Source organism: Azospirillum sp. 11R-A, from assembly GCF_049472615.1.
In the GTDB taxonomy this organism is placed as follows: Bacteria; Pseudomonadota; Alphaproteobacteria; order Azospirillales; family Azospirillaceae; genus Azospirillum; species Azospirillum palustre.
On sequence record NZ_JBCEBL010000024.1, the window covers coordinates 1 to 54831 of the forward strand.

54 protein-coding genes and 1 pseudogene (1 of these 55 only partly in view) are annotated in these 54831 nt (G+C 68.8%); 23 read left to right on the forward strand and 32 right to left on the reverse strand.

Annotated elements, in window-relative coordinates:
- A pseudogene (locus tag VH569_RS25920) lies at positions 1 to 143 on the forward strand (electron transfer flavoprotein subunit alpha/FixB family protein); the annotation flags it as partial.
- A gap of 94 nt (positions 144 to 237) precedes the next feature.
- Positions 238 to 1116: a 3-hydroxybutyryl-CoA dehydrogenase gene (locus VH569_RS25925; RefSeq protein ID WP_423319092.1), complete on the forward strand. Its 879-nt coding sequence runs from the start codon at positions 238 to 240 to the stop codon at positions 1114 to 1116.
- Between the two features lie 64 nt (positions 1117 to 1180).
- On the opposite strand, the gene VH569_RS25930 is transcribed toward VH569_RS25925, so the two are convergent.
- Both VH569_RS25930 and VH569_RS25935 read right to left on the reverse strand, forming a co-directional pair.
- Entirely contained in the window at positions 1181 to 1798 is a 618-nt protein-coding gene (locus VH569_RS25930) for a glutathione S-transferase (RefSeq protein ID WP_423319094.1), read from the reverse strand.
- A 66-nt stretch (positions 1799 to 1864) separates the two neighbouring features.
- Positions 1865 to 4312, reverse strand: coding sequence for a membrane-bound PQQ-dependent dehydrogenase, glucose/quinate/shikimate family (locus tag VH569_RS25935; protein ID WP_423319096.1), 2448 nt, complete (start codon positions 4310 to 4312; stop codon positions 1865 to 1867).
- A gap of 194 nt (positions 4313 to 4506) precedes the next feature.
- On the opposite strand from VH569_RS25935, the gene VH569_RS25940 reads away from it, so the two are divergent.
- Together VH569_RS25940 and VH569_RS25945 are read left to right on the forward strand one after the other, a co-directional pair.
- Complete coding sequence (locus VH569_RS25940; RefSeq protein WP_423319098.1) at positions 4507 to 5028, forward strand: BON domain-containing protein; 522 nt, start codon at positions 4507 to 4509, stop codon at positions 5026 to 5028.
- Between the two features lie 174 nt (positions 5029 to 5202).
- A complete protein-coding gene (locus tag VH569_RS25945; protein ID WP_295830216.1) occupies positions 5203 to 5412 on the forward strand; it encodes a hypothetical protein in 210 nt (69 codons plus the stop codon).
- Between the two features lie 43 nt (positions 5413 to 5455).
- On the opposite strand, the gene VH569_RS25950 is transcribed toward VH569_RS25945, so the two are convergent.
- Complete coding sequence (locus tag VH569_RS25950; protein WP_109050651.1) at positions 5456 to 5755, reverse strand: hypothetical protein; 300 nt, start codon at positions 5753 to 5755, stop codon at positions 5456 to 5458.
- Between the two features lie 331 nt (positions 5756 to 6086).
- Between VH569_RS25950 and VH569_RS25955 the strand changes: the two genes are divergently transcribed.
- A complete protein-coding gene (locus VH569_RS25955; protein ID WP_423319100.1) occupies positions 6087 to 7349 on the forward strand; it encodes an allantoate amidohydrolase in 1263 nt (420 codons plus the stop codon).
- Between the two features lie 13 nt (positions 7350 to 7362).
- On the forward strand, positions 7363 to 8616 hold the full coding sequence (locus VH569_RS25960; RefSeq protein WP_423319102.1) for a M20/M25/M40 family metallo-hydrolase: 1254 nt from the start codon (positions 7363 to 7365) through the stop codon (positions 8614 to 8616).
- A 66-nt stretch (positions 8617 to 8682) separates the two neighbouring features.
- Here VH569_RS25960 and VH569_RS25965 read toward each other — a convergent pair whose 3' ends face one another.
- From VH569_RS25965 to VH569_RS25995, 7 genes are all read right to left on the reverse strand, one after another.
- The gene (locus VH569_RS25965; RefSeq protein ID WP_423319103.1) at positions 8683 to 9210 is read right to left on the reverse strand and encodes a DUF2867 domain-containing protein; all 528 of its coding nucleotides are present in this window, start codon (positions 9208 to 9210) and stop codon (positions 8683 to 8685) included.
- A gap of 97 nt (positions 9211 to 9307) precedes the next feature.
- Positions 9308 to 11104, reverse strand: a complete 1797-nt coding sequence (locus VH569_RS25970) for an alpha/beta hydrolase (RefSeq protein ID WP_423319105.1) — start codon at positions 11102 to 11104, stop codon at positions 9308 to 9310.
- Positions 11101 to 13626, reverse strand: a complete 2526-nt coding sequence (locus VH569_RS25975; RefSeq protein ID WP_423319107.1) for a glycosyl hydrolase 2 galactose-binding domain-containing protein — start codon at positions 13624 to 13626, stop codon at positions 11101 to 11103. Before VH569_RS25975 ends, VH569_RS25970 begins: the two co-directional genes overlap by 4 nt.
- Before the next feature lie 6 nt (positions 13627 to 13632).
- Positions 13633 to 14580 (reverse strand): DUF1839 family protein, encoded by a 948-nt coding sequence (locus VH569_RS25980; protein ID WP_423319109.1) that lies wholly within the window; start codon positions 14578 to 14580, stop codon positions 13633 to 13635.
- A gap of 8 nt (positions 14581 to 14588) precedes the next feature.
- On the reverse strand, positions 14589 to 15515 hold the full coding sequence (locus VH569_RS25985; RefSeq protein ID WP_423319111.1) for an amino acid--[acyl-carrier-protein] ligase: 927 nt from the start codon (positions 15513 to 15515) through the stop codon (positions 14589 to 14591).
- Positions 15512 to 16729, reverse strand: coding sequence for an acyl-CoA dehydrogenase family protein (locus VH569_RS25990; protein ID WP_423319112.1), 1218 nt, complete (start codon positions 16727 to 16729; stop codon positions 15512 to 15514). The genes VH569_RS25985 and VH569_RS25990 overlap by 4 nt, the downstream gene beginning before the upstream one ends.
- Positions 16726 to 17076 (reverse strand): acyl carrier protein, encoded by a 351-nt coding sequence (locus tag VH569_RS25995; RefSeq protein ID WP_423319114.1) that lies wholly within the window; start codon positions 17074 to 17076, stop codon positions 16726 to 16728. Before VH569_RS25995 ends, VH569_RS25990 begins: the two co-directional genes overlap by 4 nt.
- 609 nt (positions 17077 to 17685) lie before the next feature.
- Between VH569_RS25995 and VH569_RS26000 the strand changes: the two genes are divergently transcribed.
- Positions 17686 to 20337 carry a methyl-accepting chemotaxis protein gene (locus tag VH569_RS26000; RefSeq protein ID WP_423319116.1) on the forward strand — a complete coding sequence of 884 codons (2652 nt, stop codon included), beginning with the start codon at positions 17686 to 17688 and terminating at the stop codon, positions 20335 to 20337.
- Between the two features lie 36 nt (positions 20338 to 20373).
- Here the strand turns inward: VH569_RS26000 and VH569_RS26005 are convergent, their stop codons facing one another.
- Complete coding sequence (locus VH569_RS26005) at positions 20374 to 20991, reverse strand: metal-dependent hydrolase (RefSeq protein ID WP_098735337.1); 618 nt, start codon at positions 20989 to 20991, stop codon at positions 20374 to 20376.
- Positions 20992 to 21435: 444 nt separating this feature from the next.
- On the opposite strand from VH569_RS26005, the gene VH569_RS26010 reads away from it, so the two are divergent.
- The 4 genes from VH569_RS26010 to VH569_RS26025 all read left to right on the forward strand — a co-directional run bounded on the left by VH569_RS26010 (position 21436) and on the right by VH569_RS26025 (position 25461).
- A complete protein-coding gene (locus VH569_RS26010; protein WP_423319118.1) occupies positions 21436 to 22929 on the forward strand; it encodes a glycosyltransferase family 87 protein in 1494 nt (497 codons plus the stop codon).
- Positions 22930 to 23019: 90 nt separating this feature from the next.
- A complete protein-coding gene (locus VH569_RS26015; RefSeq protein ID WP_423319120.1) occupies positions 23020 to 23625 on the forward strand; it encodes a hemerythrin domain-containing protein in 606 nt (201 codons plus the stop codon).
- A gap of 102 nt (positions 23626 to 23727) precedes the next feature.
- A complete protein-coding gene (locus VH569_RS26020) occupies positions 23728 to 24900 on the forward strand; it encodes a zinc-dependent alcohol dehydrogenase (protein WP_423319122.1) in 1173 nt (390 codons plus the stop codon).
- Positions 24901 to 24909: 9 nt separating this feature from the next.
- Positions 24910 to 25461: a cyclase dehydrase gene (locus tag VH569_RS26025; RefSeq protein WP_423319124.1), complete on the forward strand. Its 552-nt coding sequence runs from the start codon at positions 24910 to 24912 to the stop codon at positions 25459 to 25461.
- 88 nt (positions 25462 to 25549) lie between these two features.
- Here the strand turns inward: VH569_RS26025 and VH569_RS26030 are convergent, their stop codons facing one another.
- Positions 25550 to 26860 (reverse strand): MFS transporter, encoded by a 1311-nt coding sequence (locus tag VH569_RS26030; protein ID WP_423319125.1) that lies wholly within the window; start codon positions 26858 to 26860, stop codon positions 25550 to 25552.
- 180 nt (positions 26861 to 27040) lie between these two features.
- Here VH569_RS26030 and cyoA point away from each other — a divergent pair, with 180 nt between their 5' ends.
- From cyoA to VH569_RS26065, 7 genes are all read left to right on the forward strand, one after another.
- Positions 27041 to 28150 carry a ubiquinol oxidase subunit II gene (gene cyoA, locus VH569_RS26035; protein ID WP_247873126.1) on the forward strand — a complete coding sequence of 370 codons (1110 nt, stop codon included), beginning with the start codon at positions 27041 to 27043 and terminating at the stop codon, positions 28148 to 28150.
- Between the two features lie 14 nt (positions 28151 to 28164).
- A complete protein-coding gene (gene cyoB / locus VH569_RS26040) occupies positions 28165 to 30162 on the forward strand; it encodes a cytochrome o ubiquinol oxidase subunit I (protein ID WP_423319127.1) in 1998 nt (665 codons plus the stop codon).
- Between the two features lie 3 nt (positions 30163 to 30165).
- Entirely contained in the window at positions 30166 to 30825 is a 660-nt protein-coding gene (gene cyoC / locus VH569_RS26045; RefSeq protein WP_423319129.1) for a cytochrome o ubiquinol oxidase subunit III, read from the forward strand.
- On the forward strand, positions 30822 to 31256 hold the full coding sequence (cyoD, locus tag VH569_RS26050) for a cytochrome o ubiquinol oxidase subunit IV (protein WP_423319131.1): 435 nt from the start codon (positions 30822 to 30824) through the stop codon (positions 31254 to 31256). The genes cyoC and cyoD overlap by 4 nt, the downstream gene beginning before the upstream one ends.
- Positions 31257 to 31294: 38 nt before the next feature.
- Positions 31295 to 32038, forward strand: a complete 744-nt coding sequence (locus tag VH569_RS26055; protein WP_423319132.1) for an SURF1 family protein — start codon at positions 31295 to 31297, stop codon at positions 32036 to 32038.
- Between the two features lie 115 nt (positions 32039 to 32153).
- On the forward strand, positions 32154 to 33431 hold the full coding sequence (locus tag VH569_RS26060; RefSeq protein ID WP_423319134.1) for an ATP-binding protein: 1278 nt from the start codon (positions 32154 to 32156) through the stop codon (positions 33429 to 33431).
- Positions 33418 to 33972, forward strand: coding sequence for a response regulator transcription factor (locus VH569_RS26065; protein ID WP_377807566.1), 555 nt, complete (start codon positions 33418 to 33420; stop codon positions 33970 to 33972). The genes VH569_RS26060 and VH569_RS26065 overlap by 14 nt, the downstream gene beginning before the upstream one ends.
- A gap of 22 nt (positions 33973 to 33994) precedes the next feature.
- Here the strand turns inward: VH569_RS26065 and thiD are convergent, their stop codons facing one another.
- From thiD to flhA, 7 genes are all read right to left on the reverse strand, one after another.
- A complete protein-coding gene (thiD, locus tag VH569_RS26070; protein ID WP_423319137.1) occupies positions 33995 to 34825 on the reverse strand; it encodes a bifunctional hydroxymethylpyrimidine kinase/phosphomethylpyrimidine kinase in 831 nt (276 codons plus the stop codon).
- Complete coding sequence (glmM, locus tag VH569_RS26075) at positions 34822 to 36195, reverse strand: phosphoglucosamine mutase (RefSeq protein WP_423319138.1); 1374 nt, start codon at positions 36193 to 36195, stop codon at positions 34822 to 34824. The genes thiD and glmM overlap by 4 nt, the downstream gene beginning before the upstream one ends.
- Before the next feature lie 226 nt (positions 36196 to 36421).
- A complete protein-coding gene (gene folP, locus VH569_RS26080) occupies positions 36422 to 37579 on the reverse strand; it encodes a dihydropteroate synthase (protein ID WP_423319140.1) in 1158 nt (385 codons plus the stop codon).
- 193 nt (positions 37580 to 37772) lie between these two features.
- Positions 37773 to 38072, reverse strand: a complete 300-nt coding sequence (locus VH569_RS26085) for a hypothetical protein (RefSeq protein WP_423319142.1) — start codon at positions 38070 to 38072, stop codon at positions 37773 to 37775.
- 155 nt (positions 38073 to 38227) lie between these two features.
- The gene (locus VH569_RS26090) at positions 38228 to 39310 is read right to left on the reverse strand and encodes an EscU/YscU/HrcU family type III secretion system export apparatus switch protein (protein ID WP_423319144.1); all 1083 of its coding nucleotides are present in this window, start codon (positions 39308 to 39310) and stop codon (positions 38228 to 38230) included.
- 3 nt (positions 39311 to 39313) lie between these two features.
- A complete protein-coding gene (locus VH569_RS26095; RefSeq protein ID WP_423319146.1) occupies positions 39314 to 40084 on the reverse strand; it encodes a flagellar biosynthetic protein FliR in 771 nt (256 codons plus the stop codon).
- A 2-nt stretch (positions 40085 to 40086) separates the two neighbouring features.
- Positions 40087 to 42180, reverse strand: coding sequence for a flagellar biosynthesis protein FlhA (gene flhA, locus VH569_RS26100; RefSeq protein ID WP_423319148.1), 2094 nt, complete (start codon positions 42178 to 42180; stop codon positions 40087 to 40089).
- A gap of 166 nt (positions 42181 to 42346) precedes the next feature.
- On the opposite strand from flhA, the gene VH569_RS26105 reads away from it, so the two are divergent.
- Positions 42347 to 42808: a MarR family winged helix-turn-helix transcriptional regulator gene (locus VH569_RS26105; protein WP_423319150.1), complete on the forward strand. Its 462-nt coding sequence runs from the start codon at positions 42347 to 42349 to the stop codon at positions 42806 to 42808.
- A gap of 44 nt (positions 42809 to 42852) precedes the next feature.
- On the forward strand, positions 42853 to 43254 hold the full coding sequence (locus tag VH569_RS26110) for a DUF1398 domain-containing protein (protein ID WP_423319152.1): 402 nt from the start codon (positions 42853 to 42855) through the stop codon (positions 43252 to 43254).
- Positions 43255 to 43261: 7 nt separating this feature from the next.
- Here the strand turns inward: VH569_RS26110 and VH569_RS26115 are convergent, their stop codons facing one another.
- Genes VH569_RS26115 through VH569_RS26135 form a run of 5 tightly spaced genes read right to left on the reverse strand, consistent with a single transcriptional unit; the run spans position 43262 to position 45558 of the window.
- On the reverse strand, positions 43262 to 44044 hold the full coding sequence (locus tag VH569_RS26115) for a lytic transglycosylase domain-containing protein (protein WP_423319153.1): 783 nt from the start codon (positions 44042 to 44044) through the stop codon (positions 43262 to 43264).
- A 12-nt stretch (positions 44045 to 44056) separates the two neighbouring features.
- Positions 44057 to 44323, reverse strand: coding sequence for a flagellar biosynthesis protein FliQ (gene fliQ, locus VH569_RS26120; protein WP_109049425.1), 267 nt, complete (start codon positions 44321 to 44323; stop codon positions 44057 to 44059).
- A gap of 27 nt (positions 44324 to 44350) precedes the next feature.
- The gene (locus tag VH569_RS26125; protein WP_395452443.1) at positions 44351 to 44710 is read right to left on the reverse strand and encodes a flagellar hook-basal body complex protein FliE; all 360 of its coding nucleotides are present in this window, start codon (positions 44708 to 44710) and stop codon (positions 44351 to 44353) included.
- Between the two features lie 11 nt (positions 44711 to 44721).
- Positions 44722 to 45141, reverse strand: a complete 420-nt coding sequence (gene flgC / locus VH569_RS26130) for a flagellar basal body rod protein FlgC (protein WP_109049423.1) — start codon at positions 45139 to 45141, stop codon at positions 44722 to 44724.
- 24 nt (positions 45142 to 45165) lie between these two features.
- Entirely contained in the window at positions 45166 to 45558 is a 393-nt protein-coding gene (locus VH569_RS26135) for a flagellar biosynthesis protein FlgG (protein ID WP_423319155.1), read from the reverse strand.
- Positions 45559 to 45698: 140 nt separating this feature from the next.
- Here VH569_RS26135 and fliI point away from each other — a divergent pair, with 140 nt between their 5' ends.
- The 3 genes from fliI to VH569_RS26150 all read left to right on the forward strand — a co-directional run bounded on the left by fliI (position 45699) and on the right by VH569_RS26150 (position 48100).
- Complete coding sequence (gene fliI / locus VH569_RS26140; RefSeq protein WP_423319157.1) at positions 45699 to 47042, forward strand: flagellar protein export ATPase FliI; 1344 nt, start codon at positions 45699 to 45701, stop codon at positions 47040 to 47042.
- Complete coding sequence (locus VH569_RS26145; RefSeq protein ID WP_423319159.1) at positions 47039 to 47644, forward strand: hypothetical protein; 606 nt, start codon at positions 47039 to 47041, stop codon at positions 47642 to 47644. The genes fliI and VH569_RS26145 overlap by 4 nt, the downstream gene beginning before the upstream one ends.
- Before the next feature lie 72 nt (positions 47645 to 47716).
- A complete protein-coding gene (locus VH569_RS26150; RefSeq protein ID WP_423319161.1) occupies positions 47717 to 48100 on the forward strand; it encodes a YbaN family protein in 384 nt (127 codons plus the stop codon).
- Between the two features lie 57 nt (positions 48101 to 48157).
- On the opposite strand, the gene hflX is transcribed toward VH569_RS26150, so the two are convergent.
- The 8 genes from hflX to VH569_RS26190 all read right to left on the reverse strand — a co-directional run.
- Positions 48158 to 49504: a GTPase HflX gene (gene hflX, locus VH569_RS26155; protein WP_423319162.1), complete on the reverse strand. Its 1347-nt coding sequence runs from the start codon at positions 49502 to 49504 to the stop codon at positions 48158 to 48160.
- Between the two features lie 366 nt (positions 49505 to 49870).
- Positions 49871 to 51034 carry a hypothetical protein gene (locus VH569_RS26160; protein WP_423319164.1) on the reverse strand — a complete coding sequence of 388 codons (1164 nt, stop codon included), beginning with the start codon at positions 51032 to 51034 and terminating at the stop codon, positions 49871 to 49873.
- A gap of 39 nt (positions 51035 to 51073) precedes the next feature.
- A complete protein-coding gene (locus VH569_RS26165; protein ID WP_423319166.1) occupies positions 51074 to 51865 on the reverse strand; it encodes a DUF1217 domain-containing protein in 792 nt (263 codons plus the stop codon).
- Complete coding sequence (locus VH569_RS26170) at positions 51862 to 52257, reverse strand: hypothetical protein (protein WP_423319168.1); 396 nt, start codon at positions 52255 to 52257, stop codon at positions 51862 to 51864. The genes VH569_RS26165 and VH569_RS26170 overlap by 4 nt, the downstream gene beginning before the upstream one ends.
- Before the next feature lie 4 nt (positions 52258 to 52261).
- Positions 52262 to 52747 (reverse strand): flagellar biosynthesis repressor FlbT, encoded by a 486-nt coding sequence (locus VH569_RS26175; protein ID WP_423319170.1) that lies wholly within the window; start codon positions 52745 to 52747, stop codon positions 52262 to 52264.
- Entirely contained in the window at positions 52737 to 53141 is a 405-nt protein-coding gene (locus VH569_RS26180; RefSeq protein ID WP_423319172.1) for a flagellar biosynthesis regulator FlaF, read from the reverse strand. The genes VH569_RS26175 and VH569_RS26180 overlap by 11 nt, the downstream gene beginning before the upstream one ends.
- A gap of 186 nt (positions 53142 to 53327) precedes the next feature.
- Positions 53328 to 54572 carry a flagellin gene (locus VH569_RS26185; protein ID WP_423319174.1) on the reverse strand — a complete coding sequence of 415 codons (1245 nt, stop codon included), beginning with the start codon at positions 54570 to 54572 and terminating at the stop codon, positions 53328 to 53330.
- Positions 54573 to 54763: 191 nt separating this feature from the next.
- Positions 54764 to 54831, reverse strand: the final stretch of a protein-coding gene (locus tag VH569_RS26190; protein WP_098735371.1) for a winged helix-turn-helix domain-containing protein. The gene runs 745 nt beyond the window's last position; 68 of the gene's 813 nt are visible here — the last part of the coding sequence; its start codon lies off the right edge, out of view — the gene reads right to left on this strand; the stop codon is at positions 54764 to 54766.

A 54831-nucleotide genomic window follows, 5' to 3' on the forward strand; every position in this document is an offset into this window, starting at 1 on the left:
AGCATCTGGCCGGCATGAAGGACAGCAAGGTCATCGTCGCGATCAACAAGGATGAGGAAGCGCCCATCTTCCAGGTCGCCGATTACGGCCTCGTCGCGGACCTCTTCAAGGCCGTGCCGGAGCTGACGGAAAAGCTTGGATAAGGCGCGCTGATCCGGACCGCCGCGGCGGTCACCGGACGGAACCGGTGACGCCGCGGCGGACCAACCACCCCACATCCTTCGCGGGACAGCCTCCATGACCACGATCAAGAAGATTGGCATCATCGGTGCCGGCCAGATGGGCAGCGGCATCACCCAGGTCTGTGCCCAGGCCGGCTACGCCGTCGTCCTGTCCGACATCAGCGAAGCGGCGCTGGAAAAGTCGCTCGCCGGCATCTCCCGGAACTTCGACCGGCAGATCCAGAAGGGTAAGCTGAGCGAGACGGACAAGACGGCGGCTCTGGGCCGCATCGTCACCGGCACCGACCTGTCGATCTTCGGTGACTGCGATCTGGTGGTCGAGGCCGCGACCGAGAACGAGGCGCTGAAGCGCGACCTCCTGAAGAAGCTGGTTCCGCACCTGAAGCCGGAAGCGCTGATCGCGACGAACACCTCGTCGATCTCGATCACCCGTCTGGCGGCGGCGACCGACCGCCCGGCCAAGTTCATGGGCATGCACTTCATGAACCCGGTGCCGGTGATGCAGCTGGTCGAGCTGATCCGCGGCATCGCGACCGACGAGCCGACCTTCAACGCCATCAAGGAACTGACGCTCGCCATCGGCAAGACCGCCGCGGTGGCCGAGGATTTCCCGGCCTTCATCGTCAACCGCATCCTGCTGCCGATGATCAACGAGGCCGTCTACACGCTGTATGAGGGCGTCGGCGGCGTCGATGCCATCGATACCGCGCTGAAGCTGGGCGCCAACCACCCGATGGGCCCGCTGGAGCTGGCCGACTTCATCGGGCTGGACACCTGTCTGGCGGTGATGCAGGTGCTGTACGAGGGCCTTGCCGACAGCAAGTACCGCCCCTGCCCGCTGCTGGTGAAGTATGTCGAGGCCGGCTGGATCGGCAAGAAATACGGCCGCGGCTTCTACGACTACTCGCAGACGCCGCCGGTGCCGACGCGCTGAGGATTGCAGGTTTTGTGATGAAGGCCCGCCCTGGGAGACCGGGGCGGGCCTTTTTTATCGGTGCTTACTTGAAGTAGGCGCCGCCCTTGGCGAGCGCGCGCTGCCAAGCCGGACGGGCGTGCATGGCGTCGACGAAGGCGGCGAGCTTCGGCCAGCGGCTGCGGTTGCCCTTCATCATCGCAATCTCGACCGGGAAGCTGAGCATGATGTCGGCGCCGGTCAGGCTGTCGCCGACGAAATGGCCGGACGGGCGAAGCTCGGACTCCAGATACTCGAAATGGCTGGCCAGCTGCTCCTGGATGCGGGGATGCAGCGGCGCGCCCGCCTCGCCCAGCCGCCCGACATAGAGGTCGAGCAGCACCGGGGTCATCACCGAGCCTTCGGCGAAATGCATCAGTTGCAGATGGCGCAGCGCGTCGTCCGAGCCGGCCGGCGGCAGGAAACGGCCGGCGCGCTCGCACAGATGCTGGACGATGGCGCCGGACTCCATGACGATCCGGCCATCGATCTCCAGCAGCGGGGATTTCCCAAGCGGATGCACCGCCTTCAGTTCCGGCGGCGCCAGATTGGTCGTCCTGTCGCGCTGGTAGAAGCGGAGTTCATAGGGAAGCTCCAGCTCCTCCAGCAGCCACAGGATCCGCTGCGACCGGCTGTTGTTGAGATGATGGACGACGATGGTCAAGGAAGGCCCTCCCGGGATCGGTTGAGTTGCAGGGACCGGCGGTCGGGCCCGGTGGTCGAGGACCGGTCACTTCGGCAGCGCGTAGGCAATCACGGAATCGCCCCCCTTGGTCCCCAGCGAGCCGTGCCCGCCGGCCACCACCAGCACATATTGCCGGCCGTCCTCGCCCTGGTAGGTCATCGGCGTCGCCTGACCTCCCGCCGGCAGGCGGCTCTCCCACAGCTGCCTGCCGGTGGAGACGTCGTAGGCCCGGACATAATAGTCAATGGTGCCCGACAGGAAGGCGACGCCGCCCGCGGTCATCATCGGGCCGCCCAGGTTGGGCACGCCCATGCGGAAGGGCAGCGGGACCGGCGAGGCGTCGCGGGTGGTGCCGTTCTTGTGCTTCCACACGACCTTGCCGGTCGTCAGGTCGGCGGCGGCGACATAGCCCCAGGGCGGCGCCTGACAGGGCAGGCCGAGCACCGAGACGAAGGGGCCGAGCTTGATCGCATAGGGCGCGCCGAAATTCTCGTTCAGCGCCGGCAGGCTGAATTTGGGCCGCTCGCCGCCCTGGACATAGAGGTCGGTGTCGTTCTGACGCGGCACCAGCTGCGAGACGAAGGCAAGGTAGGTCGGGGTGGTGAAGGCGACCTGCCGCTGGGGATCGACGGCGACGCTGCCCCAGTTGAAGACGCCGAAATTGCCGGGATAGACCAGCGAGCCCTGGAGCGACGGCGGGGTGAAGCGGCCGTCGTAGCGCAGGCGCTTCAGCGCGATGCGGCAGGCGAGCTGATCGAACATCGTCGCCCCCCACATGTCGGCCCCGCTCAGCGGCGGCGGGTCGTAGGACAGGGCCGAGACCGGCTGGGTCGGGGCGGCACGGTCGCCCTCGGCGGCCCCCTGCGGCGCCGGCGTCTCGGTCACCGGCAGGACCGGCTGGCCGGTGCGGCGGTCGAGCACGAACAGCTCGCCCTGCTTGGTCGGCTGGACCAGGGCCGGGACGGTCTGGCCGTTGACGGTCAAATCGATCAGGCTGGGCTGCGCCGGCACGTCATAGTCCCACAGATCGTGATGCACGGTCTGGAAGACCCAGCGCACCTGCCCGGTCGCCAGATCGAGCGCCACGACGGAGGAAGAGAAGCGCTCCACCTCCGGGCTGCGGTTGCCGCCGAACTGGTCGGGCGGCTGGTTGCCCAGCGGCAGATAGACCATGCCCAGCGCCTCGTCGACGCTGGCGATGGACCAGCTGTTGGGCGAGTTGACGGTGTAGGTCTGGTCGCCGGCAATCGGCGCGGTCTGGTCCGGCTTGGCCGAATCCCAGTTCCACACCAGTTGGCCGCTGTCGGCGTCGAAGGCGCGGACGACGCCCGACTGCTCCTTGGTCGAGACATTGTCCAGCACCGTGCCGCCGACGACGATCAGCTTGGCGGTGACCACCGGCGGCGAGGTCGAATAATAGGCGCCGGGTTGGACGTTGGGCATGTTGGCCCACAGGTTGACTTGCCCGTTCTCGCCGAAGCCGGTGCAGATCGACCCGTCCTCCGGGTTCAGCGCCACCAGACGGCCGTCGGCGGTCGGCATGAACAACCGGGCGGCACAGGTGCCACTGGTCGTGGCCGTCGCGGCCTGCGGCGCCGGGCGGTAGGACAGGCCGCGGCAGGTCAGGTGCTGCAAGGCCAGCTGCTTCGGGTCGATCTGCAGGTCGCGGCGCCAGACTTCCTTGCCGGTGGTGGCGTCGAGCGCGATGACATGCTGGTGCGGCGAGCACAGGAACAGCCGGTTGCCGATCTTCAGCGGCGTCACCTCGAAGGTGGTTTCCTTCGGGTCGCCGGGCTGGCCGCGCCGGTCGCCGGTCTCATAGCTCCAGGCGACCTGGAGCTTGTCCGCATTGTCCGGCGTGATGCCGGTCAGTGGCGAATAGCGCTGGCCGAAGCCGGTGCGGCCATAGGCCTGCCATTCGCCGTCCGGGACCATTCCATTCGAATTCATCTGGCCCAAACCACCGGCAGGGGCGGCGGCGGACGCGGTCTGCTGGCGTGACGGAAGGGTGCCGTCGATGCGGTGCGGGTCGGTGAACCAGGAGGCGACGGCGACCAGCAGCACGACGGCCAGCGACGCGGTCAGCGGCAGACCGGCGCCGCGGAAGACGCCGACGGGATAGGCTCCGGGCGCCGGCTCGCCGGCCATCGGCTGGCGCTCGCCCAGGCGGCGGGTGACCCAGGGCAGCAGCAGCAGGAATCCGACCACCGCGATCACGTCGCCGCGCGCCGACAGCGGCCACCAGTCCAGCCCGGCCTCCCACAAGGCCCAGATCAGCGTGCCGATCACCAGCAGCGCATAGACCGACAAGGCCGTGGGCGACCGCTTCGCCAGCAGGGCGGCGGTGGCGAGGAACAGCAGGCCGGCGGCGGCATAGTACCAGGAGCCGCCCAGCAGGATCAGCCAGAGGCCGCCGCCCAGCGCCCCCAGCCCCAGAACCGCCAGCAGGACGACCATCGCCCAGAGGGCGGCGCTCGGTTCGGACTGTTTCATGGCACGCACCTCGACCGAAAGCTTTTCGGACCGAACAGCCGGGCGCGGCCAAGGTTGCGGCGGATTCGCCCCCCATCTCCTTTCACCCCGCAAGGCTGACCTTCCGGGCGCGCCGGGCTCAGGTGCCGGAACGCCACGGGTGCAACTTTTGTTGAAGGGCAAGGGAGTCTGACATCAACGAGACGGAGGCCGCCATGCACCGCCATCCCTGGAGCGAAGAGTTCGTCAAGATGAGCCCGCAGGCCCACTATCGCGGCGTCGGCCCGCGCAATTACCGCCGCTCCGACGAGCGCATCCTGGAGGACATCAACGAGCGCCTGACCGACGACCACCACATCGACGCCTCCGACATCGGCGTGCGGGTGGAGGGCGGCGAGGTGACGCTGTCCGGCACCGTCGGCGACCGCGCTGCCCGCCGCCGCGCGGAGGACATCGCCGAGAGCGTGTCGGGCGTCGGCCATGTGCAGAACGACCTGCGCGTCGCCAGCCGGACCGCACCGGGCGGGGCAACCTCCGCCGGCATCGGCGAGCGGGTGGAACCGGCGGCCCCGCAGGGCGAGGGCAGCGTGACCGGACCCGGCGCCCCGGCGCGGGACGCGATGGTGGCGGCGCTCGACAACAGCTCCATGGTGCTGGGCAAGCAGCCGCTGCCGGGAGACGACACCCTGCGGCACGGGGACGCAATGGCCAGCAGCGGCGGGCGCGACCGGCGTTGAATCAAGAGCTTGCCGGGGGGCAGTTGCCCTCCTGCACCGGATGCGCTGCTGCCCTGCGCCGGGGGTCGAAGGACCGGAGAGGCTGCTTAACCGTTGGTTAACCGTCGGGGACCATTGTCCCGCGGCCAATCGAGTATCCCCTCTCAAGCCTTCTGGAACAGAGCAGCTGCCATCATGGGCAACAAGACCATCAAGCTTTCCGACAAGACCGGTTACCGCGACGTCGAACTGGACCAGCTGCCGCGCAACGTGCGCGCCGCGGTCACCGACCTGTCGACCAAGAACCCGGTCGCCGACATCATCGTCGACCAGTCCGGCATGCTGTACCGCATCCACCTGTCGGCCCCTGCCAACATGTATGTGGATGTCCTGTCCGTCGCCTGACGCGACGCCACGGTCTTCAGGTTTGGCGAAGGGCGGTTTGCAGCTATTGCAGCCGCCCTTCGTCGTTCCGGCCCTCCAGCCGGGCCAGGGCCCGGTTCAGCAGCCGGGGCGGCAGCATCGCCACGGCCCCCTCGCGCACGGCACGCACATCCTCGATGTCGAGCCCGGTGGCGACGGCCAGCTGGCGGTCGTCCAGCTCGCGGTCCTCCGCCAGCAGCGTGATCCACCCCGCCAGCGTGCGGGCCTGGGCCAGCTCGGCCCGGTTGTTGAACCACAGGCCGGCACCCGGCCGGCCAATCGGCGTTGCGTTCTCGAAAGGCATGTCGGGATCGAAAGACGTCATGGACGCACCTCCCCTCAGCTGTTTCTTTCGCACTCGCAGCAAATACGCGTCTCGATACGCCCCTTGATCGGGCGCTTTGTTCACCCTCATCTATGAAGTCTGCCCGATGCTTCCAGAGGGTGGTAGGCATTATTCGGCACCACCAACGAATTCCGGCCTGTCTTTTTGCGCTGCGACACGAGCGGACGGCGCTGGGACTGCGCCTTTCCGGGATTCTTTGAAACTGTCTTCACCGGCCGGGGGCTAGGGCGGCAACGCGGCTTCGGCGTATAACCGCTTCCATCGTCCTGATTTCATCGTCCCGCTTCCTCAGCGCATTTCGGAACCGTCGATGCCCGATCCCCTGCTGTCCGAATCTCAACTGTCAGGACCGGCCCTTCTCGACCGCATCGACGCGCTCGCGGCGATCAGCGCGGAGGAGGGGCGGCTGTCGCGCCTCTATCTGACGCCGGAACACCGCCGCGCCAACGACCTCGTTGCCGGCTGGATGCGCGAGGCGGGCATGAGCGTGCGCGAGGACGCGGTCGGCAACATCGTCGGGCGCTACGAGGGCGACCGGCCGGGGCTGCCGGCCCTGCTGATCGGCTCGCACCTCGACACCGTGCGCGATGCCGGGCGCTATGACGGCATGCTGGGGGTGCTGAGCGGCATCGCCGTGGCCGCCGACCTGAACGCCCACGGCCGGCGCCTGCCCTTCGCCGTCGAGGTGATCGGCTTCGGCGACGAGGAGGGCACCCGCTTCCAATCGACGCTGATCGGCAGCCGTGCCATCGCCGGCACCTTCGACCCGGCGGTGCTGGAGAGCCGCGACGCCGCCGGCACGCGGCTGGCCGACGCCATGACCGCCTTCGGCCTCGACCCCGCCGCCTGGGCCACTGCCGCCTACAAGGCCGACGACGTGCTGGCCTATGCCGAGCTGCACATCGAACAGGGGCCGGTGCTGGAGGCGCTGGGCCGGCCGGTCGGAATCGTCACCGCCATCGCCGGCGCCACCCGGCTGGCAGTGACGGTGGAGGGGATGGCCGGCCATGCCGGCACCGTGCCGATGACCCTGCGCCGCGACGCGCTGGCGGCCTCGGCCGAGATGATCCTGGCGGTGGAGCAGCTGTGCTCCGGACAGGAGCGGCTGGTCGGCACCGTCGGCCGGATCGAGGCGTCGCCCGGCGCCACCAACGTCATCGCCGGCAAGGTCCGTTTCACCATCGACCTGCGCGCCGACCGCGATCCCCTGCGGCTGGAGCGGGTCGGCGCGGTCCGCGCCCGGCTGGAGGCCATCGCCGACGCCCGCGGCGTCGCCATCGGCTTCGAGACGCTGCATGAAAGCCCGGCCGTCGCCTGCCACCCGGCGCTGATGGCTCAGTTCGCCGCCGCCGCCGAGGCCGAGGGGCTGGACGCGCCGGAGCTGCCGAGCGGCGCCGGCCACGACGCGATGGCGGTGGCGGCGCTGACCGACATCGCCATGCTGTTCGTGCGCTGCGAACGCGGCATCTCGCACAACCCGGCCGAACGCATCACCGCCGCCGACGCCGAAGCGGGAGCCCGCGTACTCGCCCGCTTCGTCGAGAATTTCCAGCCCGCAACCTCCATCCCGTGACGGACTGCCTGCCATGACCGACCTGTCCCCCTCCCTCGCCGCCACTCTGGATGAGGCGGTGAATGCCCGCTTCGACGAGGAGGTCCGTTTCCTGGCGGAACTGGTGAAGGTGCCGTCCGACAACCCGGCGGGCGACTGCGCCCCCCACGCCGTCCGCGCCGCCGAGCTGCTGGAGGCGATGGGCTTCACGGTGGAGCGGCATCCGGTGCCGGCCGAGCTGGTGCGGGCCAACGGCATGATCAGCGCCACCAATCTGGTCATCCGCCACCGCTTCGGCGACGGGCCTACCGTGGCGCTCAGCGCCCATGGCGACGTGGTGCCGCCGGGAGAGGGCTGGTCGAGCGATCCCTACGGCGCCGAGATCCGCGACGGCGTGATGTATGGCCGCGGCGTCGCGGTGTCGAAGTCGGACTTCGCCAGCTACGCCTTCGCGCTTCGGGCGCTGATGGAGTCCAAGGCTCCGCTGAAGGGCACGGTCGAGCTGCACCTGACCTACGACGAGGAGGCCGGCGGCGAGATCGGGCCGAAATGGCTGCTCGACCAGGGGATTTCCAAGCCGGATTACGCGGTGTCGGCCAGCTTCGCCTATTCGGTGGTGACCGGGCACAATGGTTGCCTGCATCTGGAGGTGCAGGTCGACGGCAAGTCCGCCCACGCCGCCCGCCCCGACACCGGCCATGACGCGCTGGAGGCGGCGACCGGCATCCTGACCGCGCTCTATGCCCACCGGCCGGAGCTGGCGACGCGCCGCTCCGCCGTCGCCGGCATCACCCACCCGTCGCTGACGGTCGGGCTGATCCAGGGCGGCATCAACACCAACGTGGTGCCCGACCGCGTCACCTTCCGCCTCGACCGCCGCATGATCCCGGAAGAGAATCCGGCGGAGGTCGAGGCAGAACTGCGCGGGCTGATCGAGAAGGCCATCGCCGGCCGGGAGGGCATCCGCGTCTCCATCCGCCGCATCCTGCTGGCCCGCCCCTTCCGCTCGGTCGGCGACGCGCCGCGGCTGGCCGCGCTGTTCGCCGCCCATGCGCAGGAGGTTCTGGGCGTTCCGGTCGGCCAGACCGGCATCCCGCTCTACACCGACGCCCGCCATTATTCGGAGGCCGGCATCCCGACCATCCTCTACGGCGCCGGCCCGCGCGACCTGCTGGAGGCCAACGGCCACCGCGCCGACGAGAAGCTGGTGCTGGAGGATCTGCGCAAGGCCACCCAGGTGGTGGCGCGGTCGCTGGCAGAGCTGCTGGGGGCGGAGCTGCCGGGGTAAGAAGAGAACAAGGTTAGGATAAGGCGACCGCTTACAAGCCCTCTCCCCGGGGGAGAGAGGGCCATTTCACCCGGCCTTGCGGGCGAGATAGCTGCGCAGCGAGGCCGGGACGATCATCCTGTGCATCGGCTTGACCACCAGCATGTAGGCCTTGCCGAGCCGGTTCTTCGTCCGGACCACCGTGGTGACCGCCGCCAGTTGGCGGTCGCCGTCGGGTGGGAGCTTGCGCACCGACAGCCAGACGTCGAGATGCCGGTCGCGGTCGCAGACCACCACCTCGTCCTCCCGGCTTTCGACCAGCGTGAAGATGCCGATCCGGTCGCCGGGCCGGTAGGACCCGGCCGGCTTGGCAGGATCGACGGCGCCGAGCGCGCCCAGATCCTTCAAGCCGAGCAGACGGACCGCCTTGTTGCGCAGCCACATCATCCGCTCGATCCAGGGCGGGCTGGCGGCCAGCACCTGGATGAGAAGTTCGAGCGCCGACAGCCCCGGATCGGGCACGGGAAAGCGGTAGGAATCGTGAAAATCCGCCGCCGGGAGCTGCCGATACAGCGCACAGTCGGCCGGAACGTCCGAAAGCTCGATCCGGTGCATTGGAACGGTCTCCGCGGGACATGGCGATCCCGCAGACGTTCCGCCGCAACCGGGGGCCCTGTCAATACGCCTCCCGTGCCCGTCCCGGAGGGGTGCCCTACCCCACCCGCTCGCCGGATGGCAGCCCTCCGGATGATAGATCCAGGCCCCAGCCGGTCAGGTCTGAGGCGGCAGGATCCGCCTGGGCCGCGCTGTCCAGATTGGCCAGATGGCGGTCGATCATGCGGTCCAGCCGGTCGCGCGCCTCCCAGACCGTCAGGCTGTGGTCGGAGCGGTCGAGATAGGCCACCTCGATGCCGGACAGGCCGTCGAGCGCCCGGCCGCCCTCGCCCAGATGCAGGTAGAACTCGGCCAGCGTCATGTCGCCGCTGCTGTAGACCACCAGAACCCGCCGGCCCTCCGCCGACAGGCGGCGGAACATGCGGAGCGCGTGGCGGGTCAGGCCGGTGCGGAGAAGCACCTTGCGGAGGAAGCGTCCGGCCAGACGCTTGGCCAGCCCGGTCAGGCGGGCGGGCTTGCGGAAGCTGGCGCGCAGCCGGGCCGGCTTCAGCGCCTCGATCAGATATTCCTTGGTGGAGCGGAAGGCGACCGTCCGCATCAGCTCCGACACGGCGATGCCGCCGCCCATCTCGAACCGCCCGGGGTTCAGCACGATCTGGCCAACGACGCGGTCGTCGCCAAGGCCGGCATGCAGGGCGGGCGTGCCGCCGGCGCACAGGCCGATGACGACGATGCGCTCGTGCCCCTGCTCCTCCAGCCAGTTCAGGGCTGCGCGGACGTCGCCCATCACCTCCTTGTTGTAGAGCAGGTTGTCGGGGAAGCCGGGACGGTCGGGGCTGTCGCCGATGCCGGCGGCGTCGATGCGCAGCGAGGTGTAGCCGCGCGCCGCCAGCCGCCGCGCCTGCACCACCGTGGCGCGGCCGGAGCCGACATGGTGGGTGGCGCCGCTGTTCAGGAACAGGATGGCCGGCCGGTTGCCGGCCGGATCGGCCAGGACCGGCGTGCAGCAGATGCCGAACAGCTCCGGCGCGCTGCCGAAGAAGATCGGGCGTTCGACCGCGGTCGGCATCATCAGCCCGGCCGGCCGGTCCGGCGGCGGGGTGGCGCCGGTGGCGACCGGGGCGGCGGCGACGATCCAGCGCAGCACCGGCTCGAACGCGGCGGCGGCCTGGGCGCGCTGCGGCTGCTGGGTCAGCTCCATCATGCCGCTGACGCCCATCGGCTCCGCCATCGCACCCAGCGTGCGCCAGCGCGCGGCCAGCTTCACCGGGGTCTTCCCCTCCGGCCGGTCGGCGATCAGGATGCGCGGCGCCGGCGGGGCCGGCGCGTCGCAGGGGTTGAGGCCGCCCAGCGTCAGCGCGGTTTCCGGCGTCAGCGGCATGCCGATGACGTTCAGCCAGGACGAGCGCTCCGGCGGCTCCGGGTTGCAGACCGGACGCAGCACGATGGAGGACAGCGTCTGCATTTCGCGGACCGCCTTGCGGCCCGAGGTGATCGGCGACAGCAGGACCAGCCTGTCGATGCCCTGCCCGTCCTCCGCCATCTCCAGCGCGGCGGCGGTGGCGAGCAGCGCGCCCATGCGGAAGCCGACCAGGGTCACGTCGGTGACGCCGGTGTCCTCGCGCAGGCGGCGGACCGCCGCCTTGACGCCGTCCAGCCACGCGCGCACCCGGTCGGGCTCGCCGTCGTCGCCGGCCGAATCGCCGGAGCCGGGATAGTCGAACCGCAGCGTCGGCAGCCCGGCGGACGCCAGACTTTCGGCGAAGCTCTTCCAGGCCCGGTGGGCGCACAGCTCCTCGTACCCGTAGGGACCGCAGAGAACCACCCCGCGCAGCCCCTCGGCCGGGTGCAGCCATCCGAAACAACCCTCGAACACCACCGGTGTCGGCTTCATGCGTTCCCCCTGTAGCGGACGGGCGCCAGCGCGTTCAGCGCATGGACCTCGCCGTCTGGCACCATCCGTCCGGCCGATGCCGTCCCGTCCGTAACCCCAACCCCAGACCCATTCCCAGTCCGCGAACCGGCCCGCGGCCGCAGGCGGACAACCCGCTCGACGCCGGGGGCGAGATGGAACCAGCCGTCATCCGCCTGGAACCGCTCGTCCTCGACATGCACCGAACAGGCGAACCGTCCTGTCGCCAGCCGCAACGCCCACTCGTCCCCGCCTGCACTCCCTTGGCGCTCTACCGCCGCCGTCAACCCCAGATCGGCGCGCGGCAGCGAGCGTCCCTTTGGAAAATAATGAGACTCGTCAATTGGTTCCGCGTCCCTTTCGGCCAGCAGCACCTGCGCTGTGACCACATCGTGCGAGATAGGCCCAAACCTGTAGGCGTAGGTCGTGTCAAAAAAGCGGTCGGACATCCCGGCGGCGGCCAGCACCACCGCACCCCTCGCCGGAATAGTCACCGGACGCTCCGCCTTCAGCACCGGGACCGACCCGTCACGCCATGCGGTCAGCCGCAGCAGAGCCTCGACCGGGCGGGCGGTGTCGTTGACCAGATGCACAGCCAGCCCGTTGACGCCCTCGTCGGTCAGGATCACCCGCAGCGGGCGGAAGGCGCGCCGCAGCGCGTACCAGGCAGGCTTGCGTGTGCCGTCGGCGGCGACCACGCCCCAGCCGGCACCCCAACCGCCACTGGGCCAGGGATCACGCCACTGCCAGACCAGCCCGCCGGCACAACTGGAGCCGGCGCGCCGCCACTCGTCGAACACCGTCTGCATCACCTCGCCGGTCACCGCGCGCGACAGGCGGCGGTAGCGGTCGGGGTCCTCGTAGCGCAGGCGGCGCGGATCGACGGCGTAGAGCGTCTCCAGATAATGCTCCCGCACATCCTCGAAGTCCCAGGAGGCGCCGGGGTCGCGCGGAACCCGCTGCTTCCAGCGCGGATGGTGGAGCGCCGGAACGCCGAGCGAATCCTCCTCCGGAAGGTTGGCGAAGGCGAGGCATTCGCTGGCGAAGCGCACGCCGGCACGCCGGGCATCCTCCAGCGGCTTCATGTAGGCGCCGACGCCGTAATAATGGGTCACCCCGGCATTGGCGATGAAGGGCAGCGGCCCGCCGCTGGGCGAGTTCGGCACCTGGATCAGGTCGGGCCGCCGGGCCGTCGTCTCCTCCGCGATCACCGCCATCAGCGCGGCTTGCGTCCAGGAGGCGCGGGGCAGGCCCAGCATGGCCGCCTGCTGTTCCATCTCGCTGCCGCCGCACAGCACCGCCAGCGACGGCGAGGTTTGGGTGCGGTCGAGCAGCTGGGCGATCTCCGCCCGCACGTTGTTCAGGAAGGCGGCGTCGGCGGGATAATCGAAATTGGCGAACATGGCGTCCTGCCAGACCAGAAGGCCCAGCTCGTCGCACAGCTCGAAGAAGGCGTCGCCCTCATACAGCATGGTGCCGCCGACGCGGACCATGTTGGCCCCGGCCTCGCGCAGCCGGCGCAGCTCCGGTTCGTAGACCGCGCGGTCGGACGACAGCCCGACCAGATCGACCGGCACCCAGCAGCCGCCGCGGCAGAACACGCGCTCGCCGTTCACCAGCAGTGCGAAGCCGGTGCCGTCCGCCCCACGGTCGACCGCCAGCGAGCGGAAGCCGACACGGCCAAGCTCCACTTCGACCGATCCAATCCGGGCGGCGACGCCGTGCAGGACCGGCTCGCCATGGGTGTGCGGCCACCAGGGCTCGACACCCAGCAGGGTCAGGTCGGCGGTGAAGCCGTCCACCCCGTCGAAGACGAGCGGTGCCGTGCGGCCGGCGACCTCGACCGAACCGCCGGTGGCAGCCGATGCCCCCTCCACCGTCAGGCGCAGCGACAGATGGCCGTCGCGCCCATCATAAGCGGTGCGCAGGTCGGCGGCGAGCACGCGGCACGGGCCAGCGTCCTCCACCAGCTCCACCGGACGGAAGGGGCCGACGGCATGGATCGGCGGGCACCAGCCCGGCATGTGGCCCAGCAGGGTGGTGCGGACGAAGCGCAGCCCGGCCGGCTCGGCGAGCTTGGGGCGCCAGCGGGCGCGGCCCTTCTTCGCCGCCAGCACCGGGTGCAGGGCGTGGAAGCGGATGGACAGCTCCGCCTCGCCGGTCAGCGTCACCGGCACCTCATGGGCCAGATACATGCTGTCGGAGGTCAGGATGCGCTCGCCGTCCAGCCGCACCTCCGCGATGGTGGCAAGGCCGTGGAAGCGCAGGATGCGGGGACCGTGACCGGTCAGCCGGGTGCAGTAGACGACATCCTTGTCGTGCAGCGGCGCGGGGTCCTCCGCCGACCACAGGCCGGCGGCCTGGAGCGCCTGGGCGGCGGTGCCGGGAACCGGGGCGGGGATGCCCTCCCCGCTGTCCGGTCCGCCGGGCGCCGAGACGGTCAGCGTCCATCCCCGATCCAGAAGGGTCCGCCGCTGTCCCGTGACCGCTCGGATTAGGGCCATCGCCGCTCACCCGTACCGGCGGGCCAGACTGCCCATGACGGTGTCGTGGCCGCGCTCCAGCCGGTCGAAGCTGTCGGTCAGGTCGGGCGCCTTGCGCCGGGCCACCGTGCGGGCCAGCTGGAACTGCATCGCCTTGGCGCCCTCGGCAATCGACTGGCAGGCCTCCACCGCGTCCGCAGGGCCGTCGAGCCAGCGGAGATGGGCGCCCAGCAGTTCGAAATTGGCGCCGAGCTGGCGCAGCAGGTTGAAGGCGTAGAGGTGGAAATACTCCATCGGCCGGGCGAGCAGCCGGTCGAGATGCTCCGGGAAGGCGGCGCGGTAGGCCGTCACCGGGTTGCCGGCCGGACGGCGGGCGAGATGGCGGCGCAGCAGGTCGAGCGAGGCGGTGACCAGCGCCCCGCCCTCCAGCGCCGTCCCGCCGGGCTTCACGAACTCGACATAGGGGAAGAGCGGCCCGGCCGCCGCCGCGGCGACGCCCCGGTAATCGGCGCCGTCGAGCCGGTAGAAGCCGGCATTGTGGAAATAGTCCATCGTGCCGGCACCTGCGTCGATGCGGACGATGCCGACCGTGGTCTTCACATGGGTGGTACCGTAGGAGGTGCCGCGGGTGTCCGGCAGGTGGAAGCCGTCGACCTCCACCAGCACCAGACCGCCATCAGGACTGCGCCGCAGCTGCTCGGCGACATGGGCCTCGACGCTGTCGTAGATCGCCAGCTCCTGCACGCGCAGGCCGTACAGCGCCTCCAGATCCTCCAGCGGCACCTTGAAGAAGGTGAACTGGTCGCCTTCGAAGTCCTGGTTGACGGTGAAGCCCAGCATCGCCCGCGGTTCCAGTCCGCGGGCGTGCAGAGCCTCGATCCACAGATCGACGTAGCAGTTGGTCTCCGGCCAGATGCGTTCCCCCTGGTGCAGGGGATGGCGGTCGTAGCCGTCGGGGTGGCGCGGCGTCCACATGGTGCCGGTTACCCCCACAGGACCTTGCGCACCGACGCCGGCCACTGCGCCGTGTCGAAGCCGTGGTGGCGGAACAGCGCCAGCGCCACGCGTTCCATGCCGAAGCCGACGCAGGCGGTGTGGGCGACGTCGCCGTCGGCGGTGTGGATGTCCCACAGATGGCCGAAATGGTCCTGGTGGTAGTTGAAGCTGAGGCAGGCCGTCGGCTTCTCATGGCTGGTGATCGGGATCAGCAGCTCGAACTTCAGCTTCTGCTCGCGCTGGCTGTTCGACAGCATGGTGCCGGCCCGGCCGAAGAAGGGGTCGTTGGCGACATCGACGTCGAGCGGCACCTCCAGCGAGCCCATCATCTCGCGCCCGCGCTCCAGCCACAGCTCGCGGAACTCCACCACCTGATCGGGGGTACCGATGCGGATGTATTCGCGCATGCGGAACAGCTGCATGCGGGCGGGGTCGATGGAGGGCTCGTGCCGGAAGCAGTAGGAAAAGACGTCGATCAGCTTGCCCTCGCCGGGCAGCGGGCCGCGCCGGGCGATGGTCGGATAGACCGGGTAGCAGGCGGCCGGCGTCATCACCACGTCGGTCGCGACCTGATCCTCGGTCCAGTCCTGGCCCTCCTCCAGCCGGCGCAGCAGGCTGCGGTGCGCCTTCTCGTCGCCGCCGAAGCTGTGGATGGTGCCGGCCAGATGGGGGAAGCTCTTCAGATACTCGCTTTCCTCGAAATACTGGCGGTTCAGGGCCGGCGGGAAGCGCATGACCTCCGCCCCGTCCTGGCCGCCCCAGCGGGTGACCAGCGCGTCGAAGCGCTCCACCACATCCTCGAAGACGCCGCTGCGGCCATAGAGACCGTCCACGCCGGTGGGAATCAGCAGGCCCGCGTCCACCAGCTCGTCGCGATAGGCGGCCTGGGCGGCCGTGATGTCGACCATGTTCATTCGAAGGCCCCCGACCCGTCGCGCTGGACGAGAAGCTGAGTGGAGATGTGCGACATGATGCGGTCGTTGCCGATCATGAGGGCGGCGGAATGGGCGTCGCGCAGGTGGCGGCCCAGGCTGTAGGGGGTGTCGTTGCGGTAGCCGGCGAGACCGCAGGTGCGGATCGCCGCCTCCACCACCTCGCGCACCAGCTCCGAGGTGGTGACCTTCAGCGTGCCCATGGCGGTGGCGAAGGACAGGCTGGTCAGTCGCTCGGGCGAGCCGCAGGCCAGTTCGTACTGGCGGATGGCGGCCAGGATGACGGCCTTCATCTGCTGGAGCTTGGCGGTCGCCTCGGCCAGCCGCACGGCGGACGCCGGGGTGGTGCCGGGCTTGCGCTTGGCCTCCGAGCGGACATAGGCGCGGGCACGGCTGACGGCGTCGGCGGCGATGCCGAGCCAGGTGCTGCTCCACAGGATGTGGGTGACCGGCAGCATGGTCTGGGCCGACAGGTCGGCGTAGGGCAGCGGCAGGATCTGGTCGATGACGCCCGCCGCTTCCAGCCGGTAGCCGTCGGAGCAGGTGCCGCGCATCCCCATCGCGTCCCAGAGGCTGGTCTTCTCCAGCCGGTAGTCGTCCTTGGTCACCACCGCCAGCACCTGATCCGACGACGGGGCGTCGGGGTTGCGCCGGGCGGTGACCAGGATCACGTCCGACTGGTCGCCGTAGGAGATGACCGACGCGTTCTTCGCCAGGGTGAAGCGGTCGCCGTCTGCCTGCACGGCGCAGACGCTGTTGCGGATGTCGCCGCCGGTTTCCTTCTCCGTCGTGGCAGAGCCCAGAAGCAGCTGGCCGGCGGCGATGCGCTCCATCAGCTCGCGGTGCCAGCCGTTGGTTCCATGGTTCACCAGACAGGCGATCTGGATCTGGTGCATCGCATAGATCATGCCGGTGGCGGCACAGCCGCGGGCCAGCGCATGGCAGGCCGCGGCCACATCGAACAGCGGCGCACCGCCGCCGCCGAGGTCCGCCGGGATCATGACGCCCAGCAGCTTCTGCTCGCGCAGGGCGTCGAAGGCTTCGCTGGGGAACCGGCCGTCGCGGTCGACGTCTGCGGCGTGGCGCGCGGCGATCTCGGCGCCGATGCTGCGCGCGCGGGCCACGATATTGGCTGGGGCTGGGGCTGGGACCGAGGCTGGAGTCAGCTCGGCCAAGCCGGCCAGGGCCGCGTTCACGCCTCGCCCCCGTCGACCAGGCCGCGCACCGCGTCGCGGATGGCGGCGATGCTCTCGAAGGTGCGGCGGTTCAGCAGCTTTTCCGGAAACTCGACGTCGAACTGCTCCTCCAGCCCCAGCATCAGGCCGACGCAGCCGTGCGAGGTCAGGCCGGCGGCATAAAGATCGTCGTCGATGGCGAGCGTTCCGGCATCGACCGCCAGCCCGCCGCACTCCGCCAGGACGGAGCGGATGCCGGCGATCGTCTCGTCGTCGGCACCCCCGGCGGGTGGGCGTCCGAGGCCCCCGGCGGCCTGAAAGCCCTCATGGGAAGAATTGGCGTAAGGCGGGCTGGCATCCTGCGGCATTCTCGAATTCCCTCGGGCAAACTTGCTGGTCTGAAGCTAGCCACGCCACCCCGGTGCTTCCACTCGGCATCGGTATGGCCGCACCGCTATCCAAGTGATCGCTTTTTCACCGGTGGGGGTAAGCACAGGGATAGGGTCGGTCGATAGCCCGGATCGCTTTGGTGCTGCCCGCTATGGCCATGATCCTTGCGCATAGACCCAAGCCGGGGCTTGGGCTTGGCCGTTGGAAGACAGGTGGCGCCTGCCCTGCGGCACCGGAGGCCGGACCCCACCGGCGGCGGGCAACAGAGTTTCCTGCGAGCGAAACTTTCCCATCCATTTTGCCTACCTCTTCCGTATAGCGGAAGGACGGCGACTATCTTTTCTCGATCACGGAAAAAGAAGTTGACGGCTGCTCGGGCTGTCGAAAAGCATGCAAGGGCCGGTGTGGCCGATGGTCGCAAGCACCTCGCAGCGCTTGCATTGCCATGATTGCGCACAATGCGGACGCGCAACCTTCAGGGGCGGCTGCCGGCGCCCGGCCAGAGTTCTTGCAGGCCCCGTTCGTGCCGGCCTCGTTTCGTGCAGATCGACCAGCGACCACAGCCGCTCTCAAGGGACACCGACGCCATGACCATCGCCGAACCCTCCGCCCCGCGCTCCGGCCCCGGCCTGTCCGCTACAGAGGCCGGACGCCGTCCGGGCCTGAAGCTGGGGGTGCGGGCGAAGCTGATGCTGGCCTTCGCCGGCATGGCGGCGATGACGGTGGCGGCCAGCGGCGTCGGGCTGATGTCCTTCTCCGCGGTCGAGCGGCCGATGGCGCAGATCGCCGACACCAGCCTGCCGGAGATGGAGCTGGCGACCCGGCTGGCCGGCGAAAGCGGCGCCATCGCCTCGGCCGCCCCGATGCTGGACGGCGCCGCCAGCCAGGAGGAGCGGGAGCGCCTTCGCACGGAGGCGCAGGAGCGCACCCGCGGCTTCCTGTCCCTGGTGGACGAGCTGGCCGGGCGCCGGCCGCAGGACCCGCTTCTGTCGGAGGTGCGCGAAACCGGCAATGCCCTGATCGGCACGCTGGACCGCCTCAACGACGGGGTGGCGCGGCGCCTGTCCCTGCATGACCGGCGGGAGGCGGCCTCCACCCGGCTGGCCCAGACCTATGACGGCTTCCTGAAGACCCTGGCGCCGCTGGTCGACGGGTCGGGCCAGGCGTTGCAGGAAAAGGGCATGGCGCTCGACGGCGGCACCGACCGCGAGATGGGGGCGCTGTCGGACGCGGTGCGCTCGATGATCGCGCTCTACGACCTGCGCGGCGGCATCGCCGGGGCGCTCGACGCCATGAACCGGTCCGGCACGGCGCTCGACGCCAAGGCCATCGGCGAGCAGCAGCAGGCCTATCTGGAAGCCTCGTCGCAGGTGACGGCCACGCTCGGCACGCTGGGCGACCGGCTGCCGGCCGACGCCTCCGGCAAGATCGACGCGCTGTTCCTGTTCGGCTACGGCAAGGACAATGTGTTCGACCTGCGCCGCGCCGCGCTGGACGGCACCGAGAACAGCAGCGGGTCGGTGGACCGGCGGCTGGCCGAGCGGCTGAGCTCCGCCCGGACGCAGGCCGCACAGCTGCTCACCCTGCTGAACGCGCCGCTGCGCAAGGTGCAGAGCGACATCAAGCGCGCCAACTTCGACATCCGGTCCCAGGTGCAGGAGGCGGTGCAGGACCTGCTCGGCCGCGGGCTGGAGCAGTTCCGCACGAACCTGGAGCTGTCGACCTACGGCACCGCCCTGACCGGCGCCCTGAACGAGGCGTCGCAGGCCCCCGACGACGCCCGGCTCGACCTCTTGGAAAAGCGCTTCTCCTCCGCCTCCTCCTCCCTGTTCGAGCGCATCGGCACGCTGCGCGCCCAGGCCGGCGACAATGCCGCCGGCACCGAGGTTCTGGCCGCGCTGGTGAAGGCGCTGATCGGCTTCGGCCGCGGCGAGGAAGGGGTGATCGCGCTGCGCCGCGGCGAACTGGCGGCGATGGCGGAAACCGAGCGGATGCTCACCGAGAACCGGCAGCTGGCCCAGCGCTTCGCCGCCACGGTGGACCGCAAGATCGCCGCGATGCGGGAGGAGGCCAAGGCCGCCGTCGCCGGCACCGACGACATCATCGCCGCCGGGCGCAAGATGCTGATCCTGTTCGCGGTCGGCAGCCTGATCGGTGCCGCCGCCCTGGCTTGGCTGGTGGTGGGCCGCCACATCGTCGCGCGCCTCAGCGCGCTGTCAGAGGCGATGCGGGCGATTGCCGCCGGCAGGCTCGACGCGGCGATCCCCGCCGCCGGTTCGGATGAGATCGGCGACATGACCCGCGCCCTGATGGTCTTCCGCGACACCGCCAACGAAGCGAAGGCCGCCAACGCGCGGGCCGAGGCCGAACGCGGCCGGGCGGCCGGCGAACGCCGTCGCGCCATGGTCGAGATGGCCGAGAATTTCGAAAGCAGCGTGCGCGGCGTGCTGGACCGCGTCGCCCAGGCGGCCGGCGAGATGCAGAGCATGGCCGAGCGCATGAGCAGCAGCGCCGACCTGACCGCCGGAGAGGCGACGACCGCCGCCGGCAGCTCCCAGCAGGCCGAGGGCAACGTCAAGGCGGTGGCGGCGGCGACGGAGGAGCTGTCGGCCTCGATCCAGGAGATCGGCACCCAGGTCCACGCCTCCAGCCAGATCGCCCGCAAGGCCGCCGACGAGGCGGAGCGCACCGACCGCACGGTGGAGGGGCTGGCCCAGACCGCCGGCCGCATCGGCGAGGTGGTCGGGCTGATCCAGTCCATCGCCGGCCAGACCAATCTGCTGGCACTCAACGCCACCATCGAGGCGGCCCGCGCCGGGGAGGCCGGCAAGGGCTTCGCCGTCGTGGCGTCGGAGGTGAAGGGCCTCGCCACCCAGACGGCGAAGGCGACGGAGGACATCTCCGCCCAGATCGCCGCCATGCAGTCGGTGACGCAGGAGGCGGTGGACGCCATCCGCTCCATCGCCGGCACCATCCGCGAAGTGAACGAGATCGCCGCCACCATCGCCGCCGCGGTGGAGCAGCAGAGCGCGGCCACCCGCGAGATCGCCCGCAACGTCGGCGAGGCGGCGGACAGCACCCAGCATGTCCGCGGCAACATCGACAGCGTCGCCGATGCGGCGCGGGAGTCCGGGGAGTCGGCCAACCGCGTGCTGTCGGCCTCCTCCACCGTGCAGGAGCAGCTGCGGACGCTGGCCGGTCAGGTCGACGGGCTGGTCGGGGAAATGCGGGCAGCCTGAAAGCGAGCCGCTCCGGGATAGCCGGAGCGGCTCGCATCAGCCCTTCAGCGGCTTGGTCCGGCTGGTTTCCGGCGGCTTGCGCACAGGCAACGGGGGAGCGGCCTTTTCCATGCCGCCCTCGCCCAGATAGGTCTGCGCCGCGGCCACCACCGAGCGCCAGGGCCGTTGCAGCGGGAATTCCGGCCAGCCGCCGGAGAACAGGCCGGAGATCATCCAGCCCGCCATCAGCGTCACCGCCAGCTGTTCGGAAAAACCGCCGGTCTTCAGGATCGGCAGGGCGAAGTTGCGCCGCCGCTTGATCGGCCACAGCAGCGGCAGCCCGGCCGGCGTCAGCATGTCGCCGGCCAGATGGGTGAGGTAGCCGACGATGAACGGGATCAGCACATGCTGATAGGCCGCATGTTCGTGCAGGACCCACAGGCAGCCGACGATGGCGAGGGCGGAATGGGTGACGCCGCGATGGCCGAAGATGTTGGAGATCGCGGTGGAGAGCGGCTTGACCAGCTGGCCGAGCGTCGATTTCGGATGGTCGATGTCCGGGGCGAGCGCCCCCAGAATCGCCGCCCCGAAGGCGACCGCGTCGAAGGTCATCCCGTACCGGCTCGACAGGTAGAACCAAGTGGCGCCACCGACGATTATGTGAGAGGACGCCATCACCGTCGGGTCACCGGGGGCCTGAAGCTTGTCTCTGTCGGGGCGGCATCCGGCCGAACCCGAAATGGGGGTAGCCTGACATTAGAATACTCCGCGCCCTAAGAACAATAAGCCAAGGTAAAACAAGGGATTCCGAAAACGCATAACCTCCATGCGTTCGGCAACGGTGGGTTGCCGGCGGCACGACTTTGAATCGCCGGCAGCCGGCGGCGGCCGGTCAGGACGGCCAGCGTCCAGACGCTTTCCACGCCGCCATTCTTCGTCCGAACGCGCCGGCAGCGGTCGCGGCGGGGTAGTCGGCTACCGCTGCGGGTGGCCGGCGCTTAATGGCATTACTCCGGTCCGGCACGGGTGGGGCACATTCCCCACACGCAATGCTCTGGCATAGTTTCGCGGACTTGCCGGCGGCCTCAAGCCGGGACAAATGCCAGGGAGTGGTCGTCGATGAGATCGAAGGATTTCGTGCGCGCGGCGGAAGGAACGCTGGAAGGACCGCTGGGCAGCAGCAGGACCGCTGCGGTCGACAGCTTGGCCGCCAATGTCCTGGCCAAGGACCGCTTCGCCGCCTGGACGGTGTCGGTCGCGTTCCTGTTCGTTCTGTGTGCCGATACGTTGCTCGGTGTCGTCTTCCGCCCCTATCTGGATGGCGGCACCGGCGACACCACGGTGTGGGATGTCCTGCTGCTGGTGGCGGGCCGGTCGCCGGAACGGCTTCCGCTCGACAGCTGGGAACCCATGATGACGGCCTTCACCTGGCTGCGCGAGCATGGGAAGGAGAATGTCTATGACGCCGTCTTCTTCACCCAGCATGTGAAGTTCCAGTATCCGCTGACCTCGCTGCTGGTGATGGAGGCGCTGTCGGCGGTCGGGCTGCTGCATCTGCGCATCTATGCCCTGATCAACCTGCTGATGGTCGTCGCAACGGCGGGCGGCATGGCGCTGCTGATGCGCGAACTGGCGGAGCGCATGGGCTTCGACCGGGCGATGCGCGGCGGCGTCAGCCGGCTGACCCTGGCCGCCCTGGGAGCGGTGGCGGCGCTGTGCTTCTATCCGGTGGTCAAGGCCTTCGCCGTCGGCCAGATCCAGGTCTGGCTGAACGCCGCCTTCGTCTTCGCCACCCTGTTCTACCTGCGCGACCGGCGGGTGCTGGCCGGCGTGCTGCTCGGCGCCTCGACCCTGATCAAGCCGCAGATGTCGCTGTTCCTGGTCTGGGCGCTGCTGCGGCGGGAATGGGGCTTCGCCGTCGGCTGGGCCGCCGTGGTGACCCCCGGCTTCGCCGCCGCCTGCGCGCTCTACGGCTTCGGGCCGTCGCTGCATTACCTCGACGTGCTGTCCTTCCTGGGCCAGCATGGCGAAAGCTACTACTCCAACCAGACCGTCAACGGGCTGCTGCACCGCCTGCTGCACAACGGCCCCAACCTGATGTCGACCACCAACGGCGACACCGAATGGCGGGGCAGCGCCTTCGCCCCTTACCATCCGCTGGTCCACATCGCGACGCTGGTCTCCGGCGTGGCCTTCGTCCTGTTCGGCCTGCTCTGGCGGATAAGGAATGGCGGGCGGCAGCCTGTCGCGTCCTTCCTGGTGGCCGGCACCTGCTTCACCATCGGCACGCCCATCGCCTGGGTCCCGCATTACGGCGTCCTGCTGCCGGTCTGCGCCTATCTGCTGTTCGTGCTGATCGACCGGGCGGCGCTGGAACGAACCACAGGCGACCGGCGCCGGAGCCTGGGCCGGCTGATTATGCTCGGCGCCGGCTTCGCGATCCTGAGCAACGACTTCTTCCATCCCCTGAGCGAGCTTGCCGACACCTCCTACAACATCCTGCAATCCTACCTGTTCTTCACCGCCCTGATGCTTCTCCACCTGCTGGTAACCACCGCCGACGTGCCGGGCGATGCGCCGGGCAGTGCATCGGGGGCGGCCCGGCGGTCCTGAAAGGGCGCCTCCTGAGGGATCGGCGGAACGCCGGGGCTCGGGTGCCTGTTGGTGGGCGAGATGACCCAACCGGCAGGAAGGAGACCCGTCATGGCACGTTACTCAGGATCGGATTACCCGCATCGGGACGGCACGGGCTGGCTGTCGCCACGCGGGCTGGCGATGATGGCCGGCGGCGCGGCGCTGGCCCTGGTGGCTAGCCGGCTGCTGCTGCCGGTGGTGGCGCAGCTGGCCGGCACCGCCCGCCATGCCGCCGGGCGCGACGGCATCGACGCGCTGATCGACGACCATCGCCACATCCAGGCTCTGCTGGTCGAGATGGTGCAGACCCCCATCGACGCGCCGGGCCGCCGCACCCAGCTGCTGCTGCGGCTGAAGCGCCGGCTGGCCGCCCATGCCATGGCGGAAGAGGACGTCGTCTATCCGCTGCTGCACGAGGAGGCCCGCAAGGAGGAGGACGCCAAGCATCTCTACGGCGAGCATGCCGAGATGAAGATGCACCTCTTCACCCTGGAACAGACGCCGAAGGACGACCCTAGCTGGCTCGCCGTCGCGCTCGACCTGAAGCGCATCGTCGACGGCCATATCCGGCAGGAGGAGGAGATCGACTTCCCCGCCCTGCGCAACAGCCTGGACGACGGCCAGACCGCCATCATGTCCGGCAATGTCGCCCGCGAAAAGGCACTGATCCTTTGACTGTCCACCAAAGGTAAGGAGGCGCCCGGCGGCGGAACGCTCCGTCCGCCGGGCCTGTTGCCCCCCAGACGACCGTAAGCAAGTCGATGAGGGGAAATTTCCATGAGAGCACTGGTCTGGCACGGCGCCAACGACATCCGCTGCGACACGGTCCCCGATCCGGAGATCGAGCATCCGCGCGACGCCATCGTCAAGGTGACGACCTGCGCCATCTGCGGCTCCGACCTCCACCTGCATGACAATGTCATGCCGGGCATGGAGAAGGGCGACATCGTCGGCCATGAATTCATGGGCGAGGTGGTGGAGGTCGGTGCCGAGGCCAAGAGCGCGCTGAAGGTCGGCGAGCGGGTGGTGGTTCCCTTCACCATCTGGTGCGGCGAGTGCGACCAGTGCCGCCGCGGCAACTATTCGGTCTGCGAGCGCTCCAACCGCAACAAGGCGCTGGCCGACAAAATGTTCGGCCACACCACCGCCGGGCTGTTCGGCTACACCCACCTGACCGGCGGCTATGCCGGCGGGCAGGCCGAATATGTGCGGGTGCCGATGGCCGACCGCACCCACATCAAGATCCCCGGCGGGCTGACCGACGAACAGGTGCTGTTCCTGGGCGACATCTTTCCCACCGGCTGGCAGGCTGCCGCCCAGTGCGACATCCAGCCGACCGACACCGTGGCGATCTGGGGCTGCGGCCCGGTCGGGCAGATGACGATCCGCAGCGCCATCCTGCTCGGCGCCAAACAGGTCATCGCCATCGATTGCGTGCCGGAACGGCTGGCGATGGCCAAGGCCGGCGGCGCGATCACGATCGATTTCGAAGAGGAAAGCGTCGTCGAGCGACTGAACGAGCTGACCGGCGGCAAGGGTCCGGAGAAATGCATCGACGCCGTCGGCATGGAGGCGCACGCCACCGCCACGCTCGACAGCATCATGGACCGGGCCAAGCAGGCGCTGATGCTGGAATCGGACCGCGCCCATGTGCTGCGCGAGATGATCTATGTCTGCCGCCCGGCCGGCACGCTGTCGATCCCCGGCGTCTATGGCGGGCTGGTCGACAAGATGCCCTTCGGCATGGCGATGAACAAGGGACTGACCTGGCGCATGGGCCAGACCCACGTCAACCGCTGGACCGACGATCTGCTGAACCGCATCCAGGAGGGACAGATCGACCCGTCCTTCGTCATCACCCACACCGTTCCGCTCGACCGGGGACCCGAGATGTACAAGACCTTCCGCGACAAGCGGGATGGCTGCATCAAGGTGGTCCTCAAGCCCTGAGGTGACATCATGGCCTATTACGACCGCTCCTCGGCCGGAGACACCCTCGCCCGCGGGCTGGGCTGGTTCAGCATCGGCCTCGGCGTCGCCGAAGTGATGGCGGGCCGCAGCATTGCCCGCTGGATGGGGATGGAGGACAGGACCAACCTGATCCGCGCCTATGGCGTGCGGGAGATCACCGCCGGCGTCGGCCTGCTGGCGCTCGGCGATCCCAAGCCCTGGATCTGGAGCCGGATCGCCGGCGACGCCGTCGACATGGCGACGCTGGCGGCGGGGATGGAGAACAATCCGCGCGCCGGCAACGCCCGCATCGCCTTCGGCGCGGTGATGGCGGTGACGGCGCTCGACGCGGTCTGCGCCCAGAAGCTACACCAAGAGGAGGCTTATTACCGCAGCCTGCCGGTGCCGGACTACAGCGACCGCAGCGGCTTCCCCCGTCCGGTCTCCGCCATGCGGGGTGCGGCCAGCGACGCCCCTATCGGCGAGGACATGCGGACGCCGAAGATCCTGCGGTTCCAGGGCGCCGCCAAGCCGGCGCAAAGCCAGTCCGCCCAGGGCTGACCGACAGATTCCGACTCTCAAAACAAGGACCGCCCGCCGCAGGACTGCGGCGGGCGGTCTTCATGTCGTCAGGACGACAGAGTCGCGGTCAGGACGACAGCGTCTTGTTGATCTTCAAAGCCAACAGCGTGCAGACCGCGCCGGACAGCAGATAGAGGCCGGACGCCATCAGCCCGAAATGGCTGGACAGGAACAGGGCGACGAAGGGCGCGAAGCCGGCGCCGAACAACCAAGCCAGATCGGAGGTCATCGCCGACCCGGTGTAGCGGTATTGCTGGCTGAAGCCCGACGCCACCGACCCCGACGACTGGCCGAAGGACAGGCCGAGGATGACGAAGCCCAGCACCATGAACACCAGCTCGCCCATTTTGCCGCCGTCGAGCAGCATCGGGGCGAAGCCGCTGAACACCGCGATGGCCGCCGCACAGGTGCCGAGCAGCGTGCGCCGCCCGACCCGGTCGGCGATGTAGCCCGAGGCGACGATGGCCACGACGCCGAAGGCGGCGGCGATCACCTCGATCACCAGGAAGACGCCGGTCTCCTGATTCGCGTTCAGGAAGATCCAGGACAGCGGGAAGACGGTGACCATGTGGAACAGGGCGAAGCTCGCCAGCGGGGCGAAGGCGCCGATCACCACGCGCTTGCCTTCCACCTGCAGCGTCTCCACCACGGGGGCGGGCTGCAGTTCCCGGTTCACGAACAGGCGCTCGAACTCCGGCGTCTGTACGAGTCGCAGGCGGGAGAACAGGGCCACCACGTTGATGGCGAAGGCGACGAAGAAGGGATAGCGCCAGCCCCAGGCGAAGAAATCCTCCGCCGACAGGCTGTTGACCATGTAGGCGAACAGGCCGCTCGCCACGATCAGGCCGATGGGCGCGCCCAGCTGCGGGATCATGGCGTACCAGCCGCGCCGGTTCTCCGGCGCGTTCATCGCCAGGAGCGAGGCCAGACCGTCCCAGGTGCCGCCGAGCGCGACACCCTGCCCGATGCGGGACAGGGCCAGCAGCCATGCGGCGGCGACGCCGATGGACTCGTAGCCCGGCAGGAAGGCCAGCGCCACGGTGGAGATGCCCAGCAGGAACAGGGCGATGGTCAGCTTGGCGCTGCGCCCGTAATTCTCGTCGATGGCCATGAAGATGAAGGTGCCGATCGGTCGCGCGACGAAGGCCAGCGCGAAGATGGCGAAAGACCACAGGGTCCCGGTCAGCGGATCGACATAGGGGAACACCAGCTTCGGGAAGACGATCACGGAAGCGATGGCGTAAACGAAAAAGTCGAAAAACTCGGAAGTTCGGCCAATGATCACGCCGATGGCAATCTCACCGGGATTGATCCCGTGATGCCGCGCGTTCACCAGCCTTCCGTCCCGTTCTACGGCCGCAATCGATGAAGTCATCATGTCGGCTCCGGCTGCGTAATTTCGCTTGCGATGATCCGCGGATCATACAATATGTCACCGCAACAGTCGGTGATCTGTCAAGCACGCAGGAGTGAGGCATTGGACAAATTGTCCAATGTCGGGGCTAGGCTATTGCCGCTAGCTCTCTCCCCAAAGCAAACCTTCGATACAGGTCCTGCCTTGAGCCGTTATCGCGCAATCGCCCTGCTGCCAGTGATGGCGGCGTTGAGTGGCTGCAACCTGGTCGTGCTGAACCCGGCCGGCGACGTTGCAAGCCAGCAGGGTGACCTTGTGGTCATCTCAACCCTGCTGATGCTCCTGATCATCGTCCCGGTCATGGCGCTTACCGTGCTGTTCGCCTGGCGTTACCGTCAGTCGAATAACACAGCCCGCTACGAACCGGACTGGGACCATTCGACGCAGCTTGAACTGGTGATCTGGGCCGCCCCGCTGCTGATCATCATCTGCCTGGGTGCCATCACCTGGGTGACCACCCACAAGCTCGATCCCTACCGTCCGCTCGACCGCATCGCGGCCGACAAGCCCGTTCCGGCCGGCGCCAAGCCGCTGGACGTGCAGGTGGTGGCGCTCGACTGGAAATGGCTGTTCGTCTATCCGGAATACGGCATCGCGTCCGTGAACGAGATGGCGGCCCCGGTCGACCGGCAGATCCGCTTCAGCCTCACCGCCTCGACGGTGATGAACTCGTTCTACGTTCCGGCGCTGGCCGGCATGATCTACACCATGCCGGGCATGGAGACGAAGCTCCACGCCGTGATCAACGAGCCGGGGACCTACAAGGGTTTCTCGTCCAACTACAGCGGTGCCGGCTTCTCGCACATGCGCTTCGCCTTCCTCGGCCTGTCGAACCAGGATTTCGACGGCTGGGTGTCCAAGGTGAAGACGGCCGGCGGCTCGCTCGACCGCAACGCCTATCTGGCGCTGGAAAAGCCGAGCGAGGCCGTCCCGGTCCAGCATTTCGGCACCGTCGATCCGAAGCTGTTCAACGCCGTCGTGAACATGTGCGTCCGTCCCGGCACCATGTGCATGAGCGACATGGCAGCCATCGACCGCGCGGGCGGGCTGAACGCCGGCGGCAAGGCCGCGGCCGATGCCATCCTGCGGGCCAACACGCTGGCCGGGTTCCCGGACACGCAGGCGACCGGCCTGTGCACCGTCGCCGAGGCTGTTGAAGCCGCCGCAAACTCGGGCGCCGTGCAGCGCCCCACCGTCACGCCGATCAGCGCGTCCGCCTCCCCGGCCGGGCCGCAGCGGCTGGCCAATCCCTGATTGGGCACACCGGCATGCTTGAGACACTGACGACCTTCCTCTTCGGGCGCCTCAGCCTGGAGTCCTTCCCCTATCACGAGCCCATCGTCGTCGCGACCTTCTTCGCGGTGATGCTGGGCGGCATCGCGCTGGTCGCCGCCCTCAGCTATTTCAAGCTGTGGGGCTATCTGTGGAAAGAGTGGTTCACCACCGTCGACCACAAGCGCATCGGCATCATGTACATGATCCTGGGCCTGATCATGCTGCTGCGCGGCTTCGCCGACGCCATCATGATGCGCGCCCAGCAGGCCATGGCCTTCAACGGCAGCGAGGGCTACCTCAACTCGCACCACTTCGATCAGGTCTTCACCGCCCACGGTGTGATCATGATCTTCTTCGTCGCGATGCCCTTCGTGACGGGGCTGATGAACTATGTCGTGCCGCTGCAGATCGGCGCCCGCGACGTGTCCTTCCCGTTCCTGAACAATTTCAGCTTCTGGATGACCGTCGGCGGCGCCGTCCTGATCATGGCCTCGCTGTTCATCGGTGAGTTCGCGCGCACCGGCTGGCTGGCCTATCCGCCGCTGTCGGGGCTGGAGGCCAGCCCGGACGTCGGCGTCGACTATTACATCTGGGCCTTGCAGGTGGCGGGCGTCGGAACGACGCTGTCGGGCATCAACCTGATCTGCACGATCGTGAAGATGCGCGCCCCCGGCATGACCATGATGAAGATGCCGGTCTTCACCTGGACCTCGCTCTGCACCAACGTCCTGATCGTCGCCTCCTTCCCGATCCTGACCGCCGTTCTGGTCCTGCTGTCGCTGGACCGCTATGCCGGCACGCATTTCTTCACGAACGACATGGGCGGCAACCCCATGATGTACGTGAACCTGATCTGGATCTGGGGCCATCCGGAAGTCTACATCCTGATCCTGCCGTGCTTCGGCATCTTCTCGGAAGTGACCTCCACCTTCACCGGCAAGAAGCTGTTCGGCTACACCTCGATGGTCTACGCGACCGTCGTCATCACCATCCTGTCCTATCTGGTGTGGCTGCACCACTTCTTCACCATGGGTTCGGGCGCCAGCGTGAACTCGTTCTTCGGCATCACGACGATGATCATCTCGATCCCGACGGGTGCGAAGATCTTCAACTGGCTGTTCACCATGTATCGCGGCCGCATCCGGTTCGAACTGCCGATGATGTGGACCATCGCCTTCATGCTGACCTTCGTGCTCGGCGGCATGACCGGCGTTCTGCTGGCGGTGCCGCCGGCCGACTTCGTCCTGCACAACAGCCTGTTCCTGATCGCCCACTTCCACAACGTCATCATCGGCGGCGTGCTGTTCGGCCTGTTCGCCGGCATCTACTACTGGTGGCCGAAGGCCTTCGGTTTCCGCCTCGACCCGTTCTGGGGCAAGATGTCCTTCTGGTTCTGGGTGATCGGCTTCTATTTCGCCTTCATGCCGCTCTACGTCCTGGGCCTGATGGGCGTCACCCGCCGCCTGCGCGTGTTCGAGGATCCGTCGCTGCAGATCTGGTTCCAGATCGCCGCCTTCGGCGCCGTCCTGATCGCGCTCGGCATCGGGTCGTTCCTGATCCAGATCGCCGTCAGCATCCTGAAGCGCAAGCAGCTGGTCGACGTGTCGGGCGACCCGTGGCATGGCCGCACCCTGGAATGGGCGACCTCCTCGCCGCCGCCGGACTACAACTTCGCCTTCACGCCGGTCATCCATGACAACGATGCCTGGTGGGACATGAAGAAGCGCGGCTATGCCCGTCCGCTGGAGGGCTTCCGCCCGATCCACATGCCGAGCAACACCGGCACCGGCATTATCCTGGCCGGCCTCAGCACGGTGCTCGGCTTCGCCCTGATCTGGCACATCTGGTGGCTGGCCGCGGTGAGCTTCGTCGGCCTGCTGGCGGTCGCCATCAACCATACCTTCAACTACAACCGCGACTTCCACATCCCCGTGGATGAGGTGGTGCGGACCGAGAGCGAGCGGACCCGTCTGCTCTCCGGACAGGTGTAAAGCATGACGACGACCGTTGAAGCCATGCATGGCGGCCACGCGGGGCACGACACCCCGCGCGGCGCCACCCCGCCCGTCTTCCATGTGACGGACGAGCACGCCCACGAGGGAGCCAGCACCGCGCTCGGCTTCTGGATCTACCTGATGAGCGACTGTCTCATCTTCGCGGTGCTGTTCGCGACCTACGGCGTGCTGGGCACCAGCTACGCCGCCGGTCCGACGCCGAAGGAGCTGTTCGACCTGAAGCTGGTGGCGCTGAACACCTCCATGCTTCTGTTCTCGTCCATCACCTACGGCTTCGCCATGCTGGCGATGGAGAAGGGCCGCACCGCCCAGACCCAGGGCTGGCTGGCGATCACGCTGCTGTTCGGCCTCGCCTTCCTGGGCATCGAGCTGTTCGAGTTCGCCCACATGATCCATGAAGGCGCCGGCCCGTGGCGCAGCGCCTTCCTGTCGTCCTTCTTCACGCTGGTCGGCACCCACGGCCTGCACGTCACCTTCGGCAGCGTGTGGCTGGTGACGCTGATGGTCCAGGTCGCCCGCCGCGGCCTGATCCCGGCGAACCGCCGGCGCCTGATGTGCCTCAGCATGTTCTGGCACTTCCTGGACGTCATCTGGATCGGTGTGTTCACCTTCGTCTATCTGATGGGAGCGCTGCGATGAGCACCCACGCGCACAGCGACCACCACGCCGATCACGGGCACGACCACGGTCACGGGGGCCATGGGGCTCACGGCGGCCATGGCCATGACGACCACGGCCACCCCGCGGGCGCCCACGGCACCTTCGGCAGCTATATGATCGGCTTCGTCCTGTCGGTGATCCTGACGGTCATCCCGTTCTGGCTGGTGATGAACGGCACGCTGGACAACACGACCACCACGGTCGTGATCCTGGCTCTGGCCGTCGTCCAGATCATCGTCCACATGGTCTATTTCCTGCACATGAACGGCCGTGTCGAAGGCGGCTGGTCGATGCTGGCGATGATCTTCACGATCATCGTCGTGGTCATCATGTTCGCCGGTTCGCTTTGGGTGATGTACCACCTGAACGCCAACATGATGCCCGGCCACGACATGAGCAAGATGCCGTGACCGGACTGCCGTCCGCGCCCCCTGCGGGCGGTTCTTCGGTGAAGAGGGCCCGCCCGGCTTGGGCGCTGGCCCTCTTCGGCCTTCTGGCGCTCGCCGGCATCGCCGGCCTGACCGCGCTCGGCATCTGGCAGCTCGAACGCCGGGTGTGGAAGCTCGACCTGATCGAGCGGGTGGACGCCCGCATCCACGCCTCCCCCGTCCCGGCTCCGGGGCCGGAGGCGTGGGCTTCGGTCGGCGCCGCGTCGGACGAATACCGCCGGGTCGCCGTCACCGGGCGGTTCCTCAACGACCGCGAGACGCTGGTGCAGGCCGTCAGCGACCTGGGCGGCGGCTTCTGGGTGATGACGCCGCTGGTCACCGACCGCGGCTTCACCGTCCTGGTCAACCGCGGCTTCGTGCCGCCGGACAGGCGCGATCCCGCGACCCGCGCCGACGGGCAGCCGCACGGTCAGCAGGGGGGCGAGGTGACCGTCACCGGCCTGCTGCGCCTGACCGAGCCGAAGGGCGGCTTCCTGCGCAGCAACGACCCGGCCGCCGGCCGCTGGTATTCCCGCGACGTGGCCGCCATCGCCGCCGCGACCGGGCTGGAGCAGGCCGCCCCCTATTTCATCGACGCCGATTCAACCCGCAATCCCGGCGGCTGGCCGGTCGGCGGGCTGACGGTGGTCAGCTTCCCCAACAGCCATCTCGGCTATGCGCTGACCTGGTTCGCGCTGGACCTGATGCTGATCGGCGCCGTCCTGTTCGTGATCCGCAGCGAGATGCGGCGCCGGCGGGCCTGAAGGAAAGCGAAAAAACGCCCAGCGGAAAACAGGCGTCCTAAAACTCCCCGCCCGCCGGTAACTCTCTATATAAGTCGATGGGCTGATGAACCGGGTGAGGAACAGGACGTCTTTCGTGCGCGACACCACCGACCGCAAAAACCTGTTCCTGCTCGTCCAGCTGCGTTGGCTTGCCGTCGTCGGGCAGATCGTGACGATCCTGATCGTCCATTCGCAGATGGGCATCCGCCTGCCGCTGCTGCCGATGGCGGCGGTCATCTTCGTCCTGATCGCGCTGAACATCGCCAGCCTGATCCAGATCCGCCGCAGCTCCGACGTTTCCAACACCCAGCTGTTCCTGGAACTGCTGATCGACGTCTGGGCGCTGACCTTGCAGCTCTATCTCAGCGGCGGCGCCTCCAACCCCTTCATCTCGCTGTATCTTCTTCAGGTGGCGCTGGGGGCGGTGCTGCTGGAGGCCTGGTCGGCCTGGGCGCTGGTTCTGGTGGCGACCGCCGGCTTCACCTGGCTGATCGGCACCCACCAGCCGCTGCCGCTGCCGCCCGCCTATGAGGGCGAGCTGTTCAGCCTGCACATCCAGGGCATGTTCATCTGCTTCGTGCTGGCAGCGAGCCTGCTGGTCCCCTTCCTCACCCAGATCAACCGCAACCTGCGCGCCCGCGACGCCTTTCTGGCCGAGCTGCGCCAGCGTTCCATGGAAGAGGCGCACATCGTCCGCATGGGCCTGCTGGCGTCGGGTGCGGCGCATGAGCTGGGGACGCCGCTCGCCACCCTGTCGGTGATCGTCAACGACTGGCGCCGCATGCCGTCGCTGACCTCCGACCCCGATCTGGCCGACGAGATGGCGGAGATGCAGAACCAGATCGACCGCTGCAAGACCATCGTGTCGGGCATCCTGATGTCGTCGGGCGAGGCCCGCGGCGAAGGCACGGTGCGCACGACGGTCAAGGGCTTCCTCGACGGGCTGGTGGAGGACTGGCTGTCCAGCCGGTCGCCCAAGCGCTTCGACTACGACAACACGGTCGGCCCGCAGGAACGGATGATCGCCGACCTCGCCCTGAAACAGGTGCTGTTCAACGTGCTGGACAATGCGCTGGAAGCCTCGCCGGGCTGGATCGGCGTCGCGGCCCTGCGGCAGGGCGACAATCTGGTGGTGGCGGTCAACGACGGCGGCCCCGGCTTCGACCCCGCCATTCTGGAGGAACTGGGCAAGCCCTACCGCTCCACCAAGAAGCGGCCGGGCAGCGGGCTCGGCCTGTTCCTGGTGGTCAATGTGCTGCGCAAGCTGGGCGGGACGGTTTCGGCCAAGAACCGGCCGGGCGGCGGCGCCACCGTGACGCTGACCCTGCCGCTGTCCGCCCTGTCGCCCGGAGGCTCCGATGGAGACGATTGAGTTGGAAGAGGAAATCCTCCGCACCCTGCTGATCGTCGAGGACGATGCGTCCTTCGCCAAGGCGCTGCGTCGGTCCTTCGAGCGCCGCGGCTACGAGGTCCATGCCTGCGCCGGGCTGGAGGAGATGCGGGAGCTTTTGCAGACGCTGGACCCCGACTATGCCGTGGTCGACCTGAAGCTCGCCACAGGATCGGGGCTGGAATGCGTGAAGGAACTGCACGAGGCCGACGAGGAAACCCGCATCGTCGTGCTGACCGGGTTCGCCAGCATCGCCACCGCGGTGGAGGCGATCAAGCTGGGCGCCTGCCATTATCTGGCGAAGCCGTCGAACACCGACGACATCGAGGCCGCCTTCGACCGCACCGAGGGCGACACCTCCATCGCCCCGACCGTCCGCACCACCTCGATCAAGAATCTGGAGTGGGAGCGCATCCACGAGACGCTGGTGGAGACGAACTTCAACATCTCCGAGACCGCAAGACGGCTCGGCATGCACCGGCGCACCCTGGCGCGCAAGCTGGAGAAGAAGCGGGTGCCGTGAGGGGGCACCCGCGGCCAACCCCTTACGAAAACTCCCGCACCGTGTGCAGGTGGTTGAGCGGGCCGTGCCCGTGGCCGAGGCCGGGGGCGGTCAGGATCGCCGTCTCGACATAGCGGCGGGCGCGGGCGACCGCGTCGTGGGTGTTCAGGCCCTGGGCCAGACCGGCGGCGATTGCCGAGGACAGGGTGCAGCCGGTGCCGTGGGTGTGGGGGGTGTGGACGCGGCGGCCCTCGAACACCGTCTCGCCCTCCTCGGTCAGCAGCAGGTCGTAGAGGGTGTCGTCCTCCAGATGGCCGCCCTTCAGCAGGACCGATTTCGGGCCGAAGCTCAGCATCAGCTCGGCGGCGCGGCGCATGTCGTCGAGGTCGCGGATCGGCAGGTCGGTCAGCGCCTCGGCTTCCGGCAGGTTGGGCGTCACCACCTCGGCCAGCGGCAGCAGGCGCCGGCGCAGGGTCAGCACGGCGTCGGGGTCGAGCAGATGGTGGCCGCTCTTGGCGATCATCACCGGATCGAGCACCAGCGGCACATTGACGGCGCGCGCCTCGTACTCCGTCGCCACCGCCTCGATGACCGGGGCGTTGGCGAGCATGCCGATCTTCACCGCGTCGGCGCCGATATCCTCCAGCACCAGCTTCATCTGCAAGGCGACGAAGGCGGGATCGACCGGCACCACGCCATAGACGCCGGTGGTGTTCTGCGCCGTCAATGCGGCGATGGCGGTCATGGCATAGGCGCCGAGCGCGCTGACCGCCTTGATGTCGGCCTGGATGCCGGCGCCGCCGCCGGAGTCGGACCCGGCGACGATCAGGACGCGGCCGTTGACGGTGCTACCGTTGACGGTGCTTCCGCTCATTGCGCAGCCTCCAGGCTGCGGGCGGCGCTCGCCTGGATGGTGCCGGCGATATCGGCGACCACGCTGTCGACCAGCGCCGCGTCGTCGCCCTCCGCCATCACGCGGATGAGCGGCTCGGTGCCGGACTTGCGGATCAGCAGGCGGCCGCTCGACGCCAGCCGCGCCTCGCCCTCCCTGATCGCCTGCTGGACGACGGCGTCCTCCAGCGGCTTGGTCCCGGCGGTGAAGCGGACGTTGGTCAGCTTCTGCGGGACGGGATCGAACACGCGGCAGACCTCGCTGGCCGAGCGGCCGTCGGCCTGGATCAGCACCGCCAGCACCTGCAACGCGGCGATCAGCCCGTCGCCGGTGGTCGAATAGTCGGACAGCACGACATGGCCCGACTGCTCGCCGCCGACATTGTAGCCGCGCTCGCGCATCATCTCGACGACGTAGCGGTCGCCGACCGGCGTGCGGGCCAGATGCAGGCCGAGCCCGCCGAGATGGCGCTCCATGCCCAGGTTGGACATGACGGTGGCGACGACGCCGCCGCCGCGCAGCGTCTGCGAGCGCGCCCAGGAGGTGGCGATCAGGGTCATCAGCTGGTCGCCGTCGATGGGGCGCCCGGCCTCGTCCACCATGATCAGGCGGTCGGCGTCGCCGTCCAGCGCGACGCCGAGATGGGCGCCGTGGGCGACCACCTGTTCCTGCAGGGTCTGGGTGGATGTTGCGCCGCAGCCCTTGTTGATATTGGTGCCGTCCGGGGTGACGCCGACCGGGATCACGTCGGCCCCCAGTTCGTACAGCACCTTGGGCGCCACCTTGTAGGCGGCACCGTTGGCGCAATCGACGACGATCTTCAGACCGTCCAGCCGCAGGCCGCGCGGGAAGGTGTTCTTCACATACTCGATGTAGCGGCCGGTGGCGTCCTCCATCCGGCTGGCGCGGCCGAGATCGGCCGGACGGGCGAGGTCGGGAGCGAAGGGCTGCGCCATGCGCGCCTCGATGGCGGCCTCGACCTCGTCCGACAGCTTGTAGCCGTCGGGGCCGAACAGCTTGATGCCGTTGTCCTGATAGGGGTTGTGCGAGGCGGAGATCACCACGCCCATGTCGGCACGCAAGGACCGGGTCAGCATGGCGACGGCCGGGGTCGGCAGCGGACCGACCAGCACCACGTCCATCCCCATGGAGATGAAGCCGGCGGTCAGCGCCGGTTCCAGCAGATAGCCGGACAGGCGGGTGTCCTTGCCGATCACCACCCGGTGGCGGTGGTCGCCGCGGCGGAACTGCAACGCGGTCGCCATCGCCACGCGCAGGGCCGTTTCGGCGGTCATCGGGTCGATGTTGGCGGTGCCACGGATGCCGTCGGTGCCGAACAGGTGTCGCGTCATGAGAGCCTCGTGCAGGAACGGTATCCAGGCCCCGCATGTCGGGGTGCGGGACCGGATGTGCAAGCGAAGGATGTTTCTTCGCGCGGCAGCCGGGCCGGGTCAAGGCCCCATCGGCGGCTGCGCGAAAGGGTTACAGGGGAGTCATCTTTGCCCTCAGTCGGCGGGCACGGCCGTCCGGCCGCTTGCCTACGAGAGGCATGGGCCTGCGGGGCCACCGTCGCGGCCCTTACCGGGGATGCAGCCCCTCCCACAAGGCGCGGGCCTGCGCCGTCTCCGCCACGTCGTGGACGCGCAGGATCTGCGCGCCCTGGTTCAGCGTCTCCAGCCCGGCGGCGAGCGAGCCGGCCAGCCGCTCCTTCGGCGGCTCCTCGCGCGACAGCCGGCCGATGAAGCCCTTGCGCGACAGGCCGATCAGCACCGTGCAGCCCAGCGCATGGTACAGCGACGTGTGGCGCAGGATCTCCAGATTGTGCTCAGTCTTCTTGCCGAAGCCGATGCCGGGATCGACGGCGATGCGCTCCGGGGCCACGCCGGCGGCGACGCAGCGGGCGACCCGCTCCTCCAGCCAGTCGAACACGTCGAGCGCGGCGTCGCGGTAGGTCGGGCTGGCCTGCATGGTGCCGGGGTCGCCCTGCATGTGCATCACCACCACCGGGATGGCGGTGCGGGCCACCACCGGCAGCGCCTCCGGATCGGACAGGCCGGCAATGTCGTTGACGATGCGGGCGCCGGCCGCGGCGGCGGACTCCATCACGCGGGCATGGCGGGTGTCGACCGAGACGGTCGCCCCCTTCCCGGCGAAATGGCGGATGACCGGCAGGACGCGCCGCTCCTCCTCCTCGGGCGGGACCGGGACGGCACCGGGGCGGGTGGACTCGCCGCCGATGTCCAGGATGTCGGCGCCGGCCGCCAGCATCGCCTCGCCATGGGCGATGGCGGCGCCGGGGTCGAGGAAATCGCCGCCGTCGGAGAAGCTGTCCGGCGTGACGTTGACGATGCCCATGATTTGCGGCCGGTCGGGCGACAGCCCGGCGAAGGGCGCGCGGGCACGGGTCAGGGCACCGAGCTGGCGGTCCAGCGCCTCCGCCACCGCGCGCGAGCGCTCCCAGCCCCAGGCCATGATCTCCGACAGCGGCGCAAAGGCGCGGTCGATGCGCGAACCGGCGTCGCGGACGATCAGTTCGGCGGTGGAGAAGGCGAAGCGTCCGCCGGCAAGCGGCACCGCCGCCCCCTTGGCCCAGGCGGCGATAGGCATCAGCCCGACCGGACGGAGGTAGACCCGCAAGCCCTCTTCCCCCGCCCAGGGACAGAAGCCGGCCAGCGATCCGGCGGCGGATTTGGGCGCTGCCGCCTTGGCGGCGGGCTTGGCGGAGAGCGGCGGCATCGGAGGTCCCCTTCACGTCACGGACTGACGGATCCGTTCCTGACACGCGACCGGCAGGATGGCAAGGGGGGCCGCCCTGGACGGCGAGGCCGGCGGGGATTTTCGGACGATGCGCAAGACACTGGAACGGAACGGGCCGCCCGATGGACGGCCCGGACAACCGGTAGGCGACAGGCAGACGGCGTGAGCCGGATTACATGCAGGTGGCCTGCGCGGTCATCACGATCTCGATGCCTTTGCTGTGCTTCTGCGTGGCCGCGGCGGCGTCTTCGGCCTTGCCGGAGGCCATGGCGGCGTTCATCGCCTTCATGGCGTCGATGGCGGTGGTGCGGTCTGCGCCCGTCAGCTTGCCGGACGCGCACTTGCACGACGCGACGGTCGGCTCGGACTTGTCGGTGGCCGTGCACAGCGCCTCGAAATCATCGGCGAAGGCAATGGCGGGAACGGCCATCATGGCGACGGCGGCGACGGCAGCGATATTCAGAATGCGCATGACAACTCTCTCAATCGAATTTGTGACAATTGCGAGGTAGCGCCAGATATTCGCGTGTTCGCAAGCCGATAGCGTGATGTTTTGGAAGGTTCGAGATTTGTTGTTTGAAACAATTGGCGCCTGTTTGCCGGCCTATGGTCCGGCTGGCCCCTCGCTCACCCGCGCCGCGCCAGACCGCCCTTCAGCTTCAGCACATAGGTGATGACCTCCGCCACCGCCTGATAGTGCTGGAGCGGGATCGTCGCATCCACCTCCGCCGTGGCGTGGAGGGCGCGGGCCAGCGGCGGATTCTCGACGATGGGGATGTTGTGCTCCTGGGCCAGGGCGCGGATGCGCAGCGCGATCAGGTCGGCGCCCTTGGCGAGGCAGATCGGGGCGGCGGTCCGGCCGCGCTCGTACTCCAGCGCGACGGCGAAATGGGTGGGGTTGGTGATGACCACCGTGGCGCGCGGGACGTTCGCCATCATCCGCTTCTTCGAGCGCGAGCGGCGGATGTCGCGCAGGCGGGCCTTGGCGTTGGGATCGCCCTCGATCTGCTTGAACTCGTCCTTGATCTCCTGGTGGCTCATGCGCAGGCGGCGGCGCCATTCCATGCGGTTCCACAGCACGTCCACCGCCGCCATCAGGACGGTCGCCAGCAGGACCGCCAGCAGCAGCCGCAAGGTCACGTCCCGCAGCAGCACGGGCAATCCGGCGACGTCCATGCCCACAGTATCCTCCGTCCATGCGATGTAGGGCGCCAGCGCGTGCCAGGCGGCAGCGCTGATGATGGCGAGCTTGACCAGGCTCTTGGCGAATTCGACCAGCGCCGGCCGGCCGGCGATCCGCGTCCAGCCGGACGCCGGCGACAGGTGCGACCATTTCGGCCGGATGCGGTCGGACGCCACCACGAACTGCCCCTGCCCCAGCGCCGACACCGCCACCCCGGCCAGCAGGATGCCCAGCACCGGCAGCAGGGCGACGGCGACGCCGCCGATCAGCCAGTGCAGGCTGTGGATGACGTCGATGGCGCTGCCATCGATGCGGATGTCGTCCGGGTTCTCGATCAGCGGCAGCAGCAGGGCCGACAGGCTCGCCGCCACGCCCGGCACCGCCATCAGCACGATCATCCAGGCGGCGACCATCGCCGACAGCAGGCCGACGTCGCGGGCGCGGGGGACGTCGCCCTTTTCCGCCGCCTCGCGCAGGCGTTTCTCTGTCGGTTCCTCGGTCTTCTGTTCGTCGTCCTGTTCCGCCATGCCTCACGACCCCGACAGCCAGCCGCCGAGTGCGGCGACGAAGGCGGTCAGCATCGCCCCGGCGGTCGCCATGAACAGCCCCATGCCGATCATCAGAACCCCCGGCGTCGCGACGAAATAGACGGGCATCGCCGGCATGACCCGGTTGACCAGCCCCAGCGCCAGATTGACCACCAGCCCATAGAGGATGAAGGGCGCCGCCAGCCCCACCCCCAGCCGGAAGGTGCTCGCCAGCAGCTCGGCGAAGCGCTGGGCGACCATGCCGAGGTCGGGGAACACCCCCGCCGGCCAGGAGCCGTAGGAGCGGGCCAGCGCGCCGATCATCAGGTAATGCACGTCGGAGGCGAACAGCAGCGCCAGCCCGCCGATCAGCAGCACGCCGGACAGCACCGACCCGCCCTCGAACCCCGCCGCCGCCATCGAGAAGGGGTTGCTCAGCCCCACCACCTGGGCCGCCACCGCGCCGGCGGTCTGGAGGGCGGCCATGAACAGCCGGGCGCCGAGGCCGAGATAGGCGCCGACCAGCGTTTCGCCGGCCAGCGCCCGCAGCATCTCCACCGGCTGGTCCGGCATGCGGTCGGGCAAGCCCTCCACCCCCGGCAGCAGCACCAGCGTGACGATGACCGCCAGGGCCGCCCGCACCCGCATCGGCACCGCCGCCTCGCCGAAGCCCGGCAGCAGGCCGATGGCCGCCGCCACCCGCGCCAGCACCAGCAGGCCGCGGTAGATCTCCAAAGTCAGGAACTGGCTGAGGCCGTCCACGGGGGCGTCCATGTTCAGACTTGATCGACGGTCTTGAGCGCCGCCTTGCGGTGCAGCTCGGCATGGCTCAGCACCGGGGTCATCGGGCTGACCCGCTCCAGCAGGGAGCGGACGAAGGGCCGCGCCTCGGCCCCCACCAGCAGGGCCGGCCAGATTTGCGAGGTGGCGTGCTTCTGGATCTTCAGCCGCACGGCGGTCAGGAACTCCTGCACCTGGCTGGGCGGCATGACGAAGCGGCGGTCGTCGCCCTCCACCACGATGTTGTCGAGCAGCGCCTGCTCCCAGCGCGGGCTGAGCGCGATCACCGAGACGAAGCCGTCCGGTCCGGCCAGACCCTGGTGGATCTGCTGGCCCAGCCGCATCCGCACATGTTCGGTGATCAGCGTGATGTGGCGGGTCCAGCCGACCGCCTCCGCCACCGCCTCGACGATGGCGGGCAGGTTGCGGATCGACACCCGTTCCGACAGAAGCTGTTGCAGCACGCGCTGGAGCACGACCAGCGAGATCTGGCTCGGCACCATGTCGTTGATCAGCTTCTGGTACTCGCGGCCCAGCCCGTCGATCAGCTTCTGCAAGGCGGCGAAGGTCAGCAGGGTGGAGAGGTTGTCCTTGATGACCTCGGTCAGGTGGGTGGTGATGACGCTTTCCGGATCGACCACGGTGTAGCCCTTCGCCACCGCCTCCTCATGGCGGGCCGGGTCGATCCATTTGGCTTGCAGGCCGAAGGTCGGCTCGCGCGTCGCGTCGCCGGCGATGTCGGGCACGGCGCCGCCGGTCGGGTCGATGGCGAGCAGATGCTTCGGCCGCACCTCGCCCTTCGCCGCTTCCACCCCCATGATGCTGATGACGTAGCTCTTGGGGGCCAAGAAACTGGAATCCTTGATGCGGACCGAGGGCAGGACGAAGCCGAACTCGGTGGCGAAGCGCTTGCGCAGGGTCTTCACCTTGGTGGTCAGCGGGCCGTTCTTGTTGAGGATCAGCGGGACGAGGTGGTTGCCGACCTCCACCTTCACCTCGTCGACCTTCAGCATGTCCTCCACCGCCTCCTCCGGCACGGCGGCGGGCGCCTTGCGGCTTTCCTCCAGCTTGGCCAGCGCGGCGGCGCGGGCCTTGCGGCGCGGCGCGTACCAGCCGAGCAGGGCGAAGGCGGCGCCGATGGCGAGGAAGGGCGCCATCGGCAACCCCGGCGTCAGCGCCAGCGAGACCAGCAGGCCCGATGCCACCAGCAAAGCCTTCGGATAGGCGCCGAGCTGGTCGATCACCGCCTTCTCGGCCGAGCCGACATTGCCGCCCTTGGTCACCAGCAGGCCGGCGGCCAGCGACACCACCAGCGCCGGGATCTGCGTCGCCAGACCGTCGCCGACCGTCAGGGTGGTGTAGATGGAGGCGGCGTGCTCGAAGCTCATCCCCTTCTGGGCGATGCCGATGGCCATGCCGCCGAGAACGTTGATGACGGTGATGACCAGTCCGGCTACCGCATCGCCGCGCACGAATTTCGAGGCGCCGTCCATGGCGCCGTAGAAGGTGCTCTCGTCCTCCAGCTCCTTGCGGCGGCGGCGCGCCTCGGCCTCGTCGATCATGCCGGCGGAGAGGTCGGCGTCGATGGCCATCTGCTTGCCGGGGATGGCGTCCAGCGTGAAGCGGGCGCCGACCTCGGCGATGCGGGTGGCGCCCTTGGTGATGACGACGAAGTTGATCACCACCAGGATGCAGAAGATCACCACGCCGATGACGAAGTTGCCGCCCATCACGAACTGGCTGAAGCCCTGGATGACGTGGCCGGCGGCGGCGTGGCCGTTGTGCCCCTCGCTGAGGATCAGCCGGGTGGACGCGATGTTCAGCGCCAGCCGCAGCATCGTCACCACCAGCAGCACGGTGGGGAAGGAGGAGAAGTCCAGCGGCCGCGGGATCCACAGCGACACCATCAGCACCAGCACCGCGACCGAGAAGGACAGCGCCAGCCCGAGATCGAGGAACCAGGACGGCACCGGCAGGAAAAGCACCGCCAGCACCAGCAGGATGCCGACCGCGAACAGCACGTCGCGGTTCGCGAGACCGATGTCGCCGATCAGGCCGAACCGGCTGCGGACGTGATCCGTGAGGGTCATGGGGGTCCTGACGGGTGTGTGGAGGAGAGGCGTTCCGGCAACGATAGGGGGGCGCGGTAAAACCGGGATTTAAGGGCAGGCCGGGTTTGGCGTCGGGACGGGAAAGTGGTTGACTAGGAAACAAACTGCGCAGTAGTTTCCTAGTCAACAAATGGAGCGGCCATTCATGAACGCCAACGGCGCGGTTTCCCGGCTGACCGACCATCTCGGCTACTGGATGCGCATGGTGTCCAACCATGTGTCCTTCGCCTTCGCCCGCCGCCTGGAGGGCAAGGACGTGACGGTGGCCGAGTGGGTCATGATGCGGGAGTTGCAGGACGCCGGTCCGCTGGCCCCCAACCGGCTCGCCGGGCGGATGGACATGACCCGCGGCGCCATCAGCAAGCTGGCCGACCGGCTGGTCGCCAAGGCCCTGGTCACCCGCGACGACGACCCGGCCGACGGCCGCGCCCATGTGCTGGCGCTGTCGGAGGCGGGAAGCTTGCTGGTGCCGGATCTGGCCCGGCTGGCCGACGAGAACGACGAGGCGTCCTTCGCCTGCCTGACGGCGGAGGAACGCGCGCAGCTCGACCGGATCCTGAGGAAGATCGCCGGGGCGCACGGGCTGAAGAGCAGCCCCACCGGCTGATCCCCCTGGCCCTCCGCAAATCCACCGCAAAAAGGAGAGCGCCGATGAACGCGCAGCAGAAGACGATTGCCCAGACCTGCCTTGCCGCCTCGCATGACGGCACGATGAACTTCCCGTCCATCGTCGCCGTGCTGATCGACGCCGGGTTCGAAGGCTATGCCGTCGATTACCGCCGCGGGACCAGCACCTATTATCTGCCGGACGGCGACAGCGTGGAGTTGCCGGCCATCGCGACGCCGACGCCGGTCGCCGCGGCCTTCCGGGCGGACGGGGTCGAGGCGGCGGTGCGCGCGGCGCAGTCCAACGCGGCGGGCTACAGCTACCGTGGCTTCTGCGAGGCGGTGAAGGCGGCCGGATGCGCCGGCTACATGGTGTCCTTCTCCGGCAGGCGGGTGGTCTATTACGGGCGGACCGCGGAATGCCATGTCGAGCATTTCCCGCACTGAACCGGCTTCAGTTCTGACCCGCCGGCAGCAGCGGCCGGGCCGGAGCGTCGGCAAACAGGCCGGACAGGAAGCTCAGGCGCCCGCGCTCGGCCGCGGTCCAGACCGGGGCGGAGCCGCCGGGGCCGGCGGCCAAGGTCTCCAGATAGCCCAGCGCCCCGGCGACCCAGCGCAGGTTGCCGGTCACCCGCTGGCGATAGGCCTCGCCGCGCTCGGACTGGGCGGAGTGGTAGCGGGCGATGGCGGTTTCCAGCGAGCCATGGTCGCGCCGCAGCGCCGACAGGAAGGACGCGGCATAGCGGGCGTTGGCGACCGGATCGAAGGCGGTGACGAGGTCGGGGAAGGCGTCGGGGTGCCAGCGCAAATTCACTTGCAGGCAGCCGACGTCGATGGACTGCACGCCGCGCGCCTGGGTCTCGCGCACGAAGGATATCGCGGCGTCGCGCGTCGGGAAGTAATGGGAGCGCCCCTCGGTGTTGACCGTCCACGGCCAGGCGGTGAACAGCCGGTCCTCCGTCCGCCGGCCGGACTCGGTGAAGCCCATCGCCAGCAGCAGATGGTCGGCGATGCCCGCCGCCTTCTCCGCATCGAGGATGGCGGCGATGCACTGCGCTTCCGGCGGCAGGGCCTTGGCCGGCGTCTGGGGAGCCGGCTGTTTGGGCGGGGCGTAGAGGGCGGTGCTCCACACCCCGATCTGCGAGAGGTTGGCCGGCGGCGCCGCCGCACCGCCGGCCGGATTTACGAGCAGCCCGAGAAGGGGGACGATGACCGCTCGCAACGGGGGGAGGCGCATCGGTCGACGCCGTCAGTCGATGGCGACGATCAAATCGCTCAGCCGGTCGGCGTAGGTGGCGAGCGCACCGTACATGAAGGGCAGCGCCAGCACCGTCACCACCAGGATCGCGACGATCTTCGGCACGAAGGTCAGCGTCATCTCCTGCACCTGGGTCAGCGCCTGCACCAGCGAGATCGACACGCCGACCACCACCGCGACGATCAGCGGCGGGGCGGCGACCAGCAGGGTCGTCCAGATGCCGCTGCGCAGCACCTCCAGCACGTCGGCCTGATTCATGGCGGACTCCTTCTCAAACGCACCCGCTCACACCGCGATGCGCATGATCTCCTGATAGGCCTGGACCATCTTGTCGCGGATGGCGACGACGCTCTGCACCGTCATCTCGGCGGCCAGGACGGAGCGCACCACGTCCTGCGCGCTGGCCTTGCCCGACACGGCGGCGAGCGACACCCGCTCGCTTTCCTTCAGCGTGTCGACCGCCTGGGAGATCGACTTGTCGAGGAAGCCGCCGAAATCGCTCTCGGCGCTGGCCGCGACCGCATCGGTCCGGTTGGCGGCGGACAGCGGCGAAGCCGCCGCCTGGGTCTCGGCGACACCGCTGGAAATCGGGCTGCGGTTGGCGGCGTAGGCGGCGGCGACGCGGCCGACGGACATCTCGATCATGGAACGGCTCCTCAGCTGCGCAGCAGGTCGACGACGCGGGTCATCATCGCGCGCGATTGTTCGATGACGTTCATGCTGGCCTCGAAGGCGCGGCCGGCCTCGCGCATGTCCATCATCTCGACCAGCGGCTGGACGTTGGGCTTCTTGACGTAGCCCTTGTCGTCGGCCGCCGGGTGCGAGGGGTCGTAGGCGAGCTGGAAGTCGCTGCGGTCGCGGCCGATCTGCTTGACCTGCACCAGTTCCGCCCCGACGCCGCGGTCCATCACGCTGTCGAAGGACACCGTCTTGCGGCGGTAGGGGTCGCCGCCCCTGGCGGTGGCGGTACTGTCGGCGTTGGCGAGATTCTCCGCCACCACGCGCAGGCGGGTCGACTGCGCCTGGAGTCCGGCGCCGGCGATCTTCAGCGTGGCGCCGAGGACATCGTTCATCATCGGGTCGTCTCCGTCCTAGGCTCTTCAACCGTTCTTCCAGGCCATGCGCAGCATCTGCACATTGCGCTGGAACAGGCTGGTGGTCAGCGCGAAGGCGTCGCGGGTCTCGCTGCCCTTGATCATCTCCTGCTCCAACGACACCGCGTTGCCGGATGGGGTCGACTCCCACAGGGCGGCCTTGCCCTCCTCGCGGAAGCCGGCGGTGGAGCGGGTGCTCGCCAGATGCAGGCCGGAGGTGCGGGCGGTCTCCACCGGGCGGATGCCGTCCATCACGCTGTCGAAGGGTTTGAGGTCGCGCGCCTGGTAGTCGGGCGTGTTGGCGTTCACCACATTCTCGGCGACCAGCTTCTGCCGCTGCGCCAGATAGTCCAGCCGCGTGCCGGCAAGCTGAAAGAAACCGATTTTACCCAAATCCATTGCGACCTCGGTCCATCAATTCTTGCCGGCAAGTCCCGCCGCAACACCGGATCGGACGATGATCCCGCCGGTTTAAAGCCGGATTTAAATTCGTTGCTCCAGGATGCCCTGCATCGATGGAGATGGTGGAGACAGAAGCGATGCCGGCACTCGCCACCCTGGCCGCGGAATTCGACCGGCTGCCGACGCGCCGGTGGCGCGGGGAAATCCGCTCGGCCGCCGGCATGACGCTGGAGGTCGACGGGTTGCAGCGCGTGCTGTCGGTCGGCGACAAGTGCCATGCGGAGACCGTCCGCGGCGGGCGGGTGCTGTGCGAGACCATCGGCTTCCGCAACGGCCGCTCGCTGCTGATGGCCTTCGACAGCCTCGACGGCGTGGCGGAGGGCTGCGCCGCCGTCACCGACGACACCGCCTTCACGCTCCGGCCCGGCTCCGGCTGGCTCGGCCGGGTGGTCAACGCGCTGGGCGAGCCGATCGACGGCAAGGGTCCGCTGGCGAACGGCGAGCATCCGCGCAGCTTGCGCCAGCCGCCGCCGGCCGCCTGCGCGCGGCGCCGGGTGGGAGCGCGGCTGGACAGCGGCATCCGGGTGATCGACAGCTTCGTGCCGCTCTGCCGCGGCCAGCGGCTGGGCGTGTTCGCCGGGTCGGGCGTCGGCAAATCGACGCTGCTGGCGATGGTCGCCCGCCATGCCGAGGCCGACGCCATCGTCATCGGCCTGATCGGCGAGCGCGGGCGCGAGGTGCGCGAGTTCATCCAGGACGATCTGGGGCCGGAGGGGCTGGCGCGCTCCGTCGTCATCGTCGCCACCTCGGACGAGCCGCCGCTGATGCGCCGGCAGGCGGCGCTGCTGACCATGACGGTGGCGGAGGAGATGCGCGATCAGGGGAAACACGTGCTGTGCCTGATGGACAGCGTCACCCGCTTCGCCATGGCCCAGCGCGAGATCGGGCTGGCCGCCGGCGAGCCGCCGACCGCCAAGAGCTATCCGCCCAGCGTCTTCGCCGAGCTGCCCCGCCTGCTGGAACGCGCCGGTCCCGGCCCCGAAGAGGGCGGAGACGGCGACATCACCGCCATCTTCACCGTCCTGGTCGATGGCGACGACCATGACGAACCCATCGCCGACGCAGTGCGCGGCATCCTCGACGGCCATCTGGTGCTGGACCGCAAGATCGCCGAGCAGGGGCGCTATCCCGCCGTCAACCTGCTGCGCAGCGTGTCGCGCAGCCTGCCCGGCTGCCACGACGCGCGCGAGAACCGCATCGTCGGCCACGCCCGCGCGCTGGCCGCCAGCTATGACGGCATGAAGGAGATGATCCGGCTCGGCGCCTACAAGCGCGGCACCGATCCGGAGACCGACGCCGCCATCGACCTCCATCCCCGGCTGGAAGAGTTCCTGCGCCAGGGCAAGGACGACCCCTCCCCCTCCGCCGACAGTTTCGCCCGGCTGGAGTCGCTGCTCGCCGCCATCGGAGACCACGCATGAGCGTCAATACCAGACTGGCCGCCCAGGCCGTCACTCCGCCCTCGACACACAGCAAACCATCCGCCGAGCCCGAGGAGACGCTGGCCGACAGGATGAGCGTCGGCTTCGACGATCTGCTCGACGTGGTCAACCCGCTCCAGCAATTGCCGGTGGTGTCGTCGGTCTACCGCGAAGCGACGGGAGAGGAGATCTCGATCCCGGCGCGGCTGGCCGGCGGCTTCCTGTTCGGCGGGCTGCCCGGCCTGATCGGCAGCGCCGCCATGGTCGCCTTCGAGGAGGTCACCGGCGACAGCGTGCTGGGCCATATCGGCAGCCTGCTGGAGGAGGGACCGGAGACCGCGACGGCGGAAGGGCCGCCGGCCGGAGGGCTGCCCTGGATGACCGGCGGCGGGGACGGCGGCGATCCGTCCCTCCCCTCCCCCCAATCGCTGGCGGAAGCGTTGCGCCGCAAATCCGCCCCGGCGACGGAGACGGCGGCAACAGTGGCGGCGGCGGCGACGACGGCAGGCGAACAGCCGGCACCGCAGCTGCTGGCGAAGCTGTACAGCCTGGAGGCGACGGCCAAGGCCGGCACGCCGGGGATGGTGCGCACGGCGTCGTGACCAACCCCGACTTGCGCGGCACCGCCGGGCGCGGTTCAATGATCCGGCACCGGGATGCGGGACGAGCAGGTGATGGACGAAAGCAACGGCATGGGCAAGGGACGGCGGCGGCTGTGGCTGCTGGTCGGCCATGGCGCGGTGGGGCTGGCCACCGCGGGAGCCTTCCTGCCGATCCTGCCCACCGTCCCCTTCCTGCTGGTCGCCGGCTGGGCCTATGCCCGCGGCAACCCCGAACTGCGCGAGCGGATGCGCAACGACCCGCGGTTCGGCCGCGCCATCCGCGAGTGGCAGGACCGCGGCGCCATTCCGGTGAAGGCGAAACTCATGGCGGTCGGCGGCATGTCGTCCAGCTTCGCCATCCTGGCCCTGTCCTCCCCCGGCTACCCGGTGCTCGCCGGCACCGGGCTGGTCATGGTGGGGGCCGCCGCTTACGTGGTGTCCCGCCCGACTCCATAAAGAAAGGGGGCCGCCGTTTCCGGCAGCCCCCTCTTTTTCAAAATCCGGCAATCGCGGTCAGGCCGCGGCATGCTCCTGCCCCGGATGGCCCAGACGGGCCAGCATCGCCGGTTCGATGGCCACATGCAGATGGGCGTGGCTGTCGTCGTCGCGGCGGCCGACCACCTCGCCATGGGCGTAGAGCCAGGCGAGCGTCGCCCCATCGCCATGCTCGACATCCAGTTCCACCAGCTCGCGGCCGGCGGTCATCCGCCCGTCGAGGATGCGGAACAGCGTGTCCAGACGCTCGCCGGTCGCGGCGGACAGCGCACAGGCGTTGCCGTCCCGCCCGGCACGGGCAAGCACTGCGTCATGCTCCGCCCCGGCCAGCAGGTCGATCTTGTTGGAGACCTCGACCACGCGCGGGTCGCGCTCCGGATCGATGCCGAGGTCGGCCAGGATCGCTTCCACGTCGGCCTTCTGGGCTTCGGTGTCGGGGTGGGCGATGTCGCGGACATGCAGGATGATGTCGGCCGACTGCACCTCCTCCAGCGTGGCGCGGAAGGCCGCGACCAGATGGGTCGGCAGGTCGGAGATGAAACCGACCGTGTCGGACAGGATCACCTTGCGCCCCGACGGCAGGACGACCTGCCGCATGGTCGGATCCAGCGTCGCGAACAGCAGGTCCTTGGCGAACACGTCGGCGCCGGCCATCCGGTTGAACAGGGTGGACTTGCCGGCGTTGGTGTAGCCGACCAGCGCCACCACCGGGTAGGGCACCTTGGCGCGCGCCTTGCGGTGCAGGCCGCGGGTGCGGCGGACGTCGTCCAGTTCCCGCCTGATCCTGACGATGCGGTTGCCGATCAGCCGGCGGTCAAGCTCCAGCTGCGATTCACCGGGGCCGCCGAGGAAGCCGAAGCCGCCGCGCTGACGTTCAAGGTGGGTCCAGGACCGCACCAGCCGCGACTTCTGGTAGGTCAGCGACGCCAGCTCGACCTGAAGCTGGCCTTCATGGGTGCGGGCGCGGGCACCGAAGATCTCCAGGATCAGGCCGGTGCGGTCGATGACCTTGGCGCCGAAGGCCTTCTCGAGATTGCGCTGCTGCACCGGGGTCAGCGCATGGTCGACGATGACGAGGTCGATGTCCTCGCCCGCCTCATGGGCGTCTTCGATCAGTTTGGCCTGCTGCTCGATGGCGCCGCCGCCCAGCAGGGTGGCCGGGCGCGGCTGGCTGACCTTGACGACGGCGGCCTGCGCCACCTTAAGCCCGATGGCCGCGGCAAGACCGACCGCCTCCTCCAGCGAGGCTTCGGGACTGCGGACGGTCTCGACGCCGCGCAGGACCGGGTGGAGGACGAGGGCGCGGCCCAAATTCGATTGCCGGGTTTCGATGGTTTTGGAGTCGGTGTTCGGATTCGTACCCATGGGGTTCCTTGTGACCGCCCCGGCGCCGGATGCGCGGGGCATGCGCGCATCCCTGGCGGATGCGACGCTCGGAATTGGGAAAAAGGGAGGTCCTCTCCGATCCCACCGGCGGCGCCACGGCACGGGGGAGGGTCGCGGCGGCCTGCGCGTCACGGGATCGGAGAGGATGGCGCCGGCACTCCCGCGGCGGGGGGCCGAACCGGGGAACTTAGATCAAGGGAAGATCACCGAAGTTGCCGCGCCGGCCGGGCAATGGCCCCGTCACGCGGGATCGTACTTGGATCGCGGCGTCACCGCCGACATTCGGTTAGATGTGAAGTTCGGCGCTCGAAACAAGGGCGTGGGAGCGAGATTTGTGCCGCCCCCTCACCAGCCCATGTTGTTGCGGGAGGTCTGTTCGATGGTCTTGATGTGGGCCAGCCCCGGCAGGATTTCCGAGCGGATGAACTCCAGCCGCCGCACCGGGCCGCCGCCGCGCGAGAAGCGGTGCTTCCACAAATTCATCTTCACCGCCAGACCGCACAGCACCCCGCCGATGGTCAGGTGATGGGTGACGATCAGGTCGCGGATGCTGCGGAAGCTCTCCGGGTTGATGTCGCGCCAGAAGTCGCGGGAGCGGTTGTCGAAGCTCTCGAAGCGCCCGGTGATCGAGGTGGCGATGTCGGTCAGATCATGGCCGATCTCGTCCAGCATGCGGCCCTGGCGGGCGTCGCGGCGCACCTCGCTGACCTGATACAGCTCCGCCATCCAGCCGAGGAAGCCCTGCACGTCGGGCACGATGTCGTCCAGGCAGCGCTTGAAATAGGCCAGCGACAGGAAGATGTCGGCATAATCCTCCAGGAAGGCCGGGATCTCGCCCAGCGGAATGTCGAGCCGGTCGGCGGTCAGTTGCAGGCGGCGCCGCGCCTCCTCCACGTCGGGCTGGGCGAACAGGCGGACCAGCTCGTCCATGCTGGCGATGTCCGCCCCCTGCACGCCATAGACATGCTCCACCAGCGGCCGGGTGAAGACGCGCATGTAGCTGGTCAGCTCGGCCCGCTTGGCGGCGGACAGGCGGAGCGCCGCCGCTTCCTCCACGTCGATGTTCAGGCGGCGCAGCTCCAGCCGCAGGCTGTAGACGTCGAAGCTGGCGGCCTCGCCGATCTGCACGATCTTGCGCAGGTCGCGGCGGAATTCCGGGCCGTCGATGCCGAAGCATTTCGACAGCTGGTCGATGCGGATCTGGCCGCTGCCGGTCTGGGCGTCGTTGAACAGCTCCGCCACCGTCTCCAGCCGGACATTCTTGATCAGCCGCGCCCGGCGCAGCCCCGGCGTTTCCAGCGGCAGGATCGACAGCGGCAGGATGTGCAGCGCGTCGCGCCCGTCATCCTCGTCCTCCGCCGACGCCCCGCGCAGAGGCACGGCGGCCGCCCCGGTGGTGGCCGGCGGGCGGATGCGGTCGCGGACCTTGCGGTCTTGCGGCTCTCCGGACCTCCGGTCCTGTTGATCCCCGGACCTCCGGTCCTGTAAGTCGCCGGATGGCGTCTGCACGGCTGGACTCCTCCCGCTCGGGCGAGCCCCGCGGCCCTGTCAGAAGCGCGGGAACCTCATCAGCGTCATGGTGATGGACGGATCGATGGAGATGATCGAGGCCCGCCCGCGGCGGGAAATCGGCCCGATGGACGGCATGGCGGCGGTCGCGGTGGTGCCGCCGTTCTGCATGTCGTACATCGCGGCGAAGCGGTCGAGGAACTTGGCGACCTTGTCCGGGCTCTTGAGGTCGGCGATGTCCATCCGCTTTTCCAAGAGCGCCTTCTGCTTGTCGACGTCGAGCAGCGCCGTCTGGTCGGGCAGCCCCAGCGTGGTGTAGACCACCTTGCGCAGGGCATTGTCGGCCATGACCTGATACCAGTTGGTGATGTTCGCCGACCGCCGCTGGAAATAGAGGCCGAGGCGCACCGCCGGGTTCCTGTCCTCCGATTCGACCTCCAGCGTCACGGCGACATAGCGGTCGACGATGGCCTGGACGACGGCCGGCTGCTTCAGGTTGGCGCCGCCGTTCTCGGCGAAGCCGAGGATGGTCGCCATTTCGCGGAACTTGGTGTCGCTCATCCGGTTGGCGGTGGAATACTGGTCGCTCACCCCCTCTTCCAGAACCTTGCGGATCAGGCCGCGCGACTTGGCCTGACTGCCGAGGTCGAAGGCGTCGAGGACGAAGCGGTAGAGCTTGTCGTCCTTCATGAAGTCTTCGGTGCTGGCGATCTTGCCGATGTTGTCCTGGAAATAGGAGATGGCGCGCTGCACCGCCGGCCGGCTGCGCACCGCCTGTTCGTAGCGGTCGTGGTTCTTGCTGACCATCCGCAGATCGACGAGCGTCGTCATGCCTCGACCTCCCCATCCCGGCCGTCCCTGTCCTGCGGGAGGACGGGATCGTCGTCGGCCGCATCGGTTTCGGCGCCATAGCCGGCGGGGATGCGCATGACGACCTCCCCGGTCGCGGTGTCGAGCACCTCGGTGTAGAGCCGCCTCGTGTCGGGATCGAGGTTGACGCGGTAGGGCCGGGCGGCGTGCTTCGCCTCCGCGTCGGATGCGTCCGCCTTCGCGGCGGCGGTCTTTTGGGCCCGCTCGGCCGCCTCCACCGGCTTGGCCGTCTCGGCCTGGGCGGCGCGCAGCCGGTCGGCCTGACGCTGGCGCGCTTCCGCGATGATGTCGGCACTGCTGGTGGTGGCGCGGTCGCCGGACGGGCCGGTCACGCCGCTGACGGGGGTCGGCATGGCGTCATCCTCCCGCGTGATGGCCGATGCCGTCCGCCTGGAAGGAGGCCGCCGGGCCAGGGGGGGATACAGAAGGCGCCGCAGAGGGGGACACGGCGGGAGCCGCCGCCAGCAGCGTGCCCTCATACTCCATCACCGGACGCAGGGCGGACAGCGCCTTGTAATAGTCGCGCTCGCCGACATGGCCCATGGCGCGGGCGATGCGGTCCTGGATGTCGGGGCGGGCGAAGGCGGTGTAGAGCTGCGCCATCATCGCCGCCACGGCACCGCTGCCGCTGGCGGCGACCTCGGGATCGAGCAGCATGCTCTGGATCAGGAAATAGGCGCGGCGCACCGGGGTCACCGCGTCCTCCTCCTGGAGGATGTCGCTGCCGCGGATGATCTGGGCGAAGTTGGAGATCGTCAGGGTGTAGCGGCGGTTCTCGTTCTGCACGACGCAGCCGTTGATCACCACGCGCTCGCACGGCTTCAGGCGCAGCTTAAGTGCCATAGGACAGATCCTCCGTCGCCAGTTCCAGCGCGGGCTGCGCCGCAGAAACAGCCCCTTGCAGGCCCTGCATCACCGAGCGGTTGATGTGGAGCAGCAGGTCGATGCCGCCCTCGCCGCGCAGAACCCGCTGGGTGTTGCGGTTCACCGCGAAGGAAAGCGAGACCAGACCGGCGCGCAACGCCTCCGGCAGGGCGTTTCCGTCCTCCAGCAGGTCGGCGCGGAGCGCGTTCCACAGCTCCAGGTTCCGCCACAGCGCGTCCTTCAGCGCGGCGGAGCGCCAGTCGGCGTCGCGGTTGTTCTCCAGCGCCAGGGTGATCCGCAGGAACACCCGGTACTCGATCTTTCGCGGATCGTCGCACTCGGCGATGGTCTGGTGGTAGGCGGCGATGCTCATGGGCGCACCCCTGCGGTGGGGTCCTTGGCGGCGGGAAGCCGGACCGGTTGCGGTGGGTTTGATGGCGGACGCGGATGGCCGTCGGCGATGCCCGCTCCGTCCGGTGGCGGGCGTGATGAACGGGCATGGCCGGCGGGGCCGTCCCATTGTCCAGGGGTTCGGACAATGGGACGGCCCGTCAGGGGCTTAGCGGAACAGCGACAGGATGTTCTGCGGACCCTGGTTGGCGATGGACAGAGCCTGGATGGCGAGCTGCTGCTGGACCTGGAGGGCCTGCAGGCGGCTCGATTCCTCGTTCATGTCGGCATCGACCAGGGCGCCGATGCCCTTGTTCATCGAGTCGGTCAGCTTCGACACGAAGTCGTTCTGCACCGACACGCGGTTCTCGATGGAACCGATGACCGCCGCCTTGCCGATGGCGCTGTCGAGCAGCTTGTTGATGACCGTCAGCGATTCCGAGGCGTTGTTCACCACGTCGATCTGGGTCAGGTCGGCCAGACCGCCGAAGGCGTCGCTTTCGGACGAGTTCACCCACAGGTTCGAGACCTTGGCGGTGAAGTTGCCGTCGGTGTTCTTGTCCTGGTCGGTGAATTCCAGCTTGTCGCCGGTGAAGGCCACCTGGAAATCGGCGCCGGCCGCCGTCAGCGCCGCGTTCACGGCGGTGGTGATGTTGCCCTGGGTGGTCGCCAGATCGGTGTCGTAGGTCTGCGCGCTGAGATCGACCGAGACGTCGGTCTTGACGCCGGCCTCGTTGGTGACGGTCAGCGTCAGGCTGCTGAGGCCGAGATTCTGCCCGTCGATGAAGGTGGCGCCCGGCGCGCCCAGCGTGATGCCGACCGACGCCTTCAGGGCCTTGGTCGAATCGACCTGCTGCTCGATGGTCGCCTTGCCGACGATGGATTCCACGCGCATGTCCTGGCGCTGGAACTCGATGTAGCTGGGATCGACCGCCCCGTCGCTGCGGCTCAGCGAGGCCAGGATCGAGACGTCCTTGTCCTTGGCGGTGCCGTCGTTGGAGTAGGTGACGCGCAGCAGGTTGTCGCCGTTGAACGAGGCGTCGGCGGCGGCGCCCTTGATCAGCTTCACCAGCTGGTCGACGTCGTTCTGGATCAGCGACTTGTCGACGCCGTTGGTCTGGCCGGCGATGACGCGGGCCTTCAGCGTCTGAAGGTTTTCGACGATGTTCTTGGAGGCCACCGACGCGGTGTTGGTGGTGCCGGACCCCAGCTCGAGCGATTCCTTCACCGCCTTGAAGCCGGCGACGTCGGCCTTCATGGTGGTGGCGATCGACCAGTAGGCGGCGTTGTCCTTGGCGTTGTTGACCTTCAGGCCGGTCGAGATGCGGTCCTGCGTGGTCTCCAGATCCCCGGTCACGCGACGCAGGGTCTGCAGCGCGGTCATGGCGGAGGTGTTCGTCATAATCGAGGCCATGGGTATCTCCATTCGCGAGATGCATGGCGCCTTTCTGACGCCGGGGCCATTCACGCCGGCCTTCCCGATCTGTTGTGCGGGGGCGCGAGCGGCGAATTCGAGGATGACCGGGCCGGTTTAAGCCGGGGTAAAAAATCGGAAGCGTTCGGGGCGGACGGTGTTTTCGGCAGTCGGTGTTCGGAAGCGGAGGATCAGCGCCCGACGGCGCGGGCGGCGGCGCGGGAGACCACCGGCGGGATGAAGGGCACGCGGGGAGCGG

What these genes read in the sequence shown, in the direction of transcription:
- flgC (WP_109049423.1), bottom strand. Translation starts at nt 45,141, where the DNA reads ATGATGAACGATGTCCTCGGCGCCACGCTGAAGATCGCCGGCGCCGGA.
- VH569_RS25970 (WP_423319105.1), bottom strand. Translation starts at nt 11,104, where the DNA reads ATGAAGCCGACACCGGTGGTGTTCGAGGGTTGTTTCGGATGGCTGCAC.
- VH569_RS26085 (WP_423319142.1), bottom strand. Translation starts at nt 38,072, where the DNA reads ATGCGCATTCTGAATATCGCTGCCGTCGCCGCCGTCGCCATGATGGCC.
- VH569_RS26145 (WP_423319159.1), top strand. Translation starts at nt 47,039, where the DNA reads ATGAGCGTCAATACCAGACTGGCCGCCCAGGCCGTCACTCCGCCCTCG.
- VH569_RS26010 (WP_423319118.1), top strand. Translation starts at nt 21,436, where the DNA reads ATGAGATCGAAGGATTTCGTGCGCGCGGCGGAAGGAACGCTGGAAGGA.
- VH569_RS26020 (WP_423319122.1), top strand. Translation starts at nt 23,728, where the DNA reads ATGAGAGCACTGGTCTGGCACGGCGCCAACGACATCCGCTGCGACACG.
- VH569_RS26065 (WP_377807566.1), top strand. Translation starts at nt 33,418, where the DNA reads ATGGAGACGATTGAGTTGGAAGAGGAAATCCTCCGCACCCTGCTGATC.
- VH569_RS25940 (WP_423319098.1), top strand. Translation starts at nt 4,507, where the DNA reads ATGCACCGCCATCCCTGGAGCGAAGAGTTCGTCAAGATGAGCCCGCAG.
- VH569_RS25955 (WP_423319100.1), top strand. Translation starts at nt 6,087, where the DNA reads ATGCCCGATCCCCTGCTGTCCGAATCTCAACTGTCAGGACCGGCCCTT.
- VH569_RS26150 (WP_423319161.1), top strand. Translation starts at nt 47,717, where the DNA reads ATGGACGAAAGCAACGGCATGGGCAAGGGACGGCGGCGGCTGTGGCTG.
- VH569_RS26090 (WP_423319144.1), bottom strand. Translation starts at nt 39,310, where the DNA reads ATGGCGGAACAGGACGACGAACAGAAGACCGAGGAACCGACAGAGAAA.
- VH569_RS26125 (WP_395452443.1), bottom strand. Translation starts at nt 44,710, where the DNA reads ATGATCGAGATGTCCGTCGGCCGCGTCGCCGCCGCCTACGCCGCCAAC.
- VH569_RS26115 (WP_423319153.1), bottom strand. Translation starts at nt 44,044, where the DNA reads ATGCGCCTCCCCCCGTTGCGAGCGGTCATCGTCCCCCTTCTCGGGCTG.
- VH569_RS25985 (WP_423319111.1), bottom strand. Translation starts at nt 15,515, where the DNA reads ATGAACATGGTCGACATCACGGCCGCCCAGGCCGCCTATCGCGACGAG.
- VH569_RS25945 (WP_295830216.1), top strand. Translation starts at nt 5,203, where the DNA reads ATGGGCAACAAGACCATCAAGCTTTCCGACAAGACCGGTTACCGCGAC.
- VH569_RS25925 (WP_423319092.1), top strand. Translation starts at nt 238, where the DNA reads ATGACCACGATCAAGAAGATTGGCATCATCGGTGCCGGCCAGATGGGC.
- thiD (WP_423319137.1), bottom strand. Translation starts at nt 34,825, where the DNA reads ATGAGCGGAAGCACCGTCAACGGTAGCACCGTCAACGGCCGCGTCCTG.
- VH569_RS26015 (WP_423319120.1), top strand. Translation starts at nt 23,020, where the DNA reads ATGGCACGTTACTCAGGATCGGATTACCCGCATCGGGACGGCACGGGC.
- cyoC (WP_423319129.1), top strand. Translation starts at nt 30,166, where the DNA reads ATGACGACGACCGTTGAAGCCATGCATGGCGGCCACGCGGGGCACGAC.
- VH569_RS26165 (WP_423319166.1), bottom strand. Translation starts at nt 51,865, where the DNA reads ATGACGACGCTCGTCGATCTGCGGATGGTCAGCAAGAACCACGACCGC.
- VH569_RS25975 (WP_423319107.1), bottom strand. Translation starts at nt 13,626, where the DNA reads ATGGCCCTAATCCGAGCGGTCACGGGACAGCGGCGGACCCTTCTGGAT.
- VH569_RS26030 (WP_423319125.1), bottom strand. Translation starts at nt 26,860, where the DNA reads ATGATGACTTCATCGATTGCGGCCGTAGAACGGGACGGAAGGCTGGTG.
- VH569_RS26025 (WP_423319124.1), top strand. Translation starts at nt 24,910, where the DNA reads ATGGCCTATTACGACCGCTCCTCGGCCGGAGACACCCTCGCCCGCGGG.
- fliI (WP_423319157.1), top strand. Translation starts at nt 45,699, where the DNA reads ATGCCGGCACTCGCCACCCTGGCCGCGGAATTCGACCGGCTGCCGACG.
- VH569_RS26005 (WP_098735337.1), bottom strand. Translation starts at nt 20,991, where the DNA reads ATGGCGTCCTCTCACATAATCGTCGGTGGCGCCACTTGGTTCTACCTG.
- VH569_RS26170 (WP_423319168.1), bottom strand. Translation starts at nt 52,257, where the DNA reads ATGCCGACCCCCGTCAGCGGCGTGACCGGCCCGTCCGGCGACCGCGCC.
- VH569_RS26105 (WP_423319150.1), top strand. Translation starts at nt 42,347, where the DNA reads ATGAACGCCAACGGCGCGGTTTCCCGGCTGACCGACCATCTCGGCTAC.
- glmM (WP_423319138.1), bottom strand. Translation starts at nt 36,195, where the DNA reads ATGACGCGACACCTGTTCGGCACCGACGGCATCCGTGGCACCGCCAAC.
- VH569_RS25995 (WP_423319114.1), bottom strand. Translation starts at nt 17,076, where the DNA reads ATGCCGCAGGATGCCAGCCCGCCTTACGCCAATTCTTCCCATGAGGGC.
- VH569_RS25980 (WP_423319109.1), bottom strand. Translation starts at nt 14,580, where the DNA reads ATGTGGACGCCGCGCCACCCCGACGGCTACGACCGCCATCCCCTGCAC.
- cyoB (WP_423319127.1), top strand. Translation starts at nt 28,165, where the DNA reads ATGCTTGAGACACTGACGACCTTCCTCTTCGGGCGCCTCAGCCTGGAG.
- folP (WP_423319140.1), bottom strand. Translation starts at nt 37,579, where the DNA reads ATGCCGCCGCTCTCCGCCAAGCCCGCCGCCAAGGCGGCAGCGCCCAAA.
- VH569_RS26175 (WP_423319170.1), bottom strand. Translation starts at nt 52,747, where the DNA reads ATGGCACTTAAGCTGCGCCTGAAGCCGTGCGAGCGCGTGGTGATCAAC.
- VH569_RS25935 (WP_423319096.1), bottom strand. Translation starts at nt 4,312, where the DNA reads ATGAAACAGTCCGAACCGAGCGCCGCCCTCTGGGCGATGGTCGTCCTG.
- VH569_RS26135 (WP_423319155.1), bottom strand. Translation starts at nt 45,558, where the DNA reads ATGGATTTGGGTAAAATCGGTTTCTTTCAGCTTGCCGGCACGCGGCTG.
- flhA (WP_423319148.1), bottom strand. Translation starts at nt 42,180, where the DNA reads ATGACCCTCACGGATCACGTCCGCAGCCGGTTCGGCCTGATCGGCGAC.
- VH569_RS25950 (WP_109050651.1), bottom strand. Translation starts at nt 5,755, where the DNA reads ATGACGTCTTTCGATCCCGACATGCCTTTCGAGAACGCAACGCCGATT.
- VH569_RS25965 (WP_423319103.1), bottom strand. Translation starts at nt 9,210, where the DNA reads ATGCACCGGATCGAGCTTTCGGACGTTCCGGCCGACTGTGCGCTGTAT.
- cyoD (WP_423319131.1), top strand. Translation starts at nt 30,822, where the DNA reads ATGAGCACCCACGCGCACAGCGACCACCACGCCGATCACGGGCACGAC.
- VH569_RS26185 (WP_423319174.1), bottom strand. Translation starts at nt 54,572, where the DNA reads ATGGCCTCGATTATGACGAACACCTCCGCCATGACCGCGCTGCAGACC.
- VH569_RS25960 (WP_423319102.1), top strand. Translation starts at nt 7,363, where the DNA reads ATGACCGACCTGTCCCCCTCCCTCGCCGCCACTCTGGATGAGGCGGTG.
- VH569_RS26000 (WP_423319116.1), top strand. Translation starts at nt 17,686, where the DNA reads ATGACCATCGCCGAACCCTCCGCCCCGCGCTCCGGCCCCGGCCTGTCC.
- VH569_RS26180 (WP_423319172.1), bottom strand. Translation starts at nt 53,141, where the DNA reads ATGAGCATCGCCGCCTACCACCAGACCATCGCCGAGTGCGACGATCCG.
- hflX (WP_423319162.1), bottom strand. Translation starts at nt 49,504, where the DNA reads ATGGGTACGAATCCGAACACCGACTCCAAAACCATCGAAACCCGGCAA.
- VH569_RS26095 (WP_423319146.1), bottom strand. Translation starts at nt 40,084, where the DNA reads ATGGACGCCCCCGTGGACGGCCTCAGCCAGTTCCTGACTTTGGAGATC.
- VH569_RS26110 (WP_423319152.1), top strand. Translation starts at nt 42,853, where the DNA reads ATGAACGCGCAGCAGAAGACGATTGCCCAGACCTGCCTTGCCGCCTCG.
- fliQ (WP_109049425.1), bottom strand. Translation starts at nt 44,323, where the DNA reads ATGAATCAGGCCGACGTGCTGGAGGTGCTGCGCAGCGGCATCTGGACG.